Annotated in this window: 54 protein-coding genes and 1 pseudogene (2 of these 55 running past the window's edge); 24 read left to right on the top strand and 31 right to left on the bottom strand. The window is 64.0% G+C overall.

The genetic code is table 11. The features are described 5' to 3' along the window. The 8 genes from ASF66_RS06940 to ASF66_RS06975 all read right to left on the bottom strand — a co-directional run. On the bottom strand, window positions 1-369 hold the beginning of the coding sequence (locus tag ASF66_RS06940; protein ID WP_056843247.1) for a cysteine desulfurase-like protein. 879 nt of this gene lie to the left of the window's left edge; 369 of the gene's 1,248 nt are visible here — the first part of the coding sequence; the start codon lies at window positions 367-369; its stop codon lies beyond the left edge, outside the window. A gap of 37 nt (window positions 370-406) precedes the next feature. Then, entirely contained in the window at window positions 407-1,141 is a 735-nt protein-coding gene (locus ASF66_RS06945) for an amino acid ABC transporter ATP-binding protein (RefSeq protein ID WP_056843248.1), read from the bottom strand. After that, window positions 1,138-1,815, bottom strand: coding sequence for an amino acid ABC transporter permease (locus ASF66_RS06950; RefSeq protein ID WP_056843249.1), 678 nt, complete (start codon window positions 1,813-1,815; stop codon window positions 1,138-1,140). The genes ASF66_RS06945 and ASF66_RS06950 overlap by 4 nt, the downstream gene beginning before the upstream one ends. A 51-nt stretch (window positions 1,816-1,866) precedes the next feature. After that, the gene (locus ASF66_RS06955) at window positions 1,867-2,643 is read right to left on the bottom strand and encodes a transporter substrate-binding domain-containing protein (RefSeq protein WP_049861031.1); all 777 of its coding nucleotides are present in this window, start codon (window positions 2,641-2,643) and stop codon (window positions 1,867-1,869) included. 382 nt (window positions 2,644-3,025) lie between these two features. After that, window positions 3,026-3,781, bottom strand: coding sequence for an SMC-Scp complex subunit ScpB (gene scpB, locus ASF66_RS06960; protein ID WP_056843250.1), 756 nt, complete (start codon window positions 3,779-3,781; stop codon window positions 3,026-3,028). Continuing rightward, the gene (locus ASF66_RS06965) at window positions 3,778-4,479 is read right to left on the bottom strand and encodes a segregation and condensation protein A (RefSeq protein WP_161804301.1); all 702 of its coding nucleotides are present in this window, start codon (window positions 4,477-4,479) and stop codon (window positions 3,778-3,780) included. The genes scpB and ASF66_RS06965 overlap by 4 nt, the downstream gene beginning before the upstream one ends. Before the next feature lie 131 nt (window positions 4,480-4,610). Continuing rightward, window positions 4,611-5,240, bottom strand: a complete 630-nt coding sequence (locus ASF66_RS06970; protein ID WP_056843251.1) for an L-threonylcarbamoyladenylate synthase — start codon at window positions 5,238-5,240, stop codon at window positions 4,611-4,613. Between the two features lie 13 nt (window positions 5,241-5,253). Beyond that, complete coding sequence (locus tag ASF66_RS06975; protein ID WP_056843252.1) at window positions 5,254-6,114, bottom strand: PHP domain-containing protein; 861 nt, start codon at window positions 6,112-6,114, stop codon at window positions 5,254-5,256. Between the two features lie 65 nt (window positions 6,115-6,179). On the opposite strand from ASF66_RS06975, the gene ASF66_RS06980 reads away from it, so the two are divergent. The 5 genes from ASF66_RS06980 (at window position 6,180) to ASF66_RS07000 (ending at window position 9,790) form a co-directional block, all read left to right on the top strand. Further along, the gene (locus ASF66_RS06980; protein WP_056843253.1) at window positions 6,180-6,776 is read left to right on the top strand and encodes a septation protein A; all 597 of its coding nucleotides are present in this window, start codon (window positions 6,180-6,182) and stop codon (window positions 6,774-6,776) included. Between the two features lies 1 nt (window position 6,777). Further along, window positions 6,778-7,086 carry a YciI family protein gene (locus tag ASF66_RS06985; protein ID WP_049861036.1) on the top strand — a complete coding sequence of 103 codons (309 nt, stop codon included), beginning with the start codon at window positions 6,778-6,780 and terminating at the stop codon, window positions 7,084-7,086. An 8-nt stretch (window positions 7,087-7,094) separates the two neighbouring features. Further along, window positions 7,095-7,772, top strand: coding sequence for a response regulator transcription factor (locus ASF66_RS06990; RefSeq protein ID WP_056843254.1), 678 nt, complete (start codon window positions 7,095-7,097; stop codon window positions 7,770-7,772). Between the two features lie 180 nt (window positions 7,773-7,952). After that, a complete protein-coding gene (locus tag ASF66_RS06995) occupies window positions 7,953-8,390 on the top strand; it encodes a Spy/CpxP family protein refolding chaperone (protein ID WP_056843255.1) in 438 nt (145 codons plus the stop codon). 65 nt (window positions 8,391-8,455) lie between these two features. Then, window positions 8,456-9,790, top strand: a complete 1,335-nt coding sequence (locus ASF66_RS07000) for a sensor histidine kinase (RefSeq protein WP_056843256.1) — start codon at window positions 8,456-8,458, stop codon at window positions 9,788-9,790. Window positions 9,791-9,800: 10 nt separating this feature from the next. Here ASF66_RS07000 and ASF66_RS07005 read toward each other — a convergent pair whose 3' ends face one another. Then, complete coding sequence (locus ASF66_RS07005; protein WP_056843257.1) at window positions 9,801-10,358, bottom strand: NAD(P)H nitroreductase; 558 nt, start codon at window positions 10,356-10,358, stop codon at window positions 9,801-9,803. A gap of 124 nt (window positions 10,359-10,482) precedes the next feature. Here ASF66_RS07005 and ASF66_RS07010 point away from each other — a divergent pair, with 124 nt between their 5' ends. After that, window positions 10,483-11,937, top strand: coding sequence for a TrkH family potassium uptake protein (locus ASF66_RS07010; protein WP_049861041.1), 1,455 nt, complete (start codon window positions 10,483-10,485; stop codon window positions 11,935-11,937). A gap of 21 nt (window positions 11,938-11,958) precedes the next feature. Here ASF66_RS07010 and ASF66_RS07015 read toward each other — a convergent pair whose 3' ends face one another. The 4 genes from ASF66_RS07015 to recQ all read right to left on the bottom strand — a co-directional run bounded on the left by ASF66_RS07015 (window position 11,959) and on the right by recQ (window position 17,171). Further along, the gene (locus ASF66_RS07015) at window positions 11,959-12,264 is read right to left on the bottom strand and encodes a SelT/SelW/SelH family protein (RefSeq protein WP_056843258.1); all 306 of its coding nucleotides are present in this window, start codon (window positions 12,262-12,264) and stop codon (window positions 11,959-11,961) included. Next, the gene (locus ASF66_RS07020; RefSeq protein WP_056843259.1) at window positions 12,261-14,387 is read right to left on the bottom strand and encodes a FimV/HubP family polar landmark protein; all 2,127 of its coding nucleotides are present in this window, start codon (window positions 14,385-14,387) and stop codon (window positions 12,261-12,263) included. Before ASF66_RS07020 ends, ASF66_RS07015 begins: the two co-directional genes overlap by 4 nt. 82 nt (window positions 14,388-14,469) lie before the next feature. Then, window positions 14,470-14,907 (bottom strand): MarR family transcriptional regulator, encoded by a 438-nt coding sequence (locus ASF66_RS07025; protein ID WP_049861044.1) that lies wholly within the window; start codon window positions 14,905-14,907, stop codon window positions 14,470-14,472. Between the two features lie 122 nt (window positions 14,908-15,029). Continuing rightward, a complete protein-coding gene (recQ, locus tag ASF66_RS07030) occupies window positions 15,030-17,171 on the bottom strand; it encodes a DNA helicase RecQ (RefSeq protein WP_056843260.1) in 2,142 nt (713 codons plus the stop codon). A 258-nt stretch (window positions 17,172-17,429) separates the two neighbouring features. On the opposite strand from recQ, the gene ASF66_RS07035 reads away from it, so the two are divergent. The 3 genes from ASF66_RS07035 to ASF66_RS07045 all read left to right on the top strand — a co-directional run bounded on the left by ASF66_RS07035 (window position 17,430) and on the right by ASF66_RS07045 (window position 20,201). Then, complete coding sequence (locus tag ASF66_RS07035; protein ID WP_049861046.1) at window positions 17,430-18,017, top strand: UPF0149 family protein; 588 nt, start codon at window positions 17,430-17,432, stop codon at window positions 18,015-18,017. Window positions 18,018-18,026: 9 nt separating this feature from the next. Continuing rightward, a complete protein-coding gene (locus ASF66_RS07040) occupies window positions 18,027-18,407 on the top strand; it encodes a YbaN family protein (RefSeq protein WP_056843261.1) in 381 nt (126 codons plus the stop codon). A 435-nt stretch (window positions 18,408-18,842) separates the two neighbouring features. Then, on the top strand, window positions 18,843-20,201 hold the full coding sequence (locus tag ASF66_RS07045; RefSeq protein WP_049861048.1) for a TolC family outer membrane protein: 1,359 nt from the start codon (window positions 18,843-18,845) through the stop codon (window positions 20,199-20,201). A gap of 72 nt (window positions 20,202-20,273) precedes the next feature. Here ASF66_RS07045 and ASF66_RS07050 read toward each other — a convergent pair whose 3' ends face one another. Then, window positions 20,274-21,236 carry a zinc-binding dehydrogenase gene (locus ASF66_RS07050; RefSeq protein WP_056843262.1) on the bottom strand — a complete coding sequence of 321 codons (963 nt, stop codon included), beginning with the start codon at window positions 21,234-21,236 and terminating at the stop codon, window positions 20,274-20,276. A 139-nt stretch (window positions 21,237-21,375) separates the two neighbouring features. Here ASF66_RS07050 and ASF66_RS07055 point away from each other — a divergent pair, with 139 nt between their 5' ends. Continuing rightward, window positions 21,376-23,457, top strand: coding sequence for a carboxy terminal-processing peptidase (locus tag ASF66_RS07055; RefSeq protein ID WP_177327969.1), 2,082 nt, complete (start codon window positions 21,376-21,378; stop codon window positions 23,455-23,457). Between the two features lie 170 nt (window positions 23,458-23,627). Next, window positions 23,628-24,809, top strand: a pseudogene (locus ASF66_RS07060) (EAL domain-containing protein); the annotation flags it as partial. Window positions 24,810-24,817: 8 nt separating this feature from the next. On the opposite strand, the gene ASF66_RS07065 reads toward ASF66_RS07060, so the two are convergent. The 8 genes from ASF66_RS07065 to ASF66_RS07100 all read right to left on the bottom strand — a co-directional run bounded on the left by ASF66_RS07065 (window position 24,818) and on the right by ASF66_RS07100 (window position 35,418). Continuing rightward, window positions 24,818-25,189: a hypothetical protein gene (locus ASF66_RS07065; RefSeq protein WP_056843263.1), complete on the bottom strand. Its 372-nt coding sequence runs from the start codon at window positions 25,187-25,189 to the stop codon at window positions 24,818-24,820. Next, window positions 25,186-25,539 (bottom strand): helix-turn-helix domain-containing protein, encoded by a 354-nt coding sequence (locus ASF66_RS07070; protein ID WP_056843264.1) that lies wholly within the window; start codon window positions 25,537-25,539, stop codon window positions 25,186-25,188. Before ASF66_RS07070 ends, ASF66_RS07065 begins: the two co-directional genes overlap by 4 nt. A 115-nt stretch (window positions 25,540-25,654) precedes the next feature. After that, window positions 25,655-26,101: a YkvA family protein gene (locus ASF66_RS07075; protein ID WP_049861053.1), complete on the bottom strand. Its 447-nt coding sequence runs from the start codon at window positions 26,099-26,101 to the stop codon at window positions 25,655-25,657. A gap of 285 nt (window positions 26,102-26,386) precedes the next feature. Further along, entirely contained in the window at window positions 26,387-27,148 is a 762-nt protein-coding gene (locus ASF66_RS07080) for an FKBP-type peptidyl-prolyl cis-trans isomerase (protein ID WP_049861054.1), read from the bottom strand. A 158-nt stretch (window positions 27,149-27,306) separates the two neighbouring features. Further along, window positions 27,307-28,242, bottom strand: coding sequence for a pca operon transcription factor PcaQ (gene pcaQ, locus ASF66_RS07085; protein ID WP_056843265.1), 936 nt, complete (start codon window positions 28,240-28,242; stop codon window positions 27,307-27,309). 143 nt (window positions 28,243-28,385) lie between these two features. Then, the gene (gene nirD, locus ASF66_RS07090) at window positions 28,386-28,748 is read right to left on the bottom strand and encodes a nitrite reductase small subunit NirD (RefSeq protein ID WP_056843266.1); all 363 of its coding nucleotides are present in this window, start codon (window positions 28,746-28,748) and stop codon (window positions 28,386-28,388) included. After that, the gene (nirB, locus tag ASF66_RS07095; RefSeq protein ID WP_056843267.1) at window positions 28,748-31,309 is read right to left on the bottom strand and encodes a nitrite reductase large subunit NirB; all 2,562 of its coding nucleotides are present in this window, start codon (window positions 31,307-31,309) and stop codon (window positions 28,748-28,750) included. Before nirB ends, nirD begins: the two co-directional genes overlap by 1 nt. A 317-nt stretch (window positions 31,310-31,626) precedes the next feature. Then, window positions 31,627-35,418 (bottom strand): bifunctional nitrate reductase/sulfite reductase flavoprotein subunit alpha, encoded by a 3,792-nt coding sequence (locus ASF66_RS07100; protein WP_082484526.1) that lies wholly within the window; start codon window positions 35,416-35,418, stop codon window positions 31,627-31,629. A gap of 364 nt (window positions 35,419-35,782) precedes the next feature. Here ASF66_RS07100 and ASF66_RS07105 point away from each other — a divergent pair, with 364 nt between their 5' ends. Beyond that, window positions 35,783-37,582: a di-heme-cytochrome C peroxidase gene (locus ASF66_RS07105; RefSeq protein WP_056843268.1), complete on the top strand. Its 1,800-nt coding sequence runs from the start codon at window positions 35,783-35,785 to the stop codon at window positions 37,580-37,582. After that, window positions 37,579-38,754: a catalase family protein gene (locus ASF66_RS07110; RefSeq protein WP_056843269.1), complete on the top strand. Its 1,176-nt coding sequence runs from the start codon at window positions 37,579-37,581 to the stop codon at window positions 38,752-38,754. Before ASF66_RS07105 ends, ASF66_RS07110 begins: the two co-directional genes overlap by 4 nt. A gap of 20 nt (window positions 38,755-38,774) precedes the next feature. Here the strand turns inward: ASF66_RS07110 and ASF66_RS07115 are convergent, their stop codons facing one another. After that, the gene (locus tag ASF66_RS07115) at window positions 38,775-39,260 is read right to left on the bottom strand and encodes a TlpA disulfide reductase family protein (protein WP_056843270.1); all 486 of its coding nucleotides are present in this window, start codon (window positions 39,258-39,260) and stop codon (window positions 38,775-38,777) included. Between the two features lie 101 nt (window positions 39,261-39,361). Between ASF66_RS07115 and arsC the strand changes: the two genes are divergently transcribed. The 9 genes from arsC to ASF66_RS07160 all read left to right on the top strand — a co-directional run bounded on the left by arsC (window position 39,362) and on the right by ASF66_RS07160 (window position 46,706). Further along, the gene (arsC, locus tag ASF66_RS07120; RefSeq protein WP_049861061.1) at window positions 39,362-39,715 is read left to right on the top strand and encodes an arsenate reductase (glutaredoxin); all 354 of its coding nucleotides are present in this window, start codon (window positions 39,362-39,364) and stop codon (window positions 39,713-39,715) included. Then, window positions 39,712-40,317: an NAD(P)H:quinone oxidoreductase gene (gene wrbA / locus ASF66_RS07125; RefSeq protein WP_056843271.1), complete on the top strand. Its 606-nt coding sequence runs from the start codon at window positions 39,712-39,714 to the stop codon at window positions 40,315-40,317. Before arsC ends, wrbA begins: the two co-directional genes overlap by 4 nt. A 39-nt stretch (window positions 40,318-40,356) precedes the next feature. Then, window positions 40,357-41,097, top strand: a complete 741-nt coding sequence (locus ASF66_RS07130) for a type I pantothenate kinase (protein WP_049861063.1) — start codon at window positions 40,357-40,359, stop codon at window positions 41,095-41,097. Window positions 41,098-41,110: 13 nt separating this feature from the next. Continuing rightward, complete coding sequence (locus ASF66_RS07135; protein ID WP_043187466.1) at window positions 41,111-41,782, top strand: DNA-3-methyladenine glycosylase I; 672 nt, start codon at window positions 41,111-41,113, stop codon at window positions 41,780-41,782. A gap of 275 nt (window positions 41,783-42,057) precedes the next feature. Beyond that, window positions 42,058-43,122: an ABC transporter substrate-binding protein gene (locus ASF66_RS07140; protein WP_056843272.1), complete on the top strand. Its 1,065-nt coding sequence runs from the start codon at window positions 42,058-42,060 to the stop codon at window positions 43,120-43,122. Window positions 43,123-43,413: 291 nt separating this feature from the next. After that, window positions 43,414-44,253, top strand: a complete 840-nt coding sequence (locus ASF66_RS07145) for an ABC transporter permease (RefSeq protein ID WP_420875717.1) — start codon at window positions 43,414-43,416, stop codon at window positions 44,251-44,253. Then, complete coding sequence (locus ASF66_RS07150) at window positions 44,240-45,037, top strand: ABC transporter permease (RefSeq protein ID WP_056843274.1); 798 nt, start codon at window positions 44,240-44,242, stop codon at window positions 45,035-45,037. The genes ASF66_RS07145 and ASF66_RS07150 overlap by 14 nt, the downstream gene beginning before the upstream one ends. Before the next feature lies 1 nt (window position 45,038). Further along, the gene (locus tag ASF66_RS07155) at window positions 45,039-46,028 is read left to right on the top strand and encodes an ABC transporter ATP-binding protein (RefSeq protein WP_056843275.1); all 990 of its coding nucleotides are present in this window, start codon (window positions 45,039-45,041) and stop codon (window positions 46,026-46,028) included. A gap of 24 nt (window positions 46,029-46,052) precedes the next feature. Further along, window positions 46,053-46,706, top strand: coding sequence for an HAD family hydrolase (locus tag ASF66_RS07160; protein ID WP_056843276.1), 654 nt, complete (start codon window positions 46,053-46,055; stop codon window positions 46,704-46,706). Window positions 46,707-46,709: 3 nt separating this feature from the next. Here the strand turns inward: ASF66_RS07160 and ASF66_RS07165 are convergent, their stop codons facing one another. Beyond that, on the bottom strand, window positions 46,710-47,306 hold the full coding sequence (locus tag ASF66_RS07165) for a tRNA-uridine aminocarboxypropyltransferase (RefSeq protein WP_056843277.1): 597 nt from the start codon (window positions 47,304-47,306) through the stop codon (window positions 46,710-46,712). Window positions 47,307-47,452: 146 nt separating this feature from the next. Between ASF66_RS07165 and ASF66_RS07170 the strand changes: the two genes are divergently transcribed. Next, window positions 47,453-47,911, top strand: coding sequence for a hypothetical protein (locus ASF66_RS07170; RefSeq protein WP_056843278.1), 459 nt, complete (start codon window positions 47,453-47,455; stop codon window positions 47,909-47,911). A gap of 11 nt (window positions 47,912-47,922) precedes the next feature. On the opposite strand, the gene ASF66_RS07175 is transcribed toward ASF66_RS07170, so the two are convergent. Continuing rightward, window positions 47,923-49,248 carry a sensor histidine kinase gene (locus ASF66_RS07175; protein WP_056843279.1) on the bottom strand — a complete coding sequence of 442 codons (1,326 nt, stop codon included), beginning with the start codon at window positions 49,246-49,248 and terminating at the stop codon, window positions 47,923-47,925. Next, entirely contained in the window at window positions 49,245-49,928 is a 684-nt protein-coding gene (locus ASF66_RS07180) for a response regulator (RefSeq protein WP_049861073.1), read from the bottom strand. The genes ASF66_RS07175 and ASF66_RS07180 overlap by 4 nt, the downstream gene beginning before the upstream one ends. Window positions 49,929-50,156: 228 nt before the next feature. On the opposite strand from ASF66_RS07180, the gene ASF66_RS07185 reads away from it, so the two are divergent. Then, window positions 50,157-50,972: a TlpA disulfide reductase family protein gene (locus ASF66_RS07185; protein WP_056843280.1), complete on the top strand. Its 816-nt coding sequence runs from the start codon at window positions 50,157-50,159 to the stop codon at window positions 50,970-50,972. Window positions 50,973-51,160: 188 nt separating this feature from the next. On the opposite strand, the gene asd is transcribed toward ASF66_RS07185, so the two are convergent. The 5 genes from asd to leuC form a co-directional block, all read right to left on the bottom strand. After that, window positions 51,161-52,273: an aspartate-semialdehyde dehydrogenase gene (gene asd / locus ASF66_RS07190; protein ID WP_056843281.1), complete on the bottom strand. Its 1,113-nt coding sequence runs from the start codon at window positions 52,271-52,273 to the stop codon at window positions 51,161-51,163. Window positions 52,274-52,339: 66 nt separating this feature from the next. After that, the gene (gene leuB / locus ASF66_RS07195) at window positions 52,340-53,422 is read right to left on the bottom strand and encodes a 3-isopropylmalate dehydrogenase (protein ID WP_056843282.1); all 1,083 of its coding nucleotides are present in this window, start codon (window positions 53,420-53,422) and stop codon (window positions 52,340-52,342) included. A 58-nt stretch (window positions 53,423-53,480) separates the two neighbouring features. Continuing rightward, complete coding sequence (locus ASF66_RS07200; protein WP_056843283.1) at window positions 53,481-54,239, bottom strand: class I SAM-dependent methyltransferase; 759 nt, start codon at window positions 54,237-54,239, stop codon at window positions 53,481-53,483. A 154-nt stretch (window positions 54,240-54,393) separates the two neighbouring features. Continuing rightward, window positions 54,394-55,035, bottom strand: a complete 642-nt coding sequence (gene leuD, locus ASF66_RS07205; protein WP_056843284.1) for a 3-isopropylmalate dehydratase small subunit — start codon at window positions 55,033-55,035, stop codon at window positions 54,394-54,396. Next, a protein-coding gene (gene leuC, locus ASF66_RS07210; RefSeq protein ID WP_049861079.1) for a 3-isopropylmalate dehydratase large subunit crosses the window boundary here: on the bottom strand, window positions 55,032-56,379 show its 3' portion. Its footprint extends 86 nt past the window's final position; only the last 1,348 of its 1,434 coding nucleotides appear in the window; its start codon lies off the right edge, out of view; the stop codon is at window positions 55,032-55,034. Before leuC ends, leuD begins: the two co-directional genes overlap by 4 nt.

The following is a 56,379-nucleotide window of genomic DNA, read 5'->3' on the forward strand; positions in this document are numbered from 1 at the left end:
AGGGCCGATGTTGGCTTCGTGATCGCTGTGGGTGACGATGATCTCGTCGCCCGCCCCGATCGAGGGTGCAATCGCCCGTGCCAGCAATTGCAGCAGCAGCGTGGTCGAGCCGGCCATCACGCACTCTTCCGAGTGGCGAGCATTGATCAGCCGGGCCACCGAGGCGCGTGCTTCCAGCACTTTCTCACCGGCCTTGACCGATGGCGCGTACGAGGCGCCCAGTTGCACCGCGTGGTTGAGCAGGTACTCGGTGATGCGCTCGGCCACCGGCTTGAGCACTGCCGAACCACCGGCATTGTCCAGGTAGCCGTAGCCGTCGGCGAGTGCAGGGAATTGGCGACGAACGTAGTCGATATCGAGGGCAGTCAAAGTGAGTCTCCCGGTTGCTTGTCAGGGGTCAAGCCTGTCAGTGATGCAGGATGGCCTGCAGGAACGCCTGGGTTCGCGGTTCCTGCGGCGCAGTGAAGAATGCCTGCGGAGCGTTCTGTTCGATGATGCGGCCGGTTTCCATGAAGATCACCCGGTCGGCGACCTTGCGCGCGAAGCCCATCTCGTGGGTCACCACGATCATGGTCACCCCGGACCGAGCCAGGTTCTGCATCACGTCGAGCACTTCGCCGACCATCTCCGGGTCTAGAGCCGAGGTGGGTTCGTCGAACAGGATCACTCGCGGCTCCATGGCCATGGTCCGGGCAATCGCGACCCGTTGCTGCTGGCCGCCGGACAATTGACTGGGGTACTTGTCGGCGTGGCTGCCCATGCCGACCTTCTCCAGCAACAGTCGCGCGCGCTCCTGTGCGTCGCGTCGATTCATGCCGCGCACCCGCACCGGTGCCAAGGCCACGTTAGCCAGCACCGTGAGGTGGGGATAGAGGTTGAAGTTCTGAAAGACCATGCCCACTTCGCAGCGGATACCGGCGAGCTTGGCGCCGTTTTCCACGCGCTGCCCGGACACCCGGATGTCGCCGCCCTGATAGGGTTCGAGCAGGTTGATGCAGCGGATCAGGGTGGACTTGCCCGACCCCGACGGACCGAGGATCACCACCACCTCGCCCTGGGCGACGGTCAGGTTGATATCGGTGAGGGCCTGGAAAGGTCCGTAGAACTTGTCCAGCCGTTCGATTTCGATGACGTTGCTCATGCGCGCTTGCCTCCGTTGCCGTTGCGCCGCTCGACCCAACTGACCAGTTGCACCAGGGGCAGCAGCAACAACAGGTACATGATCGCCGCCCCCACCAGCGGTGTAGGGTTGGCCGACAGCGCCTGGGCCTGGGTGGCCTGCTTGAGCAGGTCGGGCATGGCCACCACCGAGGCCAGGGCGGTGTCCTTCATGACGTTGATGCAGTTGCTGGTCATCGGCGGCAGAACGATGCGCATGGCCTGGGGCAGGATCACGTCGCGCATGGTGTTGAAGAAACTCATGCCCTGGGAAGCCGCCGCTTCGAACTGCCCCTTGGGAATGGCCTCGATGCCGGAGCGGAATATTTCCGCCGAGTAGGCACACGACACCAGAGACAGCGCGGCCGCCGCCGCGGCGAAAGACGACAGCCGAATGCCGACGAAGGGCAAGGCGTAGTAGATCAGCACCAGCAGGACCAGCAGCGGGATCGAGCGCAGCACGTCGATGTAGACCCGCGCCAGCCAGCGCACGGGGGTGTAGCCATACAGCCTGAGCATGGCCAGCAGCAACCCGCCGACCAGGCCCAGCACGATACTCACCACGCCCAGCAGGATGGTCACGCCAAGGCCGCGCAGCATCAACGGCAGCGCATCGACGAACACGTCCCAGTTGAAGAAAGTGTGTAGCAACTCCATGAACGGATCCCTTGGTCGTGAGCCGGTAGCGGGCGGGGCGAAAGGCTGAACTTACTTGGGTACGTCGACGACCTTCACGGTGCTGGAATCGTCTGCGGCAGCTGCACCGAACCACTTCTTGTGCAGGTCGGCGATCACGCCGTCTTTTTTCATCTCGCTGATGATCGTGTTCACGCGTTCGCCTTCGGCCCAGCCCTTGGCGTGCATCAGCGAGTATTTCTCGCCGGTGGGGATGCGCGCGACCACGGCATACTGCGGCTTGTCCTTGATGTAATAGAGCACGGCGGGAATGTCGCTGATGTAGCCGTCCATGCGCCCGGACGCCAGGTCGAGCATGGCCGGCGACAACCCTTCGTAGCGCGAGATGTCCTTGAACTTGTACTCACCCTGGTGCTGGGCGGCCCACATGTCGCCAGTCGAACCGGTGTCCACACCCACTACCTTGCCGCTCATGTCGGCCAGGCCCTTGATGCCGGACTTGGTCAGCACCGAGAGCGACTGGTCGCTGTCGTAGTACGGCTGGGCGAACCCGACCGATTCCAGGCGTTTGGGGGTGATAGTGATCGAAGAAATGGCGATGTCCGCGCGCTTGGACTGCACGGCGCTGAACAGACCGTTGAACGGAATGTTGACGAATTCCACGGTCTTGCCGGCGCGCTTGGCGACTTCCTTCACCACATCGACTTCGAAACCGACGATGTCGCCCTTGGCGTCCTGGAACTCCCAAGGGACGTTGCCGACGTTGGCACCGACGGTCCAATCGGCAGCCAGTGCCGAGGCCGAAAAAGCAGTGGCCACAGCCATGCTCAAAAGTACTTTCACGCTCATGTCCAGCTCCCCGATTCACGTCAGTGCCAATGGCGGCCTGGGTACTTGCGCAGGCCTGTCGTGAACGAGACTAGGAGCAAGAATCAAATAATTCAAGTTTTAATTTTAATGAATTAAATGCTTCATTGGAGGGCAATCCATGTCCGCATTGGTGCGTCTGGCAGAGGTAGGAAATGTGTGGGGCGGCGGGTGTCGTTCAGGTATTGCAGGCCTCAGATGCACTCAAGCAGAGCATGGATCGCGACTGCACCGCAGCTCAACCTGGCACACCGCGCTGCCCTTTTCGCGGCCGATGACCGCTCCTACCGTAAAAGCGCGATCCACCGGAAAACAGCAATCCTCTGTAGGAGCGGTCACTGGCCGCGAAAAGCGCAGCGCGGTATCAGCGATCGTCGTCAGTCTTGACAGGATCTTCGAGCAGATCATCGAAGTCGATCTTGAGCCCCTGCTCCATCGAATCGAGTTCCACCAGCAACGAGCGGAAGCTGGTCTCGTCCTTGGGCGGTGCCTCGCCCTCACCCTCGGCACTGGCATCGGCCAACGCCTGCAGATGGGCAGGCACCGGCGCGTCTTCGTCGTGATCGTCGAGGACGGACTCGGGTTCCATCTCGCGCAGAACCGCCAGCGGCGGCAATTCGTCGAGACTCTTGAGGTTGAAGTGATCGAGGAAGGCCTTGGTGGTGGCGAACATCGCCGGCCGGCCCGGCACGTCGCGGTAACCCACCACACGGATCCACTCACGCTCCACCAGGGTCTTGACGATATTGCTGTTCACCGCCACGCCGCGCACGTCTTCGATCTCGCCGCGGGTGATGGGTTGGCGATAGGCGATCAGGGCCATGGTTTCCAGCAGGGCACGGGAATAGCGCTGCGGCCGTTCTTCCCAGAGCCGGCCGACCCAGGGCGCGTACTTTTCGCGGATCTGCAGGCGGTAGCCGGACGCAACCTCGACCAGTTCGAACGCGCGCTTCTCGCAGGATTTGCTCAGGACTTCAAGGGCCTTCTTGAACACCGCCGGCTCCGGCCGCTCGGCCTCCTCGAACAGCTCATGGAGGCGTTCCAGGGACTGGGGTTTTCCGGAAGCCAGCAGGAAGGCTTCAAGCAGCGGCGCCAGATCGCGCGGGTCAGTCAAATTCATTGTTCGGCTCGGGCACGCACATGGATAGCGGCAAAGGCGTCATTCTGCACCAGTTCGATCAGTTGCTCCTTGACCAGTTCGAGGATGGCCATGAAGGTCACCACCACGCCGAGCTTGCCTTCCTCGACACCGAACAGCTCGACGAAAGGCACGAAGCCGCCACCGCGCAGGCGTTCGAGCACCTGGCTCATGCGCTCACGGGTCGACAGCGCCTCACGGCTGACCTGGTGGCTTTCGAACATGTCGCTGCGGCGCAACACGTCGGCCATGGACATCAGCAGCTCTTCCAGGCTGACCTCGGGCAGCAGCTTGCGCACCTTGGCCTGGGGCGCATCGAGCTTGGGCACGTAGAGATCGCGACCTACCCGCTTGAGGGTATCGATCCCTTCGGCAGCCGCCTTGAAGCGCTCGTATTCCTGCAGGCGGCGAATCAGCTCGGCACGCGGATCGTGCTCTTCGTCCTCGACCACGGCGCTGCGCGGCAGCAACATGCGCGACTTGATCTCGGCGAGCATGGCGGCCATCACCAGGTACTCGGCGGCAAGCTCCAGGCGTACGCTCTTCATCAGCTCTACGTAGCCCATGTACTGACGGGTGATCTCCGCCACGGGAATGTCGAGGATATCGATGTTCTGCTTGCGGATCAGGTACAGCAGCAGGTCGAGCGGACCTTCGAACGCCTCCAGAAACACTTCCAGCGCATCCGGCGGGATGTACAGGTCCTGCGGCATCTGGGTGAACGCCTGGCCATAGACCAGCGCCAGTTGCAGCTGCTCGGGCGAGCCTTGGGCAAGGCCGGACGACGGCTCTTCGACCGCGCTCAGGTCACTCACGCCATGGCCGCAAACGGAGCCGGGTCGCCGCAACCCACGCGTATCACCTGCGGATCGCCGTCAGCCAGGTTGATCACGGTGGACGCTTCGGTCCCGCCAAAGCCGCCATCGATGATCAGGTCGACATGTTTTTCCAGCAGCTGACGCATCTCGTACGGATCGCTGAGCGGCTCGCTGTCACCGGGCATGATCAAACTCACACTCATCAGCGGTTCGCCCAGTTCTTCCAGCAGGGCCAGGGCGATCGGATGACTGGGCACGCGCAGGCCGATGGTACGGCGCTTGGGGTGCAACAGCAGTCGCGGCACTTCGCGGGTGGCACTGAGGATGAAGGTATACGGCCCTGGCGTATGCGCCTTGAGCAGGCGGAACGCCGCGGTATCGACCTTGGCGAACAGCCCCAGCTGCGACAGGTCGCAGCAGATGATCGCAAAGTTGTGTTTGTCGTCCAGCTGGCGCAGGCGGCGCACCCGCTCCACCGCGCTCTTGTCGCCAATCTGGCAACCGATGGCGTAGGAGGAATCAGTGGGGTATATCACGATGCCGCCCTTGCGAATGATCTCGACCGCTTGCTTGATCAACCGCGGCTGCGGATTCTCTGGGTGGATCTGAAAGAATTGACTCACGTTGGCATCCTGTTCAGGCGGAGATTGACGGATCGTGCTTGAACCGCGCGGACAACGGCGGCAGGTCCACCGGCAAGGGTCGATAGACACCGATTTCACCCCAGGCGCCCGGACCATGGAAATCACTGCCGGCGCTGACCATCAGGCCGAACTCGCGAGCCAGAATGGACAGCGTGCCGACCTGCTCGGCCGCCTGCATGCCGTTGACCACCTCGATCGCGTGGCCTCCGGCCTGAATATAGTCGCCGATCAGCTTGCGCCGCTTGCTGCGGGTGAAATCGTAGTGCAACGGATGCGCCAGGCTGATCCAGGCCCGGGCTTCGCGCAACGTGCGCACAGTGTCCTCGAGGGTGGGCCAGTGCTGCTTGACGTCACCCAGCTTGCCGGCGCCCAGCCACTTGCGGAACGCCTCCTGGCGGTCCTTGACGTAGCCCTGCTGCACGAGGAAATCGGCGAAGTGCGGGCGGGCCGGCGCATTGCCGCTGTCGCCCAGACCTTGCTGGATGGCGCGTGCGCCTTCCAGGGCACCGGGCATGCCCTTAAGCGCCAGGCGCCGGTCGATTTCTTCGGCACGCAGCCACCGACCGTGGTGCAGGCTGTCGAGCGCGGCGACCAGAGGCGGCGCATCCAGAGCGAAATTGTAACCGAGCACGTGGATGGTCGCGCCGCCCCAGGTGCATGACATCTCGACACCACTGACCCACTGCATGTTCAGTGCTGTCGCGGCCGCACGGGCCTCTGGCTGGCCTTCCAGGGTGTCATGGTCGGTCAAGGCCAGGGTCTGCACGCCGTGATCGAAGGCTCGCTGCACCAGGACGGCAGGCGCAAGGGCGCCGTCGGAAGCGGTGCTGTGGCAGTGCAGGTCAACATTCATAGTGGCGCTTTCGCAGTCATTGATGTTTGTTATTATGCCGCCACATCCTGCTTCTGGCTGCCATTGTGAAACAATTGATCGATTTCATCCCGCTGCTCCTGTTCCTCATCGTCTACAAGACCGACCCGCACATGGTCGACCTGGCCGGTTACAGCTTTGAACTGGGCGGCATCTTCAGCGCCACCAAAGTGCTGATCGCCAGCTCGGTGGTGGTCTACGGTCTGCTGTTCATCAAGCAGCGCAAGCTGGAAAAAGGCCAGTGGTTGACCCTGATCGCCTGCCTGGTGTTCGGCACCCTGACCCTGGCCTTCCATAGCGAAACCTTCCTCAAATGGAAGGCACCTGTCGTCAATTGGCTGTTCGCCCTGGCGTTCGCCGGCAGTCATTTCATCGGCAGGCAACTGCTGATCAAGCGCATGATGGGCCATGCCTTGACCCTGCCCGACCCGATCTGGGCGAAACTCAACGTGGCGTGGGTGGTCTTCTTCCTGTTCTGCGGCGCTGCCAACCTGTTCGTGGCATTTACCTTCGAGCAGTTCTGGGTCGACTTCAAAGTGTTCGGCAGCCTGGCCATGACCTTGCTGTTCCTGGTGGGCCAGGGCATCTACCTGTCCCGTCACCTGCATGATTCCGATCGTACAACACCGAAAACCGAGGATTGACATGCTCTACGCCATCATTGCCACCGACACGCCCAACTCCCTGGAAAAACGCCTGGCCGCACGGCCCGAGCATCTGGAGCGTCTGAAGCAGCTGGAAGCCGCCGGCCGTCTGGTCCTGGCCGGTCCACACCCAGCCATCGACAGCAATGACCCCGGCGAAAGCGGGTTCAGCGGCAGCCTCATCGTTGCCCACTTCGAGTCGCTGGACGAAGCCCAGACCTGGGCTGGCGCCGACCCATTCGTGGCCGCCGGTGTCTACCAGGACGTGCTGGTCAAACCTTTCAAGCAGACCCTGCCTGCGCCTGAATGAAGGTTTAGATGAGCGACCTGTTACTGATCGACGACGACGTCGAGCTGTGCGAGCTGCTGAACAGCTGGTTGAGCCAGGAAGGTTTCCAGGTCAGGGCCTGCCATGATGGCAGCAGCGCACGCAAGGCCCTCGCCGAGCTGGCACCGGCGGCCGTGGTGCTCGACGTGATGCTGCCCGACGGCAGCGGCCTGGAGCTGCTGAAGCAGTTGCGCAGCGAACACCCTGACCTGCCGGTGCTGATGCTCTCGGCGCGGGGCGAACCGCTGGATCGCATCCTGGGCCTGGAGCTGGGCGCCGACGATTACCTGGCCAAACCCTGCGATCCGCGGGAGCTGACGGCTCGCCTGCGTGCTGTCCTGCGCCGCAGCCACCCGGTGGCGGTGGCAGGTCAGATGGAACTGGGCGATCTGTGCTTCAGCCCGGCTCGCGGCGTGGTCAGTATCGATCAGCACGATATCAACCTGACCGTTTCCGAAAGCCGCCTGCTCGAAGCGCTCATGCGCCAGCCAGGCGAGCCACTGGACAAGCAGGAACTGGCGCAGATCGCCCTGGGCCGCAAGCTCACCCTCTATGATCGAAGCCTGGACATGCACGTCAGCAACCTGCGCAAGAAGATCGGCCCCCACGCCGACGGCCGTCCGCGGATCATGGCCCTGCGCAGCCGTGGCTATTTCTATGCGCAGTAACCGGTCGGCGCATCGCACCGATCGCGCCGTCCACTTCGGCGCCTGAACGCGCAGGGATTTGTCAGTAACGACCGTGTCATCCCTTTACACAAGCTTTACGCGGCCTTGACCGCGCCTGACCTTGATCTCCCTAAACTGGCCACATCCGGTAACGACCGGGAACCAGACAGGAGATTCACCATGCGCAAGACCACCCTCGCAATGCTGTTCGCCGCTACCCTGCCGACCCTGGCCATGGCCATGCCCCAAGGCGGCCCCGAGGGTTTCGGCCCAGGCCCAGGCAAAGGCGGCCCAGGCCCTCGTGGCGGTGAGCCGTTCGCCCAGCTCGACCTGACCCACGAGCAACGCACCCAGGTCGGCAAGCTGATGGGCGAAGAACGCCATCAACAGCGCGAGATCACCAAGAAGTACCTGGACAAGCTGCCAGCGGCCGATCGCAAGGCCATGGAAGATGAAATCAAGGCCAACCACGACAAGGCCCAGGCCGATGTACGTGCCGTGCTCAAGCCCGAGCAGCAGAAGCAGTTCGACGAGATGAAGAAGAAAGAGGACCAGCGCCGCGCCGAGTGGGCCGAATTCCAGGCCTGGAAAGCCCAGCAAGGCAAGAAAACCCAGTAATATCGGCGCACGCCCCAGCCCGGTACGCTCACGCGTACCGGGCTTCGTTCATTGAGGAATTTGCCTTGCGTTCACTGTTCTGGCGCATCCTGGCCAGCTTCTGGCTGGCCATCGCCCTGGTAGCCGGCCTCTCGGTGCTGCTGGGCCACATGTTGAACCAGGACACCTGGATCCTCAGTCGGCATCCGGCGGTCAAGCATTTCGCCCAGGACTGGGTGGAGCGCTATGAAAGCAAGGGTGGCGAAGCTGCCCAGGAACTGCTCGAACAACGCAAGCGGCGCTACCGCATCGACACTCAGGTGCTCAACGAGGCTGGCGAAGCGGTCGTGCCGGGAACCTTCCCCCGTCGCGCGGAAGCCTTCGAGGCGCGCCACAACGACAACGACCGCGACCTGCCATGGCGACGCCTGACAGCGGAATACACCAGCCCCACCACGGGCGACACGTACCTGCTGATCTACCGCATCCCTCACCCCGAGCTCGATTCCTGGCATCGCGACTCCCTGCTCATGCCCATCAGCGCACTGGTGATCGCACTGGTCGTGCTGACGCTGTTCAGTCTGATGGTGACCCTGTCGATCACCCGCCCGCTGAGCCGGCTGCGCGGCGCCGTGCATGAACTGGGGCAGACCACCTATCAGCAGAACAGCCTGGCACAGCTGGCCAGTCGTCGTGACGAGTTCGGTGTGCTGGCGCGCGACTTCAACCGCATGGGCTCACGCCTGCAGAGCCTGATCGGCAGCCAGCGCCAGCTGTTGCGCGACGTGTCCCACGAACTGCGCTCGCCCCTGGCTCGGCTGCGCATCGCCCTGGCCCTGGCGGAACGCGCCGAGCCCGCTCAGCGCGACCTGCTGTGGCCACGCCTGACCCGCGAGTGCGATCGTCTGGAAGCGTTGATCAGCGAGATTCTCGTACTGGCGCGGGTCGACGCGGAACAGGCCACCGCTGAAGACGTGGATTTGCCAGCCCTGCTGCACGCCGTACGCAAGGACGCGCTGGTGGCCGTGCCGGAGCAATCCATCGAACTGGACATTGCCCCGCACCTGGCGTTGCAGGGCTGGCCGACCATGATCGAACGGGCCGTGGACAACCTGCTGCGCAACGCCCAGCGCTTCAACCCCGGGCCGTTGCCGGTCGTGCTGTCGGCGCAACAGGTGGATGGCCGGGTGCGCATCAGCGTCCGCGATCACGGCCCGGGGGTGGCGGAGGAACATCTGGCGCGCCTGAGCGAGCCGTTCTTTCGCGCGCCAGGGCAGACCGCAGCGGGCCATGGCCTGGGTCTGGCCATAGCCCGCCGCGCCGCCGAACGGCATGGCGGCAGTCTGCACCTGGAAAACCATGCCCAGGGCGGCCTGATCGCGACCCTGGACTTGCCACCGGTGCCGGTGGTGGTGGCCTAGACGAGTACGATCAGGCGCCCCACGCCTGCACGAAGTCGGCGGTGGCCAGTGCAGGCGCTTCGCGCAGTTCGCGCGCAGGCGTGCCCAGGTACAGGAAGCCGATGATCTGCTCGCCTTCGCTCAGGCCCAGCTTGTCCGCGACATAAGGCGCGTAGGACAGCTCGCCGGTACGCCAGACGCCACCCAGCCCCTGAGCGTTGGCCGCAAGCAGAATGCCATGAGCGGCGCAGCCGGCCGCCAGCAGTTGCTCGCTCTGTGGCACCTTGCGATGCTCCTGCAGGCGAGCGATCACCACCACGACCAGCGGCGCGCGCAAGGGCATGTTGCGGGCTTTCTCCAGCGCTGCCTCGCCGGCCTCGGGGTTGAGCGCGGTGGCCTCGGCCAGCACTTCGCCGAGCCGGTGCAAGGCCTCCCCCTCGACGGTGAGAAAGCGCCACGGCCGCAGCTGGCCGTGGTCGGGCGCGCGCAGCGCGGCCTGGAACAGCACTTCACGCTGCGCAGCGCTTGGCGCAGGCGCCATGAGCCGGGGAGCGGAAACACGATTGAGCAAAACCTCGAGCGCCTCCATGGGCAACCTCCTGTGGAACGATAAGCCGCTATTCTAGACCCAAGCGGCCTCCGCCTGCCGGGTTTACATGCTGTGGCCCGCAGGTAGAATGGCGGCCCTTTCCTTCATGGCCAGAGCTGACCCCATGGCGTTGCCGACCCTGCGCATCATCGGTTTCATTATCGGCATCTTCCTGATCACCCTGGCCGTGAGCATGGTCGTGCCCATGGGCACGCTGGTGGTGTTCGAGCGCACCGAAGACATCCAGTCGTTTCTATGGGCCAGCCTGATCACCTTCGTTGCCGGCCTGATGCTGGTACTGCCGGGACGCCCCGACAACGTCAACCTGCGGCCGCGCGACATGTACCTGCTGACGGTCAGCAGCTGGGTGGTGGTCTGCGTGTTCGCCGCCCTGCCCTTTTTGCTGACCAACCACATCAGCTACACCGACGCCTTCTTCGAAAGCATGTCGGGGATCACCGCCACCGGCTCGACGGTGCTAAGCCACCTGGACGAAATGTCTCCCGGCATCCTCATGTGGCGCTCGATGCTGCACTGGCTCGGCGGCATCGGCTTCATCGGCATGGCCGTGGCGATCCTGCCGCTGTTGCGCATCGGTGGGATGCGCCTGTTCCAGACCGAATCCAGCGATCGCTCGGAAAAGGTCATGCCGCGCTCGCACATGGTCGCCAAGTTCATCGTGCTGGTGTATGTCGGCTTCACCGCGCTGGGCACCCTGGGCTTCTGGCTGGCGGGGATGAGCCCGTTCGATGCGGTCAACCATGCGATGTCGGCGATCTCCACCGGCGGTTTCTCGACCTCCGACCTGTCCCTGGGCAAATGGCAGCAGCCCGCCGTGCACTGGGTGGCCATCGTGGTGATGATCCTGGGCAGCCTGCCCTTCGCCCTCTACGTCTCCACCCTGCGCGGCAACCGCCAGGCCCTGCTGCGCGACCAGCAGGTGCAAGGCATGCTGATCCTGCTGGTGGTCACCTGGCTGGTGCTGGGTACCTGGTACTGGGCCACCACCGAGCTGCCGTGGTGGACGGCCTTCCGCCACGTGGCGCTGAACGTCACCTCGGTGGTCACCACCACGGGCTTCGCCTTGGGCGACTACAGCCTGTGGGGCAACTTTTCCCTGATGCTGTTCTTCTACCTGGGCTTCATCGGCGGCTGCTCGGGCTCCACGGCAGGCGGGATCAAGATCTTCCGTTTTCAGGTCGCCTACATCCTGCTCAAGTCCAACCTCAATCAGTTGATCCATCCGCGCGCGGTGATCAAGCAGAAGTACAACGGCCATCGCCTGGACGAAGAGATCGTGCGGTCGATCCTGACCTTCTCGTTCTTCTTCGGCTTCACCGTCGGCATCATCGCGCTGGCGCTGTCGCTGCTGGGCCTGGACTGGATGACTGCACTCACCGGGGCCGCCAGCACGGTCTCCGGCGTCGGTCCCGGTTTGGGCGAGGTGATCGGCCCGGCTGGCAACTTCGCCACCCTCCCCGATGCGGCGAAGTGGATACTGGCCGTGGGCATGCTGCTGGGTCGACTGGAAATCATCACCGTGCTGATCCTGTGCATGCCGGCGTTCTGGCGGCACTGATCGGGGTCGGCCGGGCAGCATTCAGGAAGCTGGGCGCGCAGGCTCGTTGTGGCCAAGGTCACGGGCCGGATCGATCAGGTCGCGAATGCGCTGCTTGAGCGCTTTGGCTTCAGGAAAACCACCGTCGGCCTTGCGCTCCCAAACCTGCACGCCGTCACAGGTGATGTGAAAGGTGCCCCCACTGGCCGGCGCCAAGGCGACCTGGCCCAGGTCCTCGCCAAAGGTGCTGAGCAGTTCCTGAGCCAGCCAAGCGGCACGCAGCAACCACTGGCACTGGGTGCAGTAGGTGATCACCACCTGGGGCTTGGCGGCGATGACCTCGCTCATGCCTCACCCATCCGCGCCAGCAACTGGCGTGCCGCCTGTTTGCTGGACTCGTCGCCGTCCTCCAGCAGTTCGTGCAGCAAGGCGCTGGCTTCGTCCGCATCGCCCTCGTCGAACAACTGCTGGGCCTGATCGAGTTTCTGCGCCGACGCGTGCTGCTGTTCCAGGTCATCGAAATCGACGGTCAGGGCATCCAGCTCTGGCAGATCGCTGTCGGCGATGAAGCTGTCGAGGAATTCGTTGTCGATGTCTTCCTGACTCTTGCCGGCCGGGACGTCCTCGGTTTGGGGCTCGTCGATTGGCGGGAGCTCTTCGACTTCGGCGAAATCGCTGAGAAACTGCTCCTCGGGCATCTCGAAGACTTCCGGCAGCTCCTTGAGGTTGCTGGTGAACTCCGGGTCCATTGCCTCTTCGGCCATAGGCACAGCAGCCGGCTTGCTTTTGGGCGCCGGCGTGTCACCGAAGGGGCTGACCAGCGCCCAGTCGGCATCCATGGACAGGTCATCCAGGTTGAGCTGGAATTCATCGTCCTGCTGCGTCGTTGGCGCGGCTTCGGCCGGGGTGTCGAGTGCATCCAGATCGAAATCGGACAAATCGAAGTCGGCTTCCGGGGCAGATTCGGGCGCAGGCGCGGGCTGGGGCTCGGCGTGCACAGGCGCGGCAGTGGCCGCAGCGGCGGCAGTGGTGGCCAGCACTGCCGCCGTGGCTGTGGGCGCCAGACTGGCAGGGGCCGTGGCGGCCGGAGACGAAGGTGCCGGAGCAGATTGGAGGTTTGGGAAGCGGCCGCGTATCTCGCTCAGCGTCTGTGGGTTGAACCCCGCCGAAAGCAGCAGGGTCTCCTGTTCGGCAAAGCCCTTGGCATTGCCCTGCTGGCCGAGCACTTCGAGCATGCGCACGCGCAGATCGGTGCGCTCCGGCTGCCTGGCCAGACCGTCGCGCAGAATACCCAAGGCCTCATTGAAGCGCCCGTAGGCGATATAGATGCTTGCGCCGTCCAGGGCGTCGGTGGCCGTCGGGGCTTCCCGGCGTGGCACCGGCGCAGGCTCGGCGCGCTTGGGCGGTGAGGCTTCCACTACCGTGGGTGCTGCGGCAGCGACCAGCGGCGCAGGCTGCACCGGCTGGGTCAGCACCGGCTCGAAAGCCTCAAGCGATGCTGCCGACTTGCGTTGCCGCTGGCGACGCAACAGCAGCAACAACGCGATGATCAGCAGCAAGGCAGCCACCAGCGCCAGGATATTCAGCCAACCGCTACTGTCTTCTGCGGACGTGGGCGCTGGCATGGCGACCGGCGCAGGCGCCGAGACCGGTGCAGCAGGTGCTGGCGACACTACGGGCGCAGGAGTCGCGGTTGCAGTCCCGGGTACGACAGCGGGGGAAGATGCGGCCGGCGTTTCAGCCAACCGCGCCTGCAACTGGGCGACCTCCTTGTCCTTGTCGGCGACCTGCGCCTCAAGGCTCTGCAGGCGCGCCTGCACGTCGTCGAAATTCTTTTGCAGTTGCTGGTTTTCCAGCGCAGCCGCTGCCAGTTGCGCAGCATCCTGCGAAGGCGCCGGCGCAGCGGCCTTGGCAGATGCCTGCCTGGCCGGCTCGTTCGCAGGCTGACTCGAGGTGCGGGGCTTGGCCGGCGCTTCAGCGAGCCGCGGGGTGTTCGCTTGTGCCACCGACGTACGCTGCGGCGCGCGGTCGGCCAGACCCGGGCCCATTCCCGGCGGATCGAGCAACACCGTGAAGGCCCGCAACAACTGCCCGTTTGGCCGACCGACCTGGATCACGAAGCTCATGAACGGCTCGGTGACCACTTTGCTGGAACTGACGTGAATGACCTTGCGGCCACCACTGAAATCGGGCGTGAACTTCAGGTCGTTGAGGAAGAAGCTGCGTTCCACCCCAGCCCTGGCGAACTCTTCGGCTGTCGCCAGGCTGGCACTGATATCGTCCTGTTCCAACCCAGCCGTGTCGAGCAAGGCGATGTCGGCGCGAAACGGCTGGTTGAGCGACGAGCGCAGTGTCAGCTCGCCCAGGCCCAGGGCCGACGCGGCCGTGGAATAGCACAGCGCCAAGGCCCATACCGGTGCCAGCAGACGAAGTGAGGCGAACCTTGAACGCGACGGTATACGCACTTGCATGGGAATCCCTTGAAGATCGACATCCAATAACTTTATAGCCTGTGCAACCCGCTTGCTCCAAGCGGATGACGGCCCGTTGACTTCAGGATTTCTTTTCCAGATTCGCCAGGATGCGGCTGTGTACCCGCATGGCGGTGCTTAGTTCTTCTTCGTCGACACCCGTGAACAGTTCGACACGCAAGGCGTTGGCGATGGTTTCGATCTGCTCGATCAGCGGCCGTGCCGGCGGGCAGAGCATGAGCTTCTTGGCGCGGCGGTCTTCGACCACGGCCTGGCGCTCGACCAGGCCCTGGGCTTCGAGGCTGTCCAGCAGCCGGGCCAGGGTCGGCCCCTCGACGCCTACGCTCTGCGCCAGCTCGCGCTGGGTCGGAGGCTCGTCGAACCGCGCCAGGTGCAGCAGCACCAGCCAACGGGCCTGCGACAATCCCAATCCGGCCAGCCGGCGGTCCAGTTCGGCCCGCCACCCACGGGACATGTGCGCCAGCTGCATTCCGAAGCGATGTTGATCAGTTAACGGCATAGATCTCTCTTGAAAAAACAGCCTCGCACAAGCAGCGCCTGCGTGAAGGCCGGAGCTGATGATTAGTCAGCTAATCATGACCTTAGCCCACAGGCAAGACTCATGCCCAGTGGCAGCCTCGTTCACACTTCGAATTCAGACTGCAACGCTGCGCGCACGCAATACAGCACGCCTTCGGGCACACGACCGGCGAATTGCCCTGCAATCTCGGCGACAGCGGGTAATTCCCCCTCGCCGTCGAGAAAGGCGTCCTGTACTTCGCTCATCAATTCTTCGGGAAGGTCCAGCGCCTGCTCCAGCGACAGTTGCTGTTGGCCAATCGCTTCGGCGAGCAGGCTGTAGACATTCTTCTCACTGCACTGTAACTGGCCGGCGATCTGCAGCGGCGTCATGCCCGCACGGGCCAGGCTGATGAGCTCGTGGCGGATATCGGCCACCTCGCGTGGCGCTTCTCCGCCGCCCGTACCGGCCAGAACCTGCAGGAAGGCTTCGCCGTAGCGCTCCAGCTTGCGTGCGCCGACGCCGCTGACCCGGCCCATTTCGGCCATGCTGGTCGGCTGGCTGCGGAGCATTTCCAGCAAGGTCGAGTCAGGGAAGATGACATAGGGCGGTACCGCATGCTCCTGGGCCAGGTTGCGGCGCAAGGTACGCAGCGCTTCCCACTGTTCGCGCTCTTCGCCGCGCACCAGCTGGCTGGCCGGGCTGGCCGAGCCGCTGCCACGGGTGGAGGACGTATGCGGCTTGAGCTCCTTGCGCAGCGCAAGCGTCACCTCGCCGCGCAGCAGCGGACGGCAGCTGTCGCTCAGGCGCAGACCGCCATAGCCTTCCAGGTCGATGTCGGCCAGACCGCGCGCGACCACCTGGCGATACAGCGAACGCCACTCTCCTTCCGAGCGGCCCTTGCCGACACCGAACACCGCCAGCTTGTCGTGGCCGAAACTGCGCACCTTCTCGGTGTCCTTGCCCAGCAGCACGTCCACCAGATGGCCGACGCCATAGCGCTGCCCGGTGCGGTAGATCGCCGACAGCGCCTGACGGGCAGGCTCGGTGGCGTCCCAGGTCTGCACGCCGTCGACACAGTTGTCGCAGTGACCGCAGGGCTGGGGCATGTCTTCGTCGAAATAGGCCAGCAGCGCCTGTCGACGGCAGCGCGTTTCTTCGCACAACGCCAGCATGGCGTCGAGCTTGTGATGCTCCAGACGCTTGTGCCGCTCGTCGCCTTCGGAATTCTGCAGCATCTGCTTGAGCATCAGCACATCCTGCAGCCCGTAGGCCATCCAGGCATCGGCCGGCAGACCATCGCGGCCGGCGCGACCGGTTTCCTGGTAGTAGGCCTCCAGCGACTTGGGCAGGTCCATGTGCGCCACGAAGCGTACGTTCGGTTTGTCGATGCCCATGCCGAAGGCGATGGTGGCGACCATGATCAAGCCTTCCTCGTTGAGGAAGCGCTTCTGGTTGGCGGCCCGCGTCGCCGCCGGCAGGCCGGCGTGGTACGGCAGCGCCGGAAAGTTGTTCTCGCACAGGAAGGCGGCGACCTCGTCGACTTTCTTGCGTGACAGGCAATAGACGATGCCGGCGTCGCTGCGCCGTTCGGCGAGGAATGCCAGCAACTGTTTGCGCGGGCTTTCCTTGGGCACGATGCGGTAGAAGATGTTGGGCCGGTCGAAGCTGGAAAGAAAACGTTCGGCATCCTGCAGGTGCAGACGGGTGACGATCTCTTCACGGGTGCGCTTGTCGGCGGTGGCGGTCAGGGCGATCCGCGGCACGTGGGGAAACTGTTCGGCCAACTGGCCCAACTGCAGGTATTCGGGACGGAAATCGTGGCCCCATTGGGAAACGCAGTGGGCTTCGTCGATGGCGAACAGGGCAATGTCCAGGCCGCGGAGAAAATCCAGCATGCGCGGCTGCACCAGACGCTCGGGCGCCAGGTACAGCATCTTTATTTCACCACGACGAATGCGCGCGGCCAGCTCGCGCTGCTCGTCGGCGCTAAGCGTGGAATTGAGCGCCGCGGCGGCCACCCCGAGCTCCTCGAGGGTGGCGACCTGGTCGTCCATCAGGGCGATCAGCGGCGAGACCACCACCGCCAGGCCGTCGCGCAACAGCGCCGGCACCTGAAAGCACAGCGATTTGCCGCCACCGGTGGGCATCAATACCAAGGCATCGCCACCGCGGGCCACACGCTCGATAATGGCACCCTGGCGACCGCGGAAGCTGTCGTAGCCAAAGATGTCCTTAAGAACGCGTTGAGCCTGTTCGAGCATGGGTCACTCCAGAAATCGTAAAACCACCCGGGCCGTACAGGCTGGATGAAAACCGCTTTCGCTGCATCCGCCATTGCGTAAGCGCGGGTTACCACCCCGTGGATTCGGGGCCTGAGCGAAAGACCGCGGCAGTATACCCCAGTGCCTGCAGCGTCGCGCGGCAGCCGGACATCCTGCCATTTCACCCCTTGGGTGGCGCACAAGGCCTAACAAGGCCTAGAATTCACTATCCGCATAGTCTTCCAAGGTAACCTGTTAATGTCCTTCGCCGAGCAACTGACCCGCCTGCAAGCCTTCCTCGACGCCGATGAGCTGCATGACGAGGCGCTGGACTACGTCGCCGCCCATGGCTACCTGACCGCCCTGTCGATCTGTTCCGAAGACGTCCCTGAGCGTGAGTGGATCGATGCCCTCTTCGCCGAGCCGCCTCACTACAGCGACGACGCCCAGCGTGAAGAGATCGAAGGCACCCTCATCCAGCTCAAGGCGCATATCGCTCGCCAGCTGGCCAGCGACGAAGAATTCGAGCTGCCGTGCGATCTCGATCTGGGCGATGAGCCGGACGATTCCGACCTGCGCGGCTGGTGCATCGGTTTCATGGAGGGCGTATTTCTGCGCGAAGCCGCCTGGTTCGAAACCGCCGAGGACGAAGTCAGCGAAATGCTCCTGCCGATCATGGTCGGCTCCGGCCTGTTCGACGAGCAGCCGGAGTTCTCCGACATCGCCGCCGACGCCAATCTGATGGACGACATGATCGTGCAGATCCCCGAGGCGCTGACGGCCCTCTACCTGCTGTGCAACGCCCCGGATGAAAAACCGGCGATTCTCAAGCCGCGCCACCACTAAGCAACGGCCGTGGCTCGAGCCCGGCCAGCCTGGCTGCGCTACCTGCTGCTGGGCATTGGTTGCGCAAGCGTCTGCCTGGGCGTCATCGGCATCTTCCTGCCGATCATGCCCACCACCCCATTCCTCCTGCTGGCGGCTGCGTGTTTCGCACGCAGCTCGCCGCGCTTCCACGCCTGGCTGCTTGGCCATCCACGGCTGGGGCCTTTGCTCAAAGCCTATCTGAACGGCGAAGGCATTCCCTTGAAAGCCAAGGTGCTGGCGATCGGTTCGATGTGGATCAGCATCGCCGTGTCGTGCTGGCTCGTGCCATGGCCATGGCTGGGAGTGCTGATGATAGCTGTGGCGCTGGCAGTCACTGTTTATATCGCTTTGCAGAAAACACGCACATGACTCCGGTCATTGGCGACGAATGGTCATGCCGCGATAAAAACTTAATTAAATCAATTAGCTAATCTTTAATATAAGTCTGGATCAGCGGTGATACAGACGCCTAAAAATGACAGTTTTCCGTCACTATTTTGACTCCACCTTCCCGCCTTAGCTTTGGCGCAGCCTGCCACCCCCCAAAACGCTGGCCCTAAGCCTTGTACCCCACGCAACCCCGCTCCCTGCTTGCTCTTCAGCCGCTATGAAATCTATTTGCCATCATCGCAAGGAATGATGGCATAACTATTTTTTGCTCTATATCATGTGAAAATTCCGTTGAAAGCGCTGCCCTCGGTGCCTCGATTGCGCCTATCACAAACCTTAAACGGACTTTTAACCAAGTTGTTCGCCAACATTCTGGCGTATGCCTGACTTCAAACATAACGGAGAAGCACCCGAATGCGCGTTTTCACCCCCATCTGCAGCGCGATCTTGTTGGCCATGGCGTGCTCGCACGCGCAAGCCATGTCACTCACCCAGGCGATCCAGAGCACCGTGGATAACCATCCTGAGCTGGCATCCAACATCAATAGTCGCCTGGCCGCGGATGAGGACACGAAAATCGCCCAGGGCGCCTACCGCCCCAGCGTTGATTTCGTTGCCGGCTACGGTCGCGAGCGTTCGGACAACCTGAACACCCGCGCCCGTGGTGACCACAACAAGGAAACGCTGAACTACACCCAGTCGGAACTGCGTCTGCGCCAGATGCTGTTCGACGGTTCCAGCGCTTCCAGCGAAATCAGCCGGACTCGCTCCACCGCTACGTCCCGTGCCTACTACGTCCAGGCCACCGCCCAGGACCTGGCCCTGCGCGCCGTTCAGGTGTACCTGGATGTACTGCGCAACCGCGAATTGGTGACCCTGGCCAAGAACAACCTGCAGGCGCACTTGCGCGTCAACGACCAGATCGGCCTGCGCAGCGAGCGCGGCGTCGGCAGCACGGCTGACGTCGACCAGTCGCGTGCCCGTCGCGCCCTGGCTGAGAACAACTACAACACCGCCCAGGTCAACCTGGCCGATGCCGAAGCCGCGTTCTTCAGCGCCGTGGGCCGTATGCCCGACGAGCTGGAACCCCTGCCTTCGATCCGAGGTGAACTGCCGGGCGATCTGAACGCCGCGCGCCAGTCCATGATGGAAAACAACCCGTACCTCAAATCGGCCCAGGCCGACGTGCAGGCTGCCGAGAGCCAGTATGAAGGCGCCAAGTCCGCGTTCTACCCACGGGTCGATGCCGAACTGGCCACCGGTGCCAACAACAACCTGTCCGGCGAGCGCGGTCACAACAACACCGACTGGCGTGCAGGCGTGAGCATGAGCTACAACCTGTACCGCGGCGGCAGCGACAAGGCTCGCCTGCAGGGTGACGCGCACCGCATCAACCAGGCCATGGACATCCGCAACAACGCCCTGCGTCAGTTGAACGAAAACCTGGCGCTGTCGTGGAACGCGATGAAAAACGCCGGCACGCAAATCCCGTATGCCCGCGAATACGCCGAAACCACCACGCGCGTGCGTGCGGCCTATCAGGACCAGTTCGGTCTGGGCCAGCGGACCCTGCTCGACGTGCTCGACAGTGAAAACGAGCTGTACACCGCCAACACCCGCTACGCTGAAGTCCGCTACACCGAGGAATACTCGATGTATCGCGTGCTCTCCAACATGGGTGAGCTGCTGGCCAAGACTCGCGTCGTGCTGCCGGCTGAAGCCGTGGCGCTGACCGAAGTGAAGAGCGAAGCGCGTCTGCCTGAAATGCGCTGATGCCGCCATGGCGAAACCCGTGGCCGCTCGTTCGCAGCCGGTCACGGATTTCGTCCAACGACAGCCCTGGGCTCAGCTCAGGGTTTCGTCGATCACCAGTACCACCTTCCCCGAAATCTGATTGCTTGCCAGCGCCTCGAACGCCGCTTCAGCGTCGGCGATCGGGAACGTCTTGGCCAACTGCGACTTCAAGCGCCCTTCGGTGAACAATGGCCATACCTGCTGGCCCAGGTCACTGAGCAGGTCGGCCTTGAACGCATCGTCACGGCTGCGCAACGTTGAACCCTGCAAGCGCACGCGCTTGGTCAGCACCTTGGCCAGGTCGAACTGCGCCTCGCGGCCGCCCATCAGGCCGATCATCACCCAGCGTCCATCCAGCGCCACCACGTCCAGGTTCAGCTCGCTGTAATTGGCGCCCACCGGATCGAGGATCACATCGAACGGGCCCAGGTCCTTCAACCCTTCCAGGCCCTCACCTCGCACCACGCCGCCCTGTGCACCCAGTGCTTCGCAGTAGGCCAGGCGCTCGGCGGAGCCGACGCTGACCCAGGTCGGGTTGCCGAATGCCTTGCACAGCTGGATTGCCGCCGAGCCGATGCCACTGGCGCCAGCATGCAGCAGGACCTTCTCGCCCGGTTGCAGATCGGCCAGCTGGAACAGGTTCAGCCACACCGTCGCGTAGACCTCGACGATGCCTGCGGCCTCGTGCAGGCTCAGCCCCTCGGGCACGGGCAGCACGTGACGGCCATCGACCACCACCTCCTCGGCCATGCCCCCCCCGGCCAGCAACGTGCACACCCTGTCGCCAACCTGCCAGGACGAACCGACGCCGACCTCGCTGATGACGCCTGCACACTCAAGGCCCAGAATATCGCTGGCGCCCGGTGGCGGCGGGTACAGGCCGGCGCGCTGCATCAGGTCGGCCCGGTTGAGACCGGCCGCGGCGACACGAATCTTCACTTGACCTACGTCACACGTCGGGCTCGGCCGTTCGCTCCACTCCACATGTCCTTCCACGCCTTGCAATGCCTTCACGGTGCCTCCATAGTTGAGTCATGACTGAGCCCGACGCCTTGGCGCCGGGCTTTTCGCATTATGCGTCCGGCTTCAACGGAACCGGCGAATTCAAAGACGGCCTAATATGCGTGATCAATTGCCCCCACGTCGAATCAGCATGAAGCATTTCATTCCCGGCAGTGCCCTGGCGCTGTGTATCGGCCTCGGCAGTTTGTCGATGTCCGCCAATACCTTGGCCGCCAACAGCTGGGACAAACTTCAGCCGGATCGCGACGAAGTGGTGGCCAGCCTCAATGTGGTCGAGCTGCTCAAGCGCCATCATTACAGCAAGCCGCCGCTCAACGATGCGCGCTCGGTCATCATCTATGACAGCTACATCAAGCTGCTCGATCCCTCGCGCAGCTATTTCACGGCAGCCGACATCGCCGAGTTCGACAAATGGAAGACTCAGTTCGACGACTTCCTGAAGAACGGCAACCTGGATCCCGGCTTCATCATCTACAAGCGCTATCTGGATCGGGTCAAGGCCCGCCTGGATTTTGCCCTGGCGGAACTGAACAAGGGCGTCGACAAATTCGACTTCACCACCAAGGAAACCCTGCTGGTCGATCGCAAGGACGCCCCCTGGCTGAAGAACGAAGCGGAGCTGGACGACCTGTGGCGCAAGCGCGTGAAGGATGAGGTGCTTCGTCAGAAGATCGCCGGAAAAGACGCCGCGCAGATTCAGGAAACCTTGTCCAAGCGCTACAAGAACCAGCTGGCGCGCCTGGACCAGACCCGCGCCGAAGACATCTTTCAGGCGTACATCAACACCTTCGCCCAGTCCTACGATCCGCACACCAATTACCTGTCGCCGGACAATGCGGAAAACTTCGACATCAACATGAGCCTGTCGCTCGAAGGCATTGGTGCGGTTCTGCAAAGCGATAACGATCAGGTCAAGATCGTGCGTCTGGTCCCTGCCGGTCCGGCCGACAAGACCAAGCAGGTCGCCCCTGCCGACAAGATCATCGGCGTCGCCCAGGGCGACAAGGAAATGGTCGACGTGGTCGGCTGGCGCCTGGATGAAGTGGTCAAGCTGATTCGCGGGCCGAAAGGCTCCACCGTGCGCCTGGAAGTGATTCCGCACACCAATGCGCCCAACGATCAGACCAGCAAGATCGTCTCGATCACCCGCGAAGCGGTCAAGCTCGAAGAGCAGGCGGCGAAGAAGTCGATCCTCAACCTCAAGGAAAACGGCCGCGACTACAAGCTGGGCGTGATCGAGATTCCAGCCTTCTACCTGGACTTCAAGGCGTTCCGCGCCGGTGACCCGGACTACAAGTCGACCACCCGCGATGTGCGCAAGCTGCTCACTGAGTTGCAGAAGGAAAAAGTCGACGGCGTGGTCATCGACCTGCGCAACAACGGCGGCGGCTCCCTGCAGGAAGCCACCGAACTGACCAGCCTGTTCATCGAGAAAGGCCCGACCGTACTGGTGCGCAACGCCGATGGCCGTGTCGACGTGCTCGAGGATGAAAACCCCGGCGCGTTCTACAAAGGCCCGCTGGCGCTGCTGGTGAACCGTCTGTCCGCTTCGGCCTCGGAGATTTTCGCCGGTGCCATGCAGGATTATCACCGCGCTCTGATCGTTGGCGGACAGACCTTCGGCAAGGGCACGGTGCAGACCATCCAGCCGCTCAACCACGGCGAGCTCAAGCTGACTTTGGCCAAGTTCTATCGGGTTTCCGGACAGAGCACCCAGCATCAGGGCGTGCTGCCGGACATCGCCTACCCGTCGATCATCGACACCAAGGAAATCGGCGAGAGCGCCCTGCCCGAAGCGATGCCATGGGACACCATCCGTCCTGCCATCAAGCCGGCCAGCGATCCGTTCAAGCCATACCTGGCCAAGCTGACCGCCGATCATGACGCGCGCACCGTCAAGGATCCGGAATTCATCTACATCCGCGATCGTTTGGCCCTGGCCGAGCAGTTGATGAAAGAGAAGACCGTGAGCCTGAACGAGGCCGATCGTCGTGCCCAGCACAGCGACATCGAAGCCAAGCAACTGGCGTTGGAAAACACCCGTCGCAAGGCCAAGGGCGAAGAGCCGCTCAAAGAGCTGAAGAAGGAAGACGAAGACGCACTGGGCGCCGATCCGGACAAGACCAAACCGGAAGACGACGCTTACCTGGCAGAGACCGGGCGCATCCTGCTCGACTACCTGAAACTCAATACGTCGGTGGCCAAGCACTGATCCGCGGAAGTAATGACTGCAACGTGACACCTGCGTCATCAAACCGAAATGAAGCTGTCGTGAAATAGGGACCCGCTGCGTGAGCAGCGGGTCTTTTTTTGCGTCTGGCCCGGTGCTTTCAACCTGTTTCACGCATCGGTCAGAACGACCTTCAGCAAGGTAGCGTACCGATGACCGTCATTGAACAGCTCAGCGCCCTGGACACCATTCTGGCCCAAGGCGGTGTGCACAGCTTGTTCCAGCCCATCGTGTCACTGTCCCAGCGACAGATCCTGGGCTTCGAGGCATTGAGTCGAGGGCCGTCGAACAGCCCGCTGCACTCGCCGATCAATCTGTTCGCCGTCGCCCGCCAGGCCGGGCGGCTCAACGAGCTGGAGATGATGTGCCGCGAAACCGCCTGCCGCCGCTTCAGCGAACAGCGCCTGGACGGCAAACTGTTTCTCAACGTGTCGCCTGAGTCGCTGCTCGAACCGCTGCACGAAAACGGCCGCACCTTGCAGTTGTTGCAACGCTACGGCATCAGCCCGAACCAGGTGGTCATCGAACTCACCGAACAGACCCCCACCGACGATTTTCAACTGCTCTTCAATGCGCTGCATCATTACCGCGCCATGGGGTTTTCCATTGCCCTGGACGATCTGGGGGCAGGCTATTCGAGTCTGCGCCTGTGGTCGGAATTGCGCCCGGACTACGTGAAGATCGACCGTCACTTCATCGATGGCATTCACCAGGACGCCCTCAAGCGCGAATTCGTCGGCTCCATCCTGCAGATCGCCAAGGCCTCCAAAGCCCAGGTGATCGCCGAGGGCATCGAGCTGGAGGAGGAGTTGCTGGTGCTCATCGAGATGGGCGTCGACCTGGTCCAGGGCTATCTGCTCTGCCGTCCCCAGGAGCAGCCGCCACGGGATGCCCGGGCGCTGATTCCTGATCTGGAAGACAGTCACCCTCCCGTGGGCGGAGACGGCAGCGACCTGGCCGCGCTGATCATCGAACAAGCCGCGGTGCAGCGCGATACCTCGACCCGGCAAGTGCTGGAAGCCTTCCGCTTGCAGGCCGACCTGAACACCCTAGCCGTGGTCGACGACGAGGGCCTCCCCTGTGGCGTCGTCCATCGGTACGCACTGTCGGATGCGCTGCTCAAGCCCTTTGCCGCCGACCCGTTCGCGCGCAAGCCGATCAGCCGGCTGATGAACAGTGAATTCCTCGCGGTCGACATCAAGCAGTCCCTGCAACAGGTCAGTCGCCTACTGACCGGGCGTGCACGGCAACGGATCGAAGAGGACTTCGTGATCGTTCAGGGAGGGCGATACCTGGGCTTGGGGCGACTGATCGACGTACTCAGACTGATCACCGGGCCAGCCTAGACCGCCGTGTTGGGCGGATAGACGTGCTCGAACACGCGCACCACTTCCGAGGCGTGCCAGGCGGCAGCCGCCACGCCATCCGATGGACCGGAGAAGCGCCCGAGCTTTTCGACGCACTCGAAAAAGCCGGGACGCGGCAGCCGGCTCGCGCCCTGGCTGATCACCAGCGAGCTACGCAACGGTTGGTCCGCGCGGGCATCAAGCATGGCCAGGTATTCCAGCGCCGCCGTCAGGGTCTGCATGGCAGGCGTGGGCAATGCCAGACGTTCAAGCAGCGCGCGGTAGGTGAGCAAGTGGCGCTGGTGCCGTGCAACGTCGAGCTCGCTCAGCAGGCCCTCCCATTGCTGCCGACTGATGCGCACGCTCACGACTCGCTGCTCCAGCCCGGCACCCCCAATTCCCAGGCAAGGCTGCGGCGGATGGCAGCATCGGGCTCGCGCTCGCCGGTTTCGATCATCGACAGGTAGGAAGGACTGATGCCGACCGCGCGGGCCAGACTGTCCAGAGGCACGCCCTGGGTCTCGCGCAATTCGCGCAGGCGCTGGAAGCTGGGAGGCGGGACGTGAGCGGCCGGAGCGGTCGGTTCGCGTGACACGTCGATGTCTGGAGACTGCTCGACCGAGCTGCCTGCGGCGGCAGCCAGAAGCCGCTGATACTCGGCCCATGGCACCACCGCGTATTCCGGCTGGCCGTCACGGCTTATCACCTGAACCCCCATTGCATCCTCCCGCACGATGGCTGCCTACATCGGATGATGCAAGCGTAATGCGGGGATGTTAACAGGGGATCGCCGACTTCGGGGCGTTAACTGCGCACCGAAGCCGGCAGCTGTATCAGCGGTGGGATTTTTCCAGCTCCAGCTCCTGCTCCGAAGCCGGCAGGCGTTCGACGACCCGCAGCTTCTCCGGAGACTGCCGCTCGCGCCAGGCGCGGAAGGTGTCCAGTTCACCGGACAGGGTTTTCATTACCCAGGCCAGGACCGCGATGTCGTCCAGCATGCCGACGCCCAACAGCCAGTCGGGAATGGCATCGATGGGGCTGACGAAGTAGACCAGGCCAGCGACGATGGACAGCAACGCCTTCGGGCTGATGTTGCGGTACTCGCCCCGCCAGTAGGCCAGGCACAGGGCCTGGAGCAGTTGCACGTCTTCCTTCAGAGCGCCCAGCCGATAGCCCTTGCCCTTGCGCGCCACCGCGAAGATCAAGGCCGGCAAGCGGCCCCGACTCAGGATGCGTTCGGCAATGGGCAGAAAACGGGTGAAATTCCAAGGTGCCTTCATGAGCCCTCCGGTGCCGAATGGTGGTTTCAGGTTATCCACAGTATTTGTGGATAACCTTGTGAACAGAGCCGCTTTTCGCGCCTGACCCGCCCGGTTTTCAAGGGCTGAGGTCAAATCGGGCGTTTTTTACTCACACAAAAAAGCCACGAAAATTCTTGACGCAGTGTTCCGAAAACGGCTAATGCAGCTTCATCTCAGACCCATTGGCCAAGGCCCGGTTCAAACGAAAACGCCCCGTCGAGACGGGGCGTTTCATCAAGCCGTGACGCTTCGCAGCAATGGCGCTTACTTGGCGGGTGCGGCTTCTTCGACTTCGGCATCGTCGGTTTCGGCAGCAGCGTCGGCAGCAGCCTTCGCAGCGTCCTTGATGGCGATCAGCTCGAGGTCGAACACCAGCACCGAGTTGGCGGGAATGGTCGGGCTCGGGCTCTGGGCGCCGTAGGCCAGATCGGCCGGGATGAACAGCTTGACCTTCTCGCCGACGTGCATCAGTTGCAGGCCTTCGACCCAGCCTGGAATCACGCCGCTGACCGGCAGATCGATCGGGGCGCCGCGCTCGATGGAGCTGTCGAAGACCTTGCCGTCGATCAGCTTGCCTTCGTAATGGACGGTGACCACGTCGGTCGGCTTGGGCTGAGCGCCGTCGGCCTTCTTGATGACCTGATACTGCAGGCCCGAAGCGGTGGTGACCACGCCGTCTTTCTTGCCGTTTTCCTCGAGGAACTTCTTGCCGGCGGTCTGGGCCTCGGCGTTCATCTTGGTCATGCGTTCTTCAGCGCGTTTCTGCAGATCGGCGAAAGCTGCGACCAGCTCATCGTCCTTGATCTTCTGCTCTTTCTTGCCGACGGCGTCTTCGATACCCAGGGCTACGGCCTTGGAGTCGAGATCGTCCATACCTTCCTGAGCCAGGCTCTTGCCCATGTTCAGGCCGATACCGTAGGAAGCTTTTTGCGCCGGGGTTTTGAGCTCGACGCTGGTCTGGGAATCGCAACCTGCGAGGACCAGGGTGACCAAGGCAACTGCCGCCGCCAACCGATGCTGTTTCATGCTATTTCCTTGTTCATGCGCCATAAGGGCAATCGAGTGAGGCCGCGAGCTTATCAGGCGGCCACGACCAATGGCTACCGGCATGAGAGAGGCAAAAAGCCGATAAGTTCAGGCCAGGAAAAGGAAAGTGGCTCGGCAGCGGCTCTATGAAAGATGTGTCATGGGAAGGTGGAGGACTGCTCATACTGCGCAGCCACTTCACGCACCACCTCACACAGCCATTGCGCCGGCATCGACAGCTGCAGCGCGGCGTTGCGGCAGATGCCCACCGAGCCGCCCGGCTCGTGCACGCCCAGATCCAGTTCGTACAACTGGCCGGTGGCGATGTCGCGTTGCACCGCATCGCGTGGCGCGACCCAGATGGCATCGCTGCTGGCGACGTAGCGTCGACTGAGGGTCGGCGAAAGCGTTTCCAGACGTTGCGCAGACGGGGTGATCGCGCATTGCACGAACAAGCTGTCGGCGTGCTTGCGGATGGTCGTCCCAGCCAGCGGCAGCACCCACGGGCAGGCGCCGACCTGTTCGGCGTCCAACGGGCGCGCTTCGAGCAGCGGATGGCCCGGACGTACCACCAGGGTCATCGACTCGCTGTACAGGTGCTCGAACGACAGGCCCTGGATCTGCGGGCTGTCGGTCATGCGGCCGATCACCAGGTCCAGTTCGCCCACGTGCAGTTGCGCCAGCAGGTAGGCCCCCGGCCCGGTCGCGACGCTGACGACCAGCGCGGCGTGGCGCGCGTGCAGGCGGCAGAGCACTTCGGGCAATAACTGGCTTTCGACGGTGGACAGCACACCGATGCGCACCTGGGGCGCTTCGTGCGGCTCGCCGCGCAGGCTGCTGACGCCGTCGCGCAGGGCCTGTACGCAGGGGCCGGCGTAGCGCATGAAGCGCACGCCTGCGGCCGTCAGCTCGACCCCGCTCTTGTCGCGCTCGAACAGGCGGGTCTGCAGCAGGTCTTCGAGCTCCTTGAGAGTCTTGGAAATCGCCGGCTGGCTGATGGACAAGGTGTCGGCGGCCTTGGCGAAGCTGCCCTGACGGGCAATTTCGAGAAAGCACAGCAGGTGGCGGAATTTGATGCGGCTGTCGAGGTTCATGGCGCCAATCGTAGCATTGGGCCATGGGGTTTGCTTTGGTAGTGAGGGCCTCTTCGCGGGCAGAGCCCGCTCCCACATTAGTGTGCGTACGCCGGACCATTGTGGGAGCGGGCTCTGCCCGCGAAGAGGCCAGCAAGACCTACCTACAACCTGCCAATCTCCACCCGATCCCCATTCAAGCGCACCGGCCAGACCCTGACATGCTGATCCGGCGCCTCCAGGCAGCGCCCGTCGCTGAAGCAGTAATGCTGCTTGTACAGCGGCGCCGCCACCACCAACTCCCCCTGCAGGTACCCGACGATTCCACGGCCCAGCACGTTGGCGCCCGAGCGCGGGTCGTGGTTGTCTATGGCGTGCAGCACCCTGCCCTCGCCTGCTTCGGGCAGGTAGAACAATGCGATCTGGTCACCGTCCAGCCACACCACCACACCGGAATTGGCGATCAGGTCCGACCGCTCGCACACTGCTTGCCAGGTCATCGCCTGCACAGCTTCGACTGCCTGCATCACACCACCTCCTCGACCACCGGGATCAACGTCACGACATCGCCCGCATGGGCGGGGCGGCGCTGGCCGCGTTCCTTGACGAACTGCACACCAGGGTCCGCGCGTTTGTCATTGACGAAGGTGCGGAAGCGCTTGAGCTTTTCCGGATCCTTAAGGGCGTTGGCCCATTCGCATTCATAGTGATCGACCACCCGCTGCATCTGCGCTTCGAGTTCGGCGCCCACGCCCAAGCTGTCTTCCAGGACCACCTGCTTGAGGAATTCCAGGCCGCCTTCCAGATTCTCGCGCCACACCGAGGTGCGCTGCAGCTTGTCGGCGGTGCGGATGTAGAACATCAGCACGCGGTCGATGTAGCGGATCAGTTGCTCGTCATCCAGGTCGGTGGCGAACAGCTCGGCGTGACGCGGGCGCATGCCACCGTTGCCGCAGACGTACAGGTTCCAGCCCTTTTCCGTAGCGATCACGCCGATGTCCTTGCTCTGCGCCTCGGCGCACTCGCGGGTGCAGCCCGATACCGCGAACTTGAGCTTGTGCGGCGAACGCAGGCCCTTGTAGCGGTCCTCGATGCGCAGGGCCATGGCCACGCTGTCTTGCACGCCGTAGCGGCACCAGGTGCTGCCCACGCAGGACTTCACGGTGCGGGTCGACTTGCCGTAGGCATGCCCGGTTTCGAAGCCCGCTTCGATCAGTTCGCTCCAGATCTCCGGCAGCTCGTGCAACTGCGCGCCGAACAGGTCGATGCGCTGGCCACCGGTGATCTTGGTGTAGAGGTCGTATTTCTTCGCCACCACGCCGATGGCGATGAGCTTGTCCGGAGTGATCTCACCGCCGGGAATGCGCGGCACCACCGAGTAGGTGCCGTTCTTCTGCATGTTGGCCATGAAGGTGTCGTTGGTGTCCTGCAGCGGCACCAGCGAGGGGTCCATGATCGGCTGGTTCCAGCACGAGGCGAGGATGTTGCCGACGGTGGGCTTGCACACGTCGCAGCCCACGGCGCCGCGGCCGTGGCGGGCAAGCATGTCCTCGAAGCTGGCGATGCCTTCGACACGGGCCAGCGCGTACAGCTCGGCGCGGGTGTAGGCGAAGTGCTCGCACAGGCTCTTGTCGACGGTCACGCCACGGGCCGTCAGTTCATGCTCGAAGACCTGCTTGAGCAGCGCCGCGCAGCCGCCACAGCCGGTGCAGGCCTTGGTCTGCGACTTGAGCGCCGAGAGGTCGCCGCAACCGCCGTCGATGGCGGAACAGATCGCGCCTTTGCTGACGTTGTGGCAGGAGCAGATCATGGCCGTATCGGGCAATGCATCGGCGCCGAGAACCGGTGCGCCGTCGGACAGCGGCAGGATCAGCGTCGACGGGTCGGCCGGCAAGGCGATGCCGTTCTGCGCGTATTGCAGCAGGGTGTCGTAGTAGCTGTTGTCGCCGACCAGCACGGCGCCGAGAACCCGTTTGCCGCTGGCGTCCACCACCAGGCGCCGGTAGCTGGCGCTGGCTTCGTCGATGAAACGGTAGCTCTTGGCGCCCGGCGTGCTGGCATGGGCGTCGCCGATGGAACCCACGTCGACCCCGAGCAGCTTGAGCTTGGTGGACATGTCGGCGCCGCTGAACGCCACCGGCCTTTCCCCGGCCAATTCGCAGGCGACGTTGCGGGCCATGCTGTAACCGGGCGCTACCAGACCGAAGATGCTGCCGTTCCAGGAGGCGCACTCGCCGATCGCATACACCGCCGGGTCGCTGGTGCGGCAGTGCGGGTCGATGACGATACCGCCGCGGGCGGCGATCTCCAGCCCGCTGGCGCGGCCCAGTGCGTCTTGAGGACGGATACCGGCCGAGAACACGATCAGGTCGGTTTCCAGATACTCGCCGCCGTCGAAATTCATCCGATAGCGATGGGTCTCGCCGGCCTCCACGTTCTGCGTGGCGCGCGCGGTGTGCACACCCACGCCCAGGGCTTCGATACGCGCGCGCAACGCCGCGCCCCCTTCGGCGTCCAGTTGCACCGGCATCAGCCGCGGAGCGAATTCGACCACGTGCGCTTCCAGCCCCAGCGACTTCAAGGCGTTGGCCGCCTCCAGGCCCAGCAGCCCGCCGCCGACCACCACGCCACGGTGCGCCCCGACCGCCGCAGCGCGGATCGCGTCCAGATCATCCAGGGTGCGGTAAACCAGTCGCGCGTTGCCCTCACAGCCCGGAATGGGCGGCACGAACGGGAACGAACCGGTGGCCAGCACCAGCACGTCGTAGGCATGCCGCCCGTTGGCGGTGACCACTTCACGGGCCTGACGGTCGATCTCGATCACCGGCTGGCCCAAGTGCAGGGTGACGCCGTGCCTGCTGTACAACTGGGCGTCGCCCAGGGCCAGGGTTTCGGCGCACGAGCCGCCGAAGTATTCGGACAGGTGCACCCGGTCATACGCCCGCTGGCGCTCTTCGCCGAAGACATGGATCTCGTAGCGATCGACCGCGCTGCGCTCGATCAACTGCTCGACACAGTGATGCCCCACCATGCCGTTGCCGACGACGATGAGTTTCTGCCGGGGCTTGAGGTTCACGAGCGCGTTCATGGGTATCTCCTGGCACGTTGCGGTGTCTTGACCATCGGGCAAAAAAAAACGCCTGGAGCGAATGCTCCAGGCGCCTTTGCCTGATCGTCGAAATGTGGGTGTCCGGTGGGGTGATCGTCGTTGAGCACCGGGGACTTGTCAGGGTGGAAGCAGGTTGCGTGCCAGGGTTTGTCTGGGGAGTGTGAGTTGGGGCCTCTTCGCGGGCAGAGGGCTCGCCGCCCGCCCCGCTCCCACAAGGATTTCAGTGTGGGAGCGGGCTCTGCCCGCGAAGAGGCCCGCCTGATACAAAGCCCCACCCCAGTGCACACTGCACCCTTTCAGTACACATCCCGCACATAACGCCGGTCACGGCTCAACTGCGCCAGATAGGCCTCGGCCTGCTGCGTGCTCATGGCGCCGTGTTCGGCCACTACGTCGCGCAGCACTGAGTCGACATCCTTGGCCATGCGGCTGGCATCGCCGCAGACATAGAAATGCCCGCCCTGCTGCAACCATTGCCACACCTGGGCGCCCTGCTGGCGCAAGCGGTCCTGGACGTAGATCTTTTCCGCCTGGTCGCGGGAGAACGCCGTATCCAGCCGGTGCAGATGCCCGCTGCGCAGCCAGGCGTGCAGTTCGTCGCGGTAGTAGAAGTCGCTGTGTTCGCGTTGCTCACCGAACAACAGCCAGTTGCGCCCTTGATGACCCAGCGCCTGGCGCTCGTGAAGGAAGGCGCGAAACGGCGCGATGCCGGTGCCCGGACCGACCATGATCATTGGCGTATCGGCCTGGCTGGGCACGCGGAACTGACGGGTCTTTTGAACGAAGATCGGCACCAGCGCCGCCGCCGAGCGATCGGCCAGAAAGCCCGAGCAGACGCCACTGCGCACGCGCTCGTTGCACTGGTAACGCACGGTCGACAAGGTGATGTGCACCTGGTGCGGGTCGGTGCGGGCGCTGGAGCTGATGGAGTACAGCCGCGGCTGCAAGGGCTTGAGCAGGCCGAGCAGTTCCTGGGTGGTCAGCGTCACCGGAAAGGCTTCGAGCAGATCGATCAGTTGCCGCCCCCACAGCCACTGCTGCAGTTGGCCAGCATTGTCCGGTTCGAGCAACGAGGCCAACAACGGATCAGCGCAGCGCTCGCCCAGGAATGCCAGCCACTGCGGCGTAATGCGCGTGATATCCAGATGCTTGTGCAAAGCCACTGCCAGCGGCTGCTCGCCGTGCCCCTTGAGCAGGACCCGCTCGCTGCTGTCCAGGCCCAGGCAGGCCAGCAGTTCCTCGACCAGGCTCATGCAGTTGCTCGGCCATACGCCAAGGGCATCACCGGCTTCATAGACCAGGCCGCTGTCCTTCAAGTCGAACACCACATGGCGCACTTCCTTCTCGGTGCCGGCGGCGTTGAGCACCTGATTGTGCAGGACGCGCGCCAGCCAGGGTCGCTGACGGGTATACAACGCAGCTTCTGCCGCAACCGGACCGGCCACCGATTCAGCCACTGAACTGGACGCTGGTCCGGCAAGCAGCAGACTGGCGGCCTGTATCCAGCGCTCGGCAGGCGCCTGATCGTCAGGCTCGCACTCGACGCGATCGAGCAGACGCTCGCCGCCCAGCTGGGTCAGGCGCTCGTCCAGCTTGCGGGCGAAGCCGCAGAACTGTGCGTAACTGGAATCGCCCAGCGCCAGCACGGCATAGCGCAGGTCTTCACACGGCTCGGCCTGCATGGCCTGCAACTGGGCCCACAGGCGCGCGGCATTGTCCGGTGCATCGCCATCGCCGAAGGTGCTGGTGATCAGCAACAGGTCACGGGCGGCGAGCAGCTCGGCCGGGGTGATCTCGTGCAGGCCACGCAGAGCGACCGATGCGCCACGCTCGCGCAGGGTCTGCGCGCAGCGTTCGGCGATGGCCTGCGCGGTGCCGGTCTGCGAAGCCCAGAGCACCTGGATGGCCGCCTGCCCGTCGCTTGCCGCGACAGCCTCAGGCGCGTCGGCATCGAGGTTCTGCAGGGCGATTTTCGGCGAGCCGACGCGTTGCAGCGCCACGGCGGCAAATTTGAACGCCGGCTGGTGCGACAGCGGATCGGTGGCGTCGCTGGTCACGGCATTGATGGCCAGATCGCTGCCGTACACGTCGTTCCAGTGAAACGGCGCGAAGCAATTGCCCGGCCGTACCCGGTCGCTGAGACGGGCCGGCAATACCGCCTGGCCGCGCCGCGAGCGGACCTGCACCTGATCGGCCTCGCCGATGCCCAGACGCTCGGCGTCGTCGGGATGAAGCTCGATGAACGGCCCAGGGTCGAGCCGGTTCAAGGTGGCGACCTTGCCGGTCTTGGTCAGCGTGTGCCACTGATGCTGCAAGCGACCGGTGTTGAGCACCATGGCGAACTCGGCGTCGGGCTGATCGGCCCCTGGCAGGTGCGGACGGGCGAAGAACCGAGCACGACCGTTGGCGGTGGGAAAGCGCACGCCTGCCTCGGTCAGGTAGCGAATCGGGCTGCGCACACCCTCCTGCCCTGGCAGCGCGGGCCATTGGCGCGGCTGCTGGCGCAGTTGCGCGTAGCTGGCGCCGCGGATGTCGTAACCGCTCTGCGGGTTGTCGAAGCGTTGCAGCTCTTCATAGACCTGCTCGGCGCTGGTGTAGTCGAAGCCCTCGGCGAAGCCCATGGCGCACGCCACCCTGGCGATGATTTGCCAGTCCGGCAGGGCTTGCCCCGGTGCATCGACGGCCTTGCGCATCAGGGTCATGTTGCGCTCGGAGTTGATCATCACCCCTTCGGCCTCGGCCCACAGCGCGGCGGGCAGCAGCACGTCGGCATGGCGGTTGGTCTCGGTGTCGAGAAAGGCATCCTGGGTGATCACCAGCTCTGCGGCCTGCAGACCATCGATGACCTGCTGGCGATTGGCGACACTGGCCACCGGGTTGGTGCAGATGATCCAGCACGCCTTGATCGCGCCCTCGCCCATCTGCCGAAACAGGTCGACGGTGCCGGCGTTGCCTTCGTCACGCAAGCTGCCGGGGGCAATGCCCCAGAGTGTTTCGACGTGGGCCCGATCGGCCGCCACCAGCAGCGAACGCTGGCCGGGCAGGCCTGGGCCCATGTAGCCCATTTCGCGCCCGCCCATTGCGTTGGGCTGGCCGGTCAGGGAGAACGGTCCGCTGCCCGGACGGCAGACGGCACCGGTGGCCAGGTGCAGGTTGCACAGCGCGTTGGTGTTCCACGTGCCGTGGATGCTCTGATTCACCCCCATGGTCCAGCAACTCATCCAGTTGGCCGCGCCACCGATCCACTGCGCAGCCTGACGGATCGCCTGTTCGTCGAGGCCGGTGATCTGGGCGACTCGGGCTGGCGTGTAATCGGCCAGAAAAGCCGGCATGTCCTCCCAGCCTTCGGTGTGCGCGGCGATGAACGCCGGGTCGGTCGCGCCGTTGGCGTGCAGCAGGTGCAGCAGGCCGTTGAGCAGCGCCAGGTCGGTGCCGGGCTCGATCTGCAGGAACAGGTCGGCCTTGTCTGCAGTGGCGTTGCGCCGTGGGTCGACGACGATCAGTTTGGCGCCGGCCTTGAGGCGATCGAGCAGGCGCAGGAACAGGATTGGATGACAGTCGGCCATGTTCGCGCCGATCACCAGAAACACCTCGGCCTGATCGAAATCATCGTATGAGCCGGGCGGGCCATCGGCACCCAACGACAGCTTGTAGCCACTGCCGGCGCTGGCCATGCACAGCCGCGAGTTGGATTCGATATGCCGCGTGCGCACGTAGCCCTTGGCAAGCTTGTTGACCAGGTACTGGGCTTCCAGCGACATCTGCCCGGAGACGTAGAAGGCCAAGGCATCGGGGCCATGCTCATCGAGAATCTGCCGCAGGCGGCTGCCGGCCGCGGCGATGGCGACGTCCATGTTCGACTGCACCGGCTCGTGGTCACGGTTCTCGCGCAGGTAGGCGTGCTGCATGCGCCCCGGATCGCTGAGCGGCTGGGCGCAGGTGCTGCCCTTGGTGCACAGGCGTCCGGCGTTGGCCGGATGCTGCTTGTCGCCGCTGACCTTGACCACGCGGCCGCTCTCGACAGTCATGACGATACCGCAGCCGACGCCGCAGTAGGGGCACACGCTACGCACTGAAGTGGCGGTCATCGACCCTCCTCGCTGCTGGCGACAAAAACAAAAACGGCGCCAGCTGCCTGCGCTCATCAGAGCGGGCAGCACGGCACCGTTGTCGTGTGGGAGGCAATCGGCATCGATTGCATTGTGTAGTGCGCAGGCTTGCAATCCATGCGCCACAATCACCTGAACCTCAGCGAAGAACCGAAGCAGCCGGTCGCAGGTCGGGCGTATCGACCGCGACCTGCACCCTTTATGTGCGTCGCGCACCACCGGCTGGCACCGATGCGACGGGCGTCTGCGCTCTATGGAAAGATTGCTGGGACTAGACTAAAGGCCAGTTGCCATCACTGGTTTTTTCAGGCATAAAGCCGCGCTTATCACAAGGACCGTGCCCATGCGCTTGCTCATTCGAGGCGTACTGATCGTGCTGGTGGCCGCGCTGTTGGCCGTCGCCGTCATCGCCTACTACATCGCCTACCCCAACCTGCCGGCCTACAGCCCTGCCCGCGACCTGCACTATCTGCAGGAGTGGAGCGACGCCGACCGCGACACCTACTACTTCACCCCCCAGGGGACCCAGGTCAAGGGCCTGCACTACGACTGGTTCGTCAACCTGGAACAGCCGTTTTCCACGCAGCGTTTCGCGGCGCCGGAAAACCTCGGCCGTTTCGGCTTCCTGATCGAACCGGGCCACGCCCAGAATCCGCACGACTTGCCCATAGGCTTCACCCGGCACCCCGGCGAAAACGGCGACACGCAGTTTCTCGACATCAGCTGCGCCGCCTGCCACACCGGTGAGTTGCGCTTCAACGGTACGGCGCTGCGGGTAGACGGCGGCACCGCGCAGCACGTGCTGCCCGCCACGGTGCCGACCCTGCGCGGCGGCGACTTCGGCCAGGCCCTGGCGGCGAGCATGGCGGCCACCTACTACAATCCCTGGAAGTTCAAGCGCTTCGCCCTGGCGGTGCTCGGAGAGCAAGGCTACGAGGCCGGGCACGAAGCGCTGCGTGCAGCGCTCAAGGCCTCGCTGAACAGCATCCTGCACACCGCCTGGAACGACACCCATCGCGGCCTGTACCCCGTTCAGGAAGGGCCCGGCCGCGCCGATGCGTTCGGCCGCATCGCCAACGCCACCTTCGGCGACGCCATCAGTGCCGACAACTATCGCGTCGCCAACGCGCCGGTCGACTATCCACACTTGTGGGACATCTGGACCTTCGACTGGGTGCAGTGGAACGGTTCGGCCCAGCAGCCGATGGCGCGCAACATCGGCGAGGCGTTGGGCGTGGGGGCGACCCTGGAGTTCTTCGACGCCCACGGCCAGCCCCTGATGGGCGACGAACGCTACCCCTCGAGCGTGCGGGTCATGGACCTGTACCGCATCGAACAAGCCGTGGAGCGTCTGCCCGCGCCGCAGTGGCCCGAAGCGGTGCTGGGCCAGGTCGATCTGACCCGTGCCGCCCAGGGCCGGCAGCTGTTCCAGGAAAACTGCGCGGCCTGCCACGTGCCCCCGGTCGATCACAGCGGACCGCGCCCCGTGGCCAAGCTGCAGATGCGCTCGGTCGACTACATGGGCACCGACCCTACCGCTGCCAACAACATCGCCGATCATCGTTTCGATGTCAGCGCGCTGAACTGGGACGTGCAGGCCCTCAAGACCATGAACGTGCAGCTGGAAGATCCCAGCGAGCCGCTCGACCTCAAGCACATTTCCGTGGCCAAGGCACTGGCCTACGTCACCGCCTTCGTCGAGGCGCGGGCCTACCGCCAGGCCGGCATCGGCCCGCAGGAACAGGCAAGGCTGAACGGCTTCGGCATGGACATCGGCGTGCGTGAACTGCGCGCGTACAAGGCCCGGCCCCTGGCCGGCGTCTGGGCCACCCCGCCGTTCCTGCACAACGGTTCGGTGCCCAGCCTCTATCAACTGCTGTCGCCGCAAGACGAGCGCTCGGTGACCTTCTACCGCGGCAACCTGGAATTCGACCCGGCGCACCTGGGTTACCGCAGCGAAGCCTTCCCCGGTGGCTTCCTCTACGACACGCGCCTGACCGGCAACGCCAACAGCGGCCACGAATTCCGCGACGGCCCGCTGGGGGCCGGGGTGATCGGTCGCCTGCTGCAGCCCGAAGAGCGCTGGGCGCTGCTCGAATACCTCAAGGTCCTGGGTGGACCACTGGAGAAACGACTGCCATGATCAACCGTCCCTCGATCGATTCGACGCCGCCCGGCCCCATCGGCCGCTTCTGGCTGCGTCTGGGTACCTGGCTGTTCAGGACGGTGCTGGGGCTGATCGTCCTGGGCCTGCTGGGCTGGCTGCTGGCCACGGCGTGGTACGCGTGGAAGTTCTCCGGGCCGGTCTCGGCCCAGGAGCAGATTCCCGCCGGCGAGGCGGCGATGACCCAGGACATCATCCAGACCGCCATCCGCATCGTCGACCAGCACCGCGAACCCACCCGCTACCTGCGCGACGCCCACGCCAAGGCGCACGGCTGCGTGCAGGCGCAGGTCAGCGTGGCCACCGACCTGGATCCGGCACTGCGCCAGGGTGTGTTCAGCGAACCGGGCAAGACCTGGCAAGCCTGGATGCGGCTGTCCAACGGCAACGCCTATCCGCAGTTCGACAACATGAAGGACGCCCGCGGCATGGCCATCAAGCTGCTGGGCGTGCCCGGCGATCAGCTGCTGCCCAGCCAGCAGGGACGCGGCGAGCAGGATTTCGTCATGTTCAACCATGCCAACTTCTTCGTCAGCGACGTGGCCGAGTATCGCCAGAACGTGGCGGCCCAGGCCGACGGCAAGAAGGTGATGGCCTTTCTGCCAGGCTGGGACCCGCGCCAATGGCAGGTGCGGCACCTGTTCATCGCCCTGGCGACCTTGTCCGAAGCACCGCCCAGCCCGCTGCTGACCACCTACTTTTCCGTGTCGCCGTACAAGTTCGGCAACCTCAACGCCAAGTTCCGTGTCACCCCGGAAGCGGGAACGTGCCCGGCGTATACGCCACCGGCGCAGAACCGCGACGTGCCCAACTTCCTGCGCTCGGCGTTGTACCAGCAACTGTCCACCGATCGTCAGCCAGCCTGCTTCGCCCTGCAGATCCAGACGCAGGACGCCACGCGCTACATGCCCATCGAAGACACCAGCGTGCAGTGGAAGGAAAGCGATGCGCCCTTCCAGACCGTGGCCCACATCCAGGTGCCGGCTCAGGATTTCGACACACCCGAGCAAAACCTGATGTGCGACAACTTCAGTTTCAGCCCCTGGCACGGGATCGAGGCGCATCGCCCCATCGGCGGCATCAACCGCCTGCGCAAGGCGGTGTACGAGGCGGTCAGCGCCTATCGTCTGGAACGAAATGGCGTAAGGTGAGCACGGTCCCGGACCGCAACTCAGTTGCCGTTGCCCTGCAACGCCGCCAGACGCGCCTTGATGCCGGCGGCGGTCTGCTCGCCCATCAATTGCTCGCGCAGCTTGCCCTGGTCATCGATGATGTAGGTGACCGGCAACCCCTGGCTGCGCGGCAGGACGAAACGCGGCGCCGGGTCCTGGGCCAGCACCGGGAAATCGATCCCCAGCGTCTGGGCGGCGGCGCTCAATTCCTCACCCTGGAGGTTGTCGAAATTCACCCCGAGCACGCGCACGCCCTGCCCTTGCAGGCTCTGTGACAGCGCATTGAGTTCGGGAATCTCGCGGCGGCAGGGTCCGCACCACACCGCCCAGTAGTTGACCACCAGCCAGTGCTTGTCCAGCGTCTGGGCGCTGACCGGGTTGCCATGCTGATCAGGGCCGTAGTCGCCCCCGCAACCACCCAGCAGCGCGGCCGCCAACAGCAGGCCCGCCAACGGTGCGAAGCGGGCCTTGATACGCCATTTCATGGATCTACCCTTCCTCATTCCTGCAGCTATGCGAAAAAGGCGACCGATCATCGCCACGTGGTTAGAATACCCGCCACTGGATGCCGGAGGCGACTTTTCCCATGACCGATCTGACCCTTTACCATAACCCGCGCTGCTCCAAATCCCGCGCGGCGTTGGAACTTCTGCAAGCCCGTGGGCTCGAGCCCGTCATCGTGCGCTATCTGGAAACGCCTCCCGATGCCGCCACCCTGCACACGCTGCTGGGCAAGCTGGGCATCAGTGCCAGAGCACTGTTGCGCACCGGTGAAGAAGAATACAAAACCCTGGACCTGGCCGACGCCACCCTGGGCGAGGAACACCTGGTGCAAGCCATGGCCGCGCATCCCAAGCTGATCGAGCGGCCCATTCTGGTCAACGGCGAACGCGCGGTGATCGGCCGGCCACCGGAAAACGTACTGGAGATCATTGCGTGAACACACCCTACATCCTGGTGCTCTATTACAGCCGCCATGGCGCCACCGCCGAGATGGCCCGCCAGATCGCCCGCGGCGTCGAAGCCAGTGGGCTGGAAGCGCGCCTGCGCTGCGTGCCGGCGGTTTCGACCGAGTGCGAAGCCGCGGCGCCCTCGATCCCCGAGCAGGGCGTGGTCTACGCCAGCCTCGACGACCTGAAGAACTGCGCCGGCCTGGCCTTGGGCAGCCCGACGCGCTTCGGCAACATGGCTGCGCCGCTCAAGTACTTCCTCGACGGCACCAGCAGCCTGTGGCTCAGCGGCGACCTGGTTGGCAAGCCGGCCGGGGTGTTCACGTCCACCGCCAGCCTGCACGGCGGTCAGGAAACCACCCTGTTGTCGATGCTCCTGCCCCTGCTGCACCACGGCATGCTCATCACCGGGCTGCCCTACAGCGAGTCGGCCTTGGTGGAAACCCAGGGCGGCGGCACCCCCTACGGCGCCAGCCATCATGCCGGTGCCGATGGCAAGCGCGCGCTCGACGAGCACGAGAAAACCCTGTGTCGGGCACTGGGCAAACGCCTGGGCCAGACCGCACAGCTGCTGAGCACTGCGCGTGGCTAAGTCCGATCGTAGAGTGCATCGCACGATGGCGGGCCACGCTTGAGCATCCACGCCTACACCAAGTACCCCGCCATGGCGTTCGGCGACGAGTCGCCGCTGGCCTGGATCAGCGAACACATCCGCGAGCACTATCAAGGCCATCGGCACACCTTCGTGGTGGCCATCGCCGGCAGCGTCGCCGTGGGCAAGAGCACCTTGTCCACGCTGCTCAAGGAACGGTTCGAGGGCTGGCCGGAAGCACCGCGGGTCGAGGTGGTCAGCACCGATGGATTCCTGTATCCCAACCGGATCCTGGAAGAGCGTCAGTTGATGCCCCGCAAGGGTTTCCCGGAAAGCTACCGCACCGACGACCTGAAAGCGTTCCTGCATGATCTCAGGCAGGGCGTTCGTGGTTTGCAGGTGCCGGTCTATTCCCAGGCGATCAAGGACATCGACGAGCACTTCCACCTGATCGATCAGCCGGACATCCTGATTCTGGAGGGGCTGAACATCCTCCAGCTGGACCACGCCCACGACTTCTCCATCTACCTGGATGCCCCTACCGCCGACATTCGTCACTGGTACATGGAACGCTTCATGAGCCTGACCACTCTATCGGGCGACGCTGCACAGGCGCGCGCCGACTATTTGTGGGAAGAGGTCAACCTGAAGAACCTCACGGAAAACATCCTGGTGACCCGCGATCGGGCGCAGATGGTTCTGCACAAGGCACCGGACCACCGCATCGACGAGGTCTGGCTGCGCGAAGGCGACCTGCCCGTGCATTCATCCAGCAGTTGAGGACACCGGTTCCATGCAAGACTACAAGTGGCTGAACGAGTACTGCCTTAATCGCTTCGGCTCGCAGAAAGCGCTGGAGGCGCGTCTGCCCACGGCCAAGTCCCCGGCGCAACTGCGCAAGATCAGCGCCGACCGCTACCTGTCGACCATGGCCCTGCGGGTCTTTCGGGCGGGCCTCAAGCACAGCCTGGTCGACTCGAAGTGGCCTGCCTTCGAAGAGGTGTTCTTCGGCTTCGACCCGGAGAAGATCGTGCTCATGGGCGCCGAGCGCCTGGAACGGCTGATGCAGGACACCCGCATCATTCGCCATTTCGGCAAGCTCAAGAGCGTCCCGCGCAACGCCCAGATGATTCTCGACGTGGCCATGGAGCACGGCAGTTTCGGTGATTTCATCGCCGACTGGCCGGTGGAAGACATCACCGGCTTGTGGCAGTACATCGCCAAGCACGGCAATCAGATGGGTGGGCTGTCGGCACCGCGCTTCCTGCGCATGATCGGTAAGGACACCTTCATCCCCAGCTGGGACGTGGTGGCCGCGCTGAACGCCCAGGAGATCGTCGACAAGGTGCCCAGCTCCAAGCGCGATCAGGCGGCCGTGCAGGCCGCATTCAACCAATGGCATGCCGAAAGCGGTCGGCCGATGTGTCAGCTGTCGGCGATGCTGGCCTTTACCGTGAACCACTGATCCCCTGCGCCTTGCGGGGCCCGCTTGGCGGCCCTGCCCGGCTAGCGCTCCGTACATCCCTGCTTGCAACCGCCCTCGCGCCGTATCGATCGAAACGGCAAATCTCGTCTACGCTTGATTTCCAGGGGCCTGACAGCCCTGAGCATGCCTGCGGCCGACGCGCTCGACGTCAAAATGTCATGCGCGTCCCCTACGTTGGCTCGGGTATTGCTGATCCTGATCAATCCAATCGTCGACAGTCCCCTCGTTTCGATAGGCGCCCATAGGAGCACCGGATGAAAAAGCTTTTCCTGGCTACACTGTTAGGTTCGAGCATCGCGTTGTGCAACCTGGCTTCGGCCGCGGATACCGATCTGCAAACCCTGGAAGCCGCGGCCAAGACCGAAGGCATGGTCAACAGCGTCGGCATGCCCGATGCCTGGGCCAACTGGAAGGGTACCTGGGAAGACCTAGCCAACAAGTACGGCCTCAAGCACATGGACACCGACATGAGCTCGGCCCAGGAAGTGGCCAAGTTCGCCGCCGAGAAGGACAACGCCAGTGCCGATATCGGCGATGTCGGTGCAGCGTTCGGCCCCATTGCCACCAAACAGGGCGTGACCCAGCCGTACAAGCCTTCCACCTGGGCGCAGATCCCCGACTGGGCCAAGGACGCCGATGGCCACTGGATGCTGGCCTACACCGGCACCATCGCGTTCATCATCAACAAGCAACTGGTCAAAGCCGAAGACGCTCCCAAAAGCTGGGCGGATCTGAAGAACGGCAAGTACAAGGTGGCAATCGGCGACGTCAGCACAGCAGCCCAGGCGGCCAACGGGGTCCTCGCGGCGGCCATCGCGTTCAAGGGTGACGAAAGCAACCTGGCCCCTGGCCTGCAACTGTTCACCGAACTGGCGCAACAGAAGCGCCTGTCGCTGGCCAATCCGACCATCCAGACCCTGGAAAAAGGCGAGATCGAGGTGGGTGTGGTCTGGGACTTCAACGGCCTGAGCTACCGCGATCAGATCGATCCGAAACGCTTCGACGTGTTGATCCCCTCGGATGGCTCGGTGATTTCCGGCTACACCACCATCATCAACAAGTACGCCAAGCACCCGAACGCAGCCAAGCTGGCGCGTGAGTACATCCTCAGCGATGCCGGCCAGATCAACCTGGCGCGCGGCTATGCGCGGCCGATCCGGGCCGACCACATCAAGCTGCCGGAAGATGTCGCGGCCAAGCTGCTGCCGGCCGAGCAGTACCGCAACGTCACGCCGATCAAGAACCCGGACGTCTGGGAAGCCAGCGCCAAGGCCCTGCCCCAGCAGTGGCAGGAACAGGTCATCTTCGAGATGCAGTGATTGCCTGTGGTGAATCAGGTAGGGCCCCTTCGCGGGCAGAGACCCGCTCCCACAAAGACTCGGACTGCGCCTATGTGGGAGCGGGTCTCTGCCCGCGAAGAACCCACCACCACCCACCCTGACACCCCGCAACCCCGGAGCCCTCCAGCAGTGACGACCCCCACCCGCGGCAGAACCCTGGCCCTCCCACAGGAGCAGAAGCGTCACTCCTTGTGGGAGCGGGTCTCTGCCCGCGAAGAACCCACCACCACCCCTCCTGACACCCCGCAACCCCGGAGCCCTCCAGCAGTGATCACCCCCACCCGCGGCAGAACCCTGGCCCTGCTCCTGCTGGCGCCCTTCGCCCTGTTCTTCATCGTCTTCCAGATCGCCCCGCTCGCCTGGGTGGCCATCCACAGCGTGCAAACCGATGCCGGCTGGAGCCTGGACAACTTCAGCAAGGCCTTCGGCTCGCGCTTCTACCGCCAGGCCATCCAGTTCAGCCTGGAAATCAGTTTCTGGTCGAGTCTGTTCGGCATCGTCATCGCCGTCATCGGTGCCTACTCCCTGCGCCGGGTCGACTCGCGGCTGCGGGATTTCGTCAGCGCCTTCGCCAACATGACCAGCAACTTCTCCGGCGTACCGCTGGCCTTCGCCTTCATCATCCTGCTGGGCTTCAACGGCGCGATCACCTTGGCCCTCAAGCAGAGTGGCCTGATCGATGATTTCAACCTCTACTCCAAGACCGGCCTGATCATCACCTACACCTATTTCCAGATCCCGCTGGGCGTCCTGCTGCTGTACCCCGCCTTCGACGCCCTGCGCGAAGACTGGCGCGAGTCCGCCGCCCTGCTCGGCGCCAACGGCTGGGCCTACTGGCGCTACATCGGCTTGCCGGTGCTGACCCCGGCGCTGCTGGGCACCTTCGTCATCCTGCTGGCCAATGCCCTGGGCGCATACGCTACGGTGTACGCCCTGACCACCGGCAATTTCAATGTGCTGCCGATCCGCATCGCCGCCATGGTGGCCGGCGACATCAGCCTTGACCCCAACCTGGCCAGCGCCCTGGCGATGATTCTGGTGGGGCTGATGACCCTGGTCACCCTGGCCCATCAATGGCTGCTGCGCAGGAGCTACCATGTCGCGCGCTGAACACAACGCCCCCGGCCTCTACCACAGAGTCGTGGTGTGGCTGCTGTTCCTGATCCTGCTGCTGCCCTTGGCCGGCACCCTGCTGTATTCGTTGGCCACCAGCTGGTCGGCGTCGATCCTGCCCAGTGGCCTGACCTTCAAGTGGTACCTGCAACTGTGGGGCGACCCGCGGTTCCTGCAGGCCTTCGCTCAATCGCTGGTGGTCTGCGTGGGCGCGCTGGTGCTGTCGGTGCTGCTGATCCTGCCGCTGCTGTTCGCCGTGCACTACCACTTCCCCAGGCTGGATGCGCTGATGAACATCCTCATCCTGCTGCCCTTCGCCGTGCCGCCGGTGGTGTCCTCGGTGGGCCTGTTGAACCTGTACGGCTCGGGACCGCTGGCCATGGTCGGCACGCCGTGGATCCTGATCGGCTGCTATTTCACCGTGGCCCTGCCCTTCATGTACCGAGCCATCACCAACAACCTGCAGGCGATCAACCTGCGCGACCTGATGGACGCTGCCCAGTTGCTGGGTGCCAGCACCTTCCAGGCAGCGTTCCTGGTGGTGCTGCCCAACCTGCGCAAGGGCCTGATGATCGCCCTGCTGCTGTCGTTCTCGTTCCTGTTCGGCGAGTTCGTGTTCGCCAACCTGCTGGTCGGCACGCGCTACGAAACCCTGCAGGTTTATTTGAACAACATGCGCAACAGCAGCGGCCACTTCAACAGCGCGCTGGTGATTTCCTATTTCTTCTTCGTGTTGCTGCTCACCTGGGGTGCGAACCGCTTGAACAAGGACAAAGACTGATATGAGCTTCGTCAGCGTCGAAAGACTGGATAAGCGCTACGGCAACACCGAAGTCTTCAGCGATATCGGCTTCACCATCGAACGGGGCGAATTCATCACCCTGCTCGGGCCGTCGGGTTGCGGCAAGTCGACCCTGCTGCGGGCGATCGCCGGACTGACGCCGATCAACGGCGGGCGCATCCTGCTCGATGGCCAGGACCTCGCCCCGCTCGGTCCGCAGAAGCGCGACATCGGCATGGTCTTCCAGAGCTATGCGCTGTTTCCCAACATGAACGTGGAACAGAACGTGGCGTTCGGCTTGCGCATGCAGAAGGTCAAGGGCGCCGAAAGCACCCGCCGCGTGGCCGAGGTGCTGGCGCTGGTGGAACTGGACGAGTACGCCAAGCGTTACCCCCATCAATTGTCCGGCGGGCAGTGCCAGCGGGTCGCCCTGGCCCGCTCGCTGGTCACCCGGCCGCGTCTGCTGCTGCTCGACGAGCCCCTGTCGGCGCTGGATGCACGCATCCGCAAACACCTGCGCGAACAGATCCGGCAGATCCAGCGCGAACTCGGGTTGACCACGATTTTCGTCACCCACGATCAGGAAGAGGCGCTGACCATGAGCGACCGCATCTTCCTGATGAACAAGGGCCGCATCGTCCAGAGCGGCGACGCGCAGAGCCTGTACACGGCACCGGCGGACGCCTTCGCCGCCGGTTTCATCGGCAACTACAACCTGCTCGATGCCGCCCAGGCCAGTGCCCTGTTGCAGCGACCTATCCATACCCGGGTGGCGATTCGTCCGGAAGCCATCGAGCTGGGTTCGAGCGGCACGCTGGAGGGCGAAATCCGCAGCCACAGCCTGCTGGGCAACGTGATCCGCTACCGCGTGCAGGCCCATGGCGTACTGCTGGTGGTGGATGTGCTCAACCGCACCGCCGCCGACCTGCTGCCCGACGGCCAGCGGGTGTCGCTGACGATTGGGCCGGATGCGCTTTGTGCGGTAGCCTGAGCACCTTTCCAAGGGAGGTTTCATATGGCTCTAGCGATTTTCGATCTCGACGAAACCCTGATCCACGGCGACTGTTCTTCACTCTGGAGCGAGCAGATGGGTCGCCTGGGCTGGGTCGACCCCGAGTCCTTCATGCAACGCGACCAGGAGTTGATGCAGGCCTACAGCGAAGGCCGGCTGGCCATGGAAGACTACATGGCGTTCAGCCTGGAGCCGATGCTGGGGCGCTCCCCTGAGGAGGTCGAACACCTGGTCGGGCCCTGGGTCGAGGACTTCATCGAGCCGATCATTTTCAGCGATGCGACCCGCACCATCGCCGCCCATCGCGCCGCCGGCGATCGCATTCTGATCATTTCCGCTTCCGGTGTTCATCTGGTTCAACCCATTGCCGAACGCCTGGGTGTCGACGACGTGCTGGCGATCGACCTGGAACTCAACCACGGCAGCTACAGTGGCAATACGGTCGGCGTGTTGACCTACCGCGAGGGCAAGATCAAGCGCCTGCGCGAATGGATGCACGACGAGGGCGAAACCCTGGAGGGGGCCAGCTTCTATTCGGACTCACGCAACGACCTGCCGCTGCTATTGGAAGTGCCCTTCCCTCATGCGGTCAATCCTGACCCGGTGCTGCGCGAGCACGCCGAGAAGGCTGGCTGGCCGATTCATCACTGGCGTTGATGATTACTGGCGTTGATGGTTGCGCAGATAAACCTCTTCACCCATGGCGGCGATCTGCCCTTCGATGAGTGCGTCGAAGGGCTTGAGCAGCGCCTGGAACGAGGCCGGTGCTTCGAGTACCTCCAGAGCCTGGGTGATGGCCTCCAGGGTCGACAGCGCGCCCGGACCAGGCGCCTTGCGCAGCCGATAACGCGAGGGCTCGGCAGCGGCCAGCTGAACCCTGGGCAGGTCGGCGAGCAACGGGTTGAGATGCAGCAGCTTGCGCGCCTTGCGCCAGGTGCCGTCGGGCACCACCAGCAACCTTGGCTGGGCATCAGGCGCGTAGACACTCAAAGCTTCACTGCGCTCGTCGGGAAACAACAGGCAGGGCTGATAGCCTGGCTGCGCCAGCCATCTGGCCAGATCAGCGAAGACTTCGCCGACCCTGATCTCGCAGTTCTGCAGTCCAAGCGCGGCCAGGCGCGCCGTATTCAGCGCGTGATTCACCTCGCTGGGATGCTGCAGGATGAGCATCCGCGTTCGGCTGGGCAGGTTCGGGATCAACGCACACAGGCACAGGGCCTGAGGACGTTGGCAGCGAGGGCATTGAGGTCTGGACATACGCAATTGTGCCATGAGGCCGCGTGGCGACAATACCGGGCCGGACGCGCGCGTGCGAAAAAGTCGCGCACCGGGCCGCTAAACCTTTGTACCCCGGTGGCCGATCCGCTCTAATGTGAGCCCCACTGTCCCAGGACCCTGCCGCAATGAAATACTGCTGCGCATTACTTTTCAGCTTGCTGTCCCTTACCGCCCAGGCCACGGAAGTTGGCGAACGGCTGGCCCCCTGGACCCTGCTCGATCAGTTTGAACAACCCTACTCGCTCAGCGACGAGACCCAACTGATCATCGTCGCGCGCAGCATGGACGCCGCCCAGTTGATGGGTACGGCCATGGAAAAACGGCCCAAGGACTTTCTCGAGTCGCGACATGCGGCCTATATCGCCGACATCGAGCGCATGCCGTCGGTGGCCAAGTGGATCGCCATTCCCGGCATGAAGAAACTCAACTATCGCATTCTGCTGGACCAGGAAGGCCGCGTCGCACCGCGCTACGAAGGCGACCGCGAAACCGTGCAGTGGCTGGAGCTCAAGGATGGCGTGGTGGTGGACATCAAGACCTTCAACGATCCTCAGCAACTGGCCAGCGCGCTGTCGGCACGCTGAGCCAAAGACGTTCACACCGGTCGGAACGGGATTTTGAAGCTGACGCGCAAGCCGTCTTCGGTACTGTCGAAGTGCAAGGTACAGCCGCAACGCTGGGCGATCGCCTGAACGATGGCCAGGCCCAGCCCGCAACCGCTGCTGGAACGGCTGCGCCAGAAGCGCTGGGTCAGGTGTTCCAGGTCTTGCGCGGCGATGCCAGGGCCGAAGTCACGGACCGTGAAGCACACGCAGCCGGGTTCCGTGGCCAGTGTCAGCCAGACCGGCCCCTGATCGGGGCTGTGCCGCAACGCGTTGTCGATCAGGTTGCGCAGCGCCTGTACTGCCAGAGTCGATGGCATGCCCAGGGCTATCGATGGCAGCCGCGGCGGGACGTGCAACTCGACCCGCCAGCGGTCCTCAGGACGAGCGTCGCCGATGGCCAGGCGCGCCACCTGTTCGGCGCTGCACGGTGCGCCATCGTCGAACGACAGGCTGCCTTCGACCCGTGCCAGCAAGAGCAATTGTTCGAGGGTGCGCTGCAGGCGGTCGGCGCCCTCCTCGGCATGGCCCAGCGCCTGTTCGTGGGCGAGCCCGGCCGTCATGCGGGCGACCTGCAGGTGGGTCTTGATCGCGGTCAAGGGACTGCGCAGTTCATGGGCCGCATCACCGGTCAGCTGCCGCTCTCGTTCCAGGGTACGGCCGATGCGCAGGAACAGCTGGTTCTGTGTTTCCAGCAGTGGTTGCAACTCACTGGGCAGCGACTTCAGCGCCAGCGGTTCAAGGGCATCGACGTCGCGCTTGCGCAGCGCCTCGCACATGCGATTGAGGGGCGCCAGGCCTTTGCCGATGCCCAGCCAGAGCATCGCGATGCTACCCAGCAGGGCCATCAGTACCGGTGCGGAAGCGGCCAGCAGTACCGAACGGTTCAACGCCTCGCGTTCCAGCTCGCGGTCTGCGGTGGTGATCCGCACATCGTCCCGAGCCAGGGTGAAACTGCGCCAGTGTTCGCCATCGATCTCCTGATCGTGGAAACCGGTGCGCTGGTCATCCAGCACCTGATCGGCATTGCCGTGGCTGCGGGCAAGGATTTCACCACGCAGCGAGCTGACCTGGCAGGCGATACCGTCGGGGATGCTCCATTGATCGGCGCTGAAGCGGGTGCCCTCGCCCTGCGCGGACAACGGTTGCGGCAGCCGATCGACCAGGCCGGCGACCATGCGCGCCGACGCCACCAGGCGCTGGTCGAGAGAGAACATCATCTGGCTGCGCAAGTCGCGGAACATCCAGGTCGCAGCCAGCGCCCAGATCAGCACGAAGGCCGTGCCCAGAATCAGACTCAAGCGCAGGCGCAGGCTCATTGCGGTTCCTGCGCTGCGGCTTGGGCCGGCCCCAAGCGATAGCCCAGGCCGCGGACGGTTTCGACGATGCCGTTGCCCAGCTTGCGCCGCAAATGGTGGATGTGCACGTTCAGGGCGTTGCTTTCCACTTCGTCGCTGAAGCCATAGACACTGTCCTTGAGCTGCTCGCCGGAGAGCACGCGGCCTCGGTTCTGCAGCAGGGCGTACAACAGCGCCTGCTCGCGACGGGACAGATCGACGGCCTGGCCGGCCAGCCAGGTCTGGCGGGTGCTGGGGTCGTGCTGCAGTGGGCCGTGCTCGATCATGTTCAGGGTTCGCCCGGCCACTCGGCGCTGCAGGGTGTGCAGGCGCGCACACAGTTCGCGCAGATCGAAGGGTTTGAGCAGGTAGTCGTCGGCGCCGGCCTGCAGACCGGCAACCCGATCGCTGACGCTGTCGCGGGCGGTCAACACCAGCACCGGCAGCGCCTCGCCCTTGTGGCGCAACCGTTGCAGCAGCTTGATGCCGTCCTCGTCGGGCAGCCCCAGATCGAGCACCATCACATCGAAGCTGGCGGCCTGCAGCATGGCCTGGGCGGCAGAAGCCGTGGCCACTCGATCGACGTTCAGACCCTGGGCATTGAGCCCGGCAACGATGCCGCTGGCGATCAGGTCATCGTCTTCGCAAAGCAATACGTGCATGACAGCGCTCGAAGGATAAATGCCCACGGTGACAGGCCGTGATTAACACAACATTATGCGCCCAAACGCCCGTGACGACGGGCATCGGCCGCGAAAAATGCAGCGCGGTGTGACTGTCGGGGCCGGGCTGCCCGTTCGCGGCCGCGGACCGCTCATGCGGATTGGGTTAACCGTCGGTTAACCTGAGTGCCGCCATACTTGCTTCATCACCTCAAGAGACCCCTGCCGATGCTGAGCCTTTCCATGGGGCCATTCGCGCTTTCCCTGCATCACCTGCTGATACTGCTGGCCTTGGGCCTGGCCAGCGTCGTGGGTTGGCAGATGTCGCGGCGCGGGTTGGGCAGCAATCCTGAAGTGCTGATCTTTCGCCTGTTCCTGCTGTGCCTGGTGGTGGCACGCGCCGCTTTCGTGATGCGTTACTGGGCGCAGTACCGTGCCGATCCGTGGCAGATTCCCGATATCCGCGATGGCGGCTTCCTGCTTTGGCCGGGGCTGGCGGTCAGCGGCGTGACGGCGCTGGTGTATGCCTGGCGGCGCCCACTGGCGCGTGTCACCTTGGGCACAAGCCTGGTCAGCGGCCTGATGTTCTGGGCCGTCACCAGTCTGGCCAGCCAGTGGTACCTGCAGGAACACCACGCGCAATTACCCGACGTCACCCTGCACACTGCAGCAGGTGAGCCTGTGGCGCTGCGCAGCTACGCAGGGCAGCCGCTGGTGATCAATCTCTGGGCCAGCTGGTGCCCACCTTGCAGACGGGAAATGCCGGTACTGCTGGACATGCAGAAACGCCATCCGCAGGTACGTTTTCTGTTCGTCAACCACGGCGAAAACGCGCAGATCATCACAAGCTTTGCGGGAACCATGGGGCTGGATCTGCAACAGGTGGCATTCGACAGCCAGGGCGATCTGGGCCGCGCATTGGGTTCGGTCGCACTGCCAACCACGCTGTTCTACAGCGCCGACGGCAAGCTGCTGGGCAGCCATCTGGGCGAGCTGTCGACCGCCAGCCTGAACCACGCGCTGGAAGCCTTCGAAAACCGGTAACCGCCGACGCCCCCTGTAGCAGCGGCGCAAGCCGCGTCAGCGRTGAACGCGGTATGCCTGRAAGAACGCGATGAACCCGGACGCGGCTCGCGCCGCTGCTACAGAGACCGCGCACCCTGTAGCAGCGGCGCAAGCCGCGTCRGCGGTCGGTGCGGTTCGGCTGGGGGAACCCAGCGAACCTGAGGAAATCAACGCTCCAGCAAAATCCGCAGCATGCGGCGCAACGGTTCGGCGGCGCCCCACAGCAGCTGGTCGCCGACGGTGAACGCGCCCAGGTATTGCGAGCCCATGTTCAGCTTGCGCAGGCGCCCGACCGGAATGTTCAGCGTGCCGGTGACCTGGGTCGGGGTCAGTTCCTGCATGCTCGCTTCACGACTGTTTTGTACCAGTTTGACCCACGGGTTGTGCTGGCTGATCAGGCCTTCGATGTCCGCCATCGGCACGTCCTTGTTCAGCTTGATGGTCAGCGCCTGGCTGTGGCAGCGCATGGCGCCGATGCGTACGCAGATACCGTCCACCGGGATCGGGCTCTTGAAGCGACCCAGGATCTTGTTGGTCTCGGCCTGAGCCTTCCACTCTTCACGGCTCTGCCCGTTCGGCAGCTCCTTGTCGATGTACGGGATCAGGCTGCCGGCCAGCGGCACACCGAAGTTCTCGGTCGGATAACCCTCCCCGCGCATGGCCTCGGCCACCTTGCGATCAATGTCCAGAATGGCACTGGCCGGGTTGGCCAGGTCATCGGCCACCGAGGCGTGGGTGCTGCCCATCTGCTTGATCAGCTCGCGCATGTTCTGCGCACCGGCACCGGACGCCGCCTGATAGGTCATGGCACTCATCCACTCCACCAGACCGGCCTCGAACAGGCCGCCCAGGCCCATTAGCATCAGGCTCACGGTGCAGTTGCCACCGATGTAGTTCTTAGTGCCGGCATCGAGCTGCTGGTCGATCACGCGGCGGTTGACCGGGTCGAGCACGATCACCGCGTCATCCTGCATGCGCAGGCTGGAGGCGGCGTCGATCCAGTAGCCCTGCCACCCGGCCTCGCGCAGCTTGGGGAATACCTCGCTGGTGTAGTCGCCACCCTGGCAGGTCAGGATCACGTCGAGTGTCTTCAGCTCTTCAATGCTGTAGGCATCCTTGAGCGGGGCAATGTCCTTGCCCACCGCAGGCCCTTGGCCGCCCACATTGGAAGTGGTGAAAAACACCGGCTCGATAAGATCGAAATCCTGCTCTTCCAGCATCCGCTGCATGAGCACGGAACCGACCATGCCGCGCCAACCGATCAGACCTACACGTTTCATCGCAACTACACCTTCTTGAAAAGTGGGCCGCTGCTTTCGATTGAAAGTCGCAGCGGGCCCAAGAGATTACAGATTCCGCAGCGCGGCGACTACTGCATCGCCCATTTCCTGCGTACCGATCCGCGCGTTGCCTTCGGACCAGATGTCGCCGGTGCGCAAGCCTTGGTCCAGGACCAGGCTGACGGCCTGCTCGATGGCATCGGCGGCCGCGTGCTGATTGAAGCTGTAGCGCAGCATCATCGACACCGAGAGGATGGTCGCCAGCGGGTTGGCGATGCCCTGCCCGGCGATGTCCGGCGCCGAACCGTGGCACGGCTCGTACATACCCTTGTTATGGGCGTCCAGGGAGGCCGAGGGCAACATGCCGATGGAGCCGGTGAGCATCGACGCCTCATCGGAAAGAATGTCGCCGAACATGTTGTCGGTGACCATCACGTCGAATTGTTTCGGCGCGCGCACCAGCTGCATGGCGGCGTTGTCGACGTACATGTGGCTCAGCTCGACGTCGGGATAATCCTTGCCGATCTCTTCGGCCACTTCGCGCCACAGCTGGCTGGACGCCAATACGTTGGCCTTGTCCACCGAGCAGAGCTTCTTGCCGCGCACCTGGGCCATGTCGAAGCCCACGCGCACGATGCGGCGGATCTCGCTCTCGCTGTAGGGCAGCGTGTCATACGCCTGGCGCTCGCCGCCTTCCAGTTCACGGGTGCCACGGGGGGCGCCGAAGTAGATGCCACCGGTCAACTCACGGACGATGAGGATGTCCAGCCCGGCCACGATTTCCGGCTTCAGGCTGGAAGCGTCCGCCAGTTGCGGGTAGAGGATGGCCGGACGCAGATTGGCGAACAGGCCCAACTGCGAACGGATTTTCAGCAGACCGCGCTCCGGGCGGATGTCGCGCTCGATCTTGTCCCATTTCGGCCCGCCCACGGCGCCCAGCAGCACCGCATCGGCGGCGCGGGCGCGCTCCAGGGTTTCGTCGGCCAGCGGCACGCCGTGCTTGTCGATGGCTGCGCCACCGATCACGTCATGGGCCAGCTCGAAGCCCAGCTGGAACTTGTCGTTGGCCAGCTCCAGCACCTTGACCGCTTCGGCCATGATTTCCGGGCCGATGCCGTCGCCTGGGAGAATCAGAATCTGCTTGCTCATGCTTTCCTCGTTAATTCCGGTAATACGGCGCGCCCTCGGGCAGGCCGTGAATGAATGCTCAACGCTGGGCCCACAACACCAGCACGTCGGTGCTGAACGAGCCATTGTCGTCGATCTGGTAATACTCGCGCACCTCGGCGCCTACGGCTTGCTGCAAGGTGCGGATGGCCGCACGCATGACCTCGGGGGTGCGCATGCGCTCGACCCAGGACACGTATTCAAGGCGCAGGCGCTGGCGTGTATGCCCGCGCACCTGCAGCCCGGCCGCATTGACCTGGCTCAGCCATTCGCCGGCACTGTAGTCACGCACATGACTGGTGTCGCGCAGCACTTCGACGCTCTGCAGATAGGTATCGAGCAGCGGGCTGCCCGGCGACATCACGTCGATGAAGCAGGCCACGCCACCGGGCTTGAGCACCCGGCGCACTTCGCGCAGGGCCAGGCCCAGGTCGCTCCAGTGGTGAGCCGAGTAGCGGCTGAACACGTAGTCGAACTCGCCATCGGCGAACGGCAGCTGTTCGGCCGGACCGAGTTGGGTGTCGACGTTACCCAGCCCTCGCTCACGAGCGGCGCTGGCGACTACATCGAGCATCTGCTGCGACAGATCATAGGCCACCACCTGCTTGACCAGTGGCGCGCAGTGAAAGCTGACGTGCCCGGCGCCGCAACCCAGATCCAGCAACCGAGCGTGGGACTGGCCGGCCAGTTCCGCCTGAAGCAGCGCAAATTCCGCGCCCTGGGCGTGAACGGCGCTGCTCAGGTAGGCCGAGGCCTGTTCGCCGAACTGTTTCTGCACGACTTGGCTGTGCTGGGTCATGGACTGGGCTTCCTTGTGCCTGGGTTTGTGGTGGCCTTGCCGGCCTCTTCGCGGGCAGAGGGCTCGCCGCCCGCCCCGCTCTCACATCGGCGCCGAGCCTCTTGTGGGAGCGGGCTCTGCCCGCGAAGAGGCCAAACCTGCCTACATCAATCAATCAATCGCGAAACAACCAAGGCTGGCTCGCCCGATGCTTGGCCTCGAACGCCGCAATGGCTTCCCCGTCCTGCAAGGTCAGCCCGATATCATCCAAGCCGTTGAGCAGGCAATGCTTGCGAAACTCGTCGATCTCGAAGCTGTACACCTTGCCGCTCGGGCTGGTGACAGTCTGCGCGGCCAGGTCCACGGTCAGCTGGTAACCCGGCGCCGCCTCGACTTCCTTGAACAGCTCATCGACTTCCGCATCGCTGAGGATGATCGGCAGCAGGCCGTTCTTGAAGCTGTTGTTGAAGAAAATGTCGGCATAGCTGGGCGCGATCACCGTGCGGAAACCGTACTCGTCCAACGCCCACGGCGCGTGCTCGCGACTGGAGCCGCAACCGAAGTTCTCCCGCGCCAGCAACACGCTGGCGCCTTGGTAACGCTCATGGTTGAGCACGAAATCCTTGTTCAGCGGGCGCTTGGAGTTGTCCTGGTAAGGTTGCCCCACATCCAGGTAGCGCCACTCGTCGAACAGGTTCGGACCAAAGCCGGTGCGCTTGATCGACTTCAGGAACTGCTTGGGAATGATCTGATCGGTGTCCACATTGGCACGATCCAACGGAGCGACCAGGCCGGTGTGACGAGTAAAGGCTTTCATGCTGCGCTCCCCTGGATCAATTCACGAACGTCGACGAAACGGCCGACAACGGCGGCGGCGGCGGCCATGGCCGGGCTGACCAGGTGGGTACGCCCACCGGCGCCCTGACGGCCCTCGAAGTTGCGGTTGGAGGTCGACGCGCAATGCTCGCCCGACTCCAGCCGGTCGGGGTTCATCGCCAGGCACATGGAGCAGCCCGGTTCGCGCCACTCGAAGCCCGCCTCGAGAAAGATCTTGTCCAGGCCTTCGCTTTCGGCCTGCTCCTTGACCAGGCCCGAGCCCGGCACGACGATCGCCTGCTTGATGGTCGAGGCCACCTTGCGGCCCTTGGCGATGACGGCGGCGGCGCGCAGGTCTTCGATGCGCGAATTGGTGCACGAACCGATGAACACTCGGTCGAGCTGAATATCGGTGATCGCCTGGTTGGCGGTCAGGCCCATGTATTTCAAGGCGCGCTCGATGGAACCACGCTTGACCAGATCCGCCTCACGGGCCGGGTCCGGCACGTTCTGATCCACGGCCAGGACCATTTCCGGCGAAGTGCCCCAGCTGACCTGTGGCTTGATCTGCGCGGCATCCAGATGCACCACGGTGTCGAAATGGGCATCGGCGTCGGACACCAGCCCTTTCCAAGATTCCACAGCCTTGTCCCAATCGCCGCCACGGGGCGCGAACGGGCGGCCCTTGACGTAGGCGATGGTCTTTTCATCGGCGGCCACCAGACCCACGCGGGCGCCGGCCTCGATGGACATGTTGCAGATGGTCATGCGGCCTTCCACGGACAGATCGCGAATGGCGCTGCCGGCGAACTCGATGGCATGGCCATTGCCGCCGGCGGTGCCGATCTTGCCGATCACGGCCAGCACGATGTCCTTGGCGGTGACGCCGAACGGCAAGGTGCCTTCGACCAGCACCTGCATGTTCTTCATTTTCTTGGCCACCAGGCACTGCGTGGCGAGCACGTGCTCGACCTCCGAAGTACCGATACCGTGGGCCAGGGCACCAAAGGCACCGTGGGTCGAGGTGTGCGAGTCGCCACAGACCACGGTCATGCCGGGCAAGGTCGCGCCCTGCTCTGGACCGATCACGTGGACGATGCCCTGGCGCACGTCGTTCATCTTGAATTCGGTGATGCCGTATTCATCGCAGTTGTCGTCCAGGGTCTGAACCTGCAGACGCGACACCTGGTCGGCAATGGCACCGATGCCGCCCTTGCGCTCCGGGGTGGTCGGCACGTTGTGATCGGGCGTGGCGATGTTGGCATCGATGCGCCATGGTTTGCGGCCGGCCAGTCGCAACCCTTCGAACGCCTGGGGCGAAGTCACTTCGTGGATGATGTGACGG

This window comes from Pseudomonas sp. Leaf129 (genome assembly GCF_001423465.1).
GTDB classification, from domain to species: Bacteria; Pseudomonadota; Gammaproteobacteria; order Pseudomonadales; family Pseudomonadaceae; genus Aquipseudomonas; species Aquipseudomonas coleopterorum.

Coding starts and splice junctions, on each gene's coding strand:
- ASF66_RS07020 (WP_056843259.1), bottom strand. CDS start 14,387: ATGCAAGTGCGTATACCGTCGCGTTCAAGGTTCGCCTCACTTCGTCTG.
- ASF66_RS07080 (WP_049861054.1), bottom strand. CDS start 27,148: ATGAAACAGCATCGGTTGGCGGCGGCAGTTGCCTTGGTCACCCTGGTC.
- ASF66_RS07160 (WP_056843276.1), top strand. CDS start 46,053: ATGGCTCTAGCGATTTTCGATCTCGACGAAACCCTGATCCACGGCGAC.
- ASF66_RS06975 (WP_056843252.1), bottom strand. CDS start 6,114: ATGAATGTTGACCTGCACTGCCACAGCACCGCTTCCGACGGCGCCCTT.
- ASF66_RS07035 (WP_049861046.1), top strand. CDS start 17,430: ATGTCCTTCGCCGAGCAACTGACCCGCCTGCAAGCCTTCCTCGACGCC.
- ASF66_RS07110 (WP_056843269.1), top strand. CDS start 37,579: ATGATCAACCGTCCCTCGATCGATTCGACGCCGCCCGGCCCCATCGGC.
- nirD (WP_056843266.1), bottom strand. CDS start 28,748: ATGCAGGCAGTCGAAGCTGTGCAGGCGATGACCTGGCAAGCAGTGTGC.
- ASF66_RS07180 (WP_049861073.1), bottom strand. CDS start 49,928: ATGCACGTATTGCTTTGCGAAGACGATGACCTGATCGCCAGCGGCATC.
- ASF66_RS07070 (WP_056843264.1), bottom strand. CDS start 25,539: ATGGGGGTTCAGGTGATAAGCCGTGACGGCCAGCCGGAATACGCGGTG.
- ASF66_RS07105 (WP_056843268.1), top strand. CDS start 35,783: ATGCGCTTGCTCATTCGAGGCGTACTGATCGTGCTGGTGGCCGCGCTG.
- ASF66_RS07155 (WP_056843275.1), top strand. CDS start 45,039: ATGAGCTTCGTCAGCGTCGAAAGACTGGATAAGCGCTACGGCAACACC.
- leuB (WP_056843282.1), bottom strand. CDS start 53,422: ATGAGCAAGCAGATTCTGATTCTCCCAGGCGACGGCATCGGCCCGGAA.
- ASF66_RS06950 (WP_056843249.1), bottom strand. CDS start 1,815: ATGGAGTTGCTACACACTTTCTTCAACTGGGACGTGTTCGTCGATGCG.
- ASF66_RS07100 (WP_082484526.1), bottom strand. CDS start 35,418: ATGACCGCCACTTCAGTGCGTAGCGTGTGCCCCTACTGCGGCGTCGGC.
- recQ (WP_056843260.1), bottom strand. CDS start 17,171: ATGCTCGAACAGGCTCAACGCGTTCTTAAGGACATCTTTGGCTACGAC.
- ASF66_RS07165 (WP_056843277.1), bottom strand. CDS start 47,306: ATGTCCAGACCTCAATGCCCTCGCTGCCAACGTCCTCAGGCCCTGTGC.
- asd (WP_056843281.1), bottom strand. CDS start 52,273: ATGAAACGTGTAGGTCTGATCGGTTGGCGCGGCATGGTCGGTTCCGTG.
- ASF66_RS07015 (WP_056843258.1), bottom strand. CDS start 12,264: ATGAGCGAGGTCATCGCCGCCAAGCCCCAGGTGGTGATCACCTACTGC.
- pcaQ (WP_056843265.1), bottom strand. CDS start 28,242: ATGAACCTCGACAGCCGCATCAAATTCCGCCACCTGCTGTGCTTTCTC.
- ASF66_RS07200 (WP_056843283.1), bottom strand. CDS start 54,239: ATGACCCAGCACAGCCAAGTCGTGCAGAAACAGTTCGGCGAACAGGCC.
- leuD (WP_056843284.1), bottom strand. CDS start 55,035: ATGAAAGCCTTTACTCGTCACACCGGCCTGGTCGCTCCGTTGGATCGT.
- ASF66_RS07055 (WP_177327969.1), top strand. CDS start 21,376: ATGAAGCATTTCATTCCCGGCAGTGCCCTGGCGCTGTGTATCGGCCTC.
- ASF66_RS07115 (WP_056843270.1), bottom strand. CDS start 39,260: ATGAAATGGCGTATCAAGGCCCGCTTCGCACCGTTGGCGGGCCTGCTG.
- ASF66_RS07175 (WP_056843279.1), bottom strand. CDS start 49,248: ATGAGCCTGCGCCTGCGCTTGAGTCTGATTCTGGGCACGGCCTTCGTG.
- ASF66_RS07185 (WP_056843280.1), top strand. CDS start 50,157: ATGCTGAGCCTTTCCATGGGGCCATTCGCGCTTTCCCTGCATCACCTG.
- ASF66_RS07045 (WP_049861048.1), top strand. CDS start 18,843: ATGCGCGTTTTCACCCCCATCTGCAGCGCGATCTTGTTGGCCATGGCG.
- scpB (WP_056843250.1), bottom strand. CDS start 3,781: ATGAATTTGACTGACCCGCGCGATCTGGCGCCGCTGCTTGAAGCCTTC.
- ASF66_RS07135 (WP_043187466.1), top strand. CDS start 41,111: ATGCAAGACTACAAGTGGCTGAACGAGTACTGCCTTAATCGCTTCGGC.
- ASF66_RS07140 (WP_056843272.1), top strand. CDS start 42,058: ATGAAAAAGCTTTTCCTGGCTACACTGTTAGGTTCGAGCATCGCGTTG.
- ASF66_RS07025 (WP_049861044.1), bottom strand. CDS start 14,907: ATGCCGTTAACTGATCAACATCGCTTCGGAATGCAGCTGGCGCACATG.
- ASF66_RS07005 (WP_056843257.1), bottom strand. CDS start 10,358: ATGGAGGCGCTCGAGGTTTTGCTCAATCGTGTTTCCGCTCCCCGGCTC.
- ASF66_RS06995 (WP_056843255.1), top strand. CDS start 7,953: ATGCGCAAGACCACCCTCGCAATGCTGTTCGCCGCTACCCTGCCGACC.
- ASF66_RS07150 (WP_056843274.1), top strand. CDS start 44,240: ATGTCGCGCGCTGAACACAACGCCCCCGGCCTCTACCACAGAGTCGTG.
- ASF66_RS06945 (WP_056843248.1), bottom strand. CDS start 1,141: ATGAGCAACGTCATCGAAATCGAACGGCTGGACAAGTTCTACGGACCT.
- ASF66_RS06990 (WP_056843254.1), top strand. CDS start 7,095: ATGAGCGACCTGTTACTGATCGACGACGACGTCGAGCTGTGCGAGCTG.
- ASF66_RS07075 (WP_049861053.1), bottom strand. CDS start 26,101: ATGAAGGCACCTTGGAATTTCACCCGTTTTCTGCCCATTGCCGAACGC.
- nirB (WP_056843267.1), bottom strand. CDS start 31,309: ATGAACGCGCTCGTGAACCTCAAGCCCCGGCAGAAACTCATCGTCGTC.
- ASF66_RS06955 (WP_049861031.1), bottom strand. CDS start 2,643: ATGAGCGTGAAAGTACTTTTGAGCATGGCTGTGGCCACTGCTTTTTCG.
- ASF66_RS07010 (WP_049861041.1), top strand. CDS start 10,483: ATGGCGTTGCCGACCCTGCGCATCATCGGTTTCATTATCGGCATCTTC.
- arsC (WP_049861061.1), top strand. CDS start 39,362: ATGACCGATCTGACCCTTTACCATAACCCGCGCTGCTCCAAATCCCGC.
- ASF66_RS07170 (WP_056843278.1), top strand. CDS start 47,453: ATGAAATACTGCTGCGCATTACTTTTCAGCTTGCTGTCCCTTACCGCC.
- ASF66_RS06985 (WP_049861036.1), top strand. CDS start 6,778: ATGCTCTACGCCATCATTGCCACCGACACGCCCAACTCCCTGGAAAAA.